This window comes from Idiomarina sp. T82-3 (assembly GCF_001577655.1).
Taxonomy (GTDB): domain Bacteria; phylum Pseudomonadota; class Gammaproteobacteria; order Enterobacterales; family Alteromonadaceae; genus Idiomarina; species Idiomarina baltica.
In genome coordinates this window covers 115,343-173,013 of record NZ_LSBQ01000002.1, presented here as the reverse complement: position 1 = coordinate 173,013, position 57,671 = coordinate 115,343, and the positions used below count along the sequence as shown (strand labels likewise).

Below are 57,671 nucleotides of genomic sequence, written 5' to 3'. Positions count from 1 at the left end.
AGGTAGATAGCCTGACGCACCACGATGGGCAATATCGATGAACTCGGGGACAATGACGGGTTCGACAGACAACTGTTCAGTCGAGTTATCCGCTTGTGCTGAGACCGATAAAGACCACGATAACGCCAGTCCAGCGACCATTGGCATCCACTTCATGAGTCATCTCCTGACCAATTGACCTCGATAAGACGATCACCTAAATGCTGATAACGCTCGGTTAACTGTTCAATCGGCTCAGGTTCAATAGTTAAACCCTTTTGCTTGAGATAATCATCGTTGTAGAGTTTACTGGCTGAGCGCTCGCCCAGATCGCAAGCGAACGTCACAATGTTACGTCCTCGTTGACCATTCAACGCCGCTGCATAAGCAGCAGCCAGGTTAAGTGCTGAGCTACTTCCTAAGACGATTCCATCTTGCTCACGCACATACCGTGAGATACTAATGAGATCTTGATCGGGTAAGTTAACAGCATGGTCGATACGCGCTTCTTTAAAGTTATCCACCAAGCGCATGATGCCAATGCCTTCAGTCATTGAACTACCGTTCGAAACATACTCGCCGGTTCGCAAAAACTCAAAAATCCCAGAGCCGTCCGGATCAGCAAGCCAGACATCAATATTCGGGTTTTTCTCCTTGAAATAACGACTGTTACCACCGATGGTGCCGCCCGTACCCGCAACGGAAACAAAGGTATCAATGTTACCATTCAGTTGTTGCCAGATTTCTGGTCCTGTATGCAAATAGTGAGCGCGCGCATTACTCGTATTCTCGAACTGATTAGCCCACCAACAGTCATCACGCTCTTCCGCGATACGACGTGCCGTATGATAAAAATGATTAGGGTTTTTAAAGGGGACTGGATCAACCGTTTTAAGTTGCCCGCCATGTAGCGCGATCATGCGCTCTTTTTCTGGCGATTGATCATTGGGCATAACCGCAAGCATTTTAAGACCAAATGATTTGGCAACTAATGCCAGCCCAATACCGGTATTGCCTGCAGTCCCCTCGACCACTGTCATACCCGGCTTCAATTCACCACGTTCCATAGCGTCTTCTATCAGCTGCTTTGCAGCACGATCCTTAATTGAGCCGCCAGGGTTTTGAAACTCACACTTTAAATAAATATTACTGCCACTGCGCTCTGAAAGTGAGTGCACTCGTAACAAATCCGTCTGCCCTACTAAATCACTGGTGCGATTACCTACCAACATTTGTACAGTCCTCTACTTCGCTGTTGCATGATACAAGTATCCCTGTTGCGTAACTTCGGTTCAACTCAATTTGCTTTTGTTTAACTGCACCCTCGAAGTGCATCTGCACCATAACCATGCTTTCTTAGCGAGCACTCTTCCCAAAGATATTCATAACCCTCTGTTTTAACTTGATTTAATTACTGGCACGAATTCTGTATTAACAATTTATCTACATTAACGGAGAGCTGTTATGAAAATGATTACCGCTTTAATAAAGCCATTCAAATTAGACGATGTGCGACAAGCACTCGCGGATATCGGCTGTACCGGCATGACGATCGCGGAAGTACGAGGGTTTGGTCGTCAAAAAGGTCATACCGAACTCTATCGTGGTGCTGAATACCGTGTCGATTTTCTACCCAAAATTCGTCTAGAGCTTGCTGTCAGTGATGACCAACTCGAGCGGGCTGTTGAGGTCATCTCTGAAGCCGCCCACACCGGCAACATCGGCGATGGCAAGATTTTCGTGACGCATCTCGAACACTGTGTACGCATTCGTACCGGTGAAGTCGACCAAGAAGCCCTGTAGCTAGGAGGAATACGTGATGAATGCAACTTCACTCGCAAGTACAGAGTACGCATTAAATACACTATATATTTTGTTGTCAGGCGCATTAGTCATGTGGATGGCAGCCGGCTTCGCAATGCTAGAAGCAGGCTTAGTACGCAGTAAAAACACCACCGAAATACTCACTAAAAATATTGTCCTTTTTGCGCTCGCCTGTATCGCCTACCTGATAATGGGCTACACTCTCATGTATGGCGCTGGTGGTACCGACAACTTCGCCGACAATGCTGACTTTTTCTTTCAAAGTGTGTTTGTCGCTACAGCTATGTCGATTGTTTCTGGTGCAGTCGCTGAACGTATGAAATTACTGGCGTTCTTTATTTTTGCCGTCGTTCTGTCAGCCTTTATTTATCCTTTTCAAGGTAGCTGGAGCTGGGGAGGCGGATTTCTGGCTGAAGCCGGCTTTGTCGACTTTGCGGGCTCGGGTATTGTTCACATGGCAGGTGCATCAGCAGCGCTTGCGGGTGTTCTATTATTAGGCGCTCGACGAGGTAAATATAAGGACGGCAAGCCGACCGCTATTCCCGGCGCTAACATGCCGTTAGCGGCGTTAGGTACATTAATTCTCTGGTTTGGGTGGTTCGGTTTTAACGGTGGCTCACAGTTGGCCATCCATGACATAGAAAATGCAAATGCAGTGGCAAAAGTATTCGTGAACACCAATACGGCAGCAGCAGCTGGGGCAATAGGTGCACTGCTCATCACTGTTTTTATTTGGCGCAAAGCGGATCTGACAATGATTGTAAACGGGGTATTGGCCGGCTTAGTCGCGATTACTGCTCAACCCTTAACACCGGAGCCCTACACCGCCGCGATTATCGGCGCAAGCGCGGGTGTACTCGTCGTCATATCAATTATCTCACTCGACCGTCTTCGTATTGATGATCCAGTCGGCGCATTGTCCGTACATGGTGTGGTAGGTTTTTATGGCTTAATGCTTGTCCCTTTGACTGATGCGAGCGCAACTTGGTCGGTTCAACTGCTCGGCGCGGCGGCGATTTTTGGTTGGACATTTGTCGCTAGTCTGGTTATCTGGTATCTGTTAAAAGTCACAGTGGGTATTCGTGTGAGCGAGGAGCAGGAGTATCTGGGCGGTGATATCAGTGAATGCGGTGTCGAAGCCTATCCAGAGTTTACGGGCTCAACAAAGCGTTAGTGAATCAACATTTGCCTGTGACCTACTCCATTGTTAAGTTAAGAAATACTTAATACGTAAGGGTTAAGTCTCATGGCATCATCAAAAGAATACTGTAGCGAACTACTCAACCGAGCCGGCATTCAAATTAACGGTTCACACCCGTGGGATATGCAGGTACACGATGACAACATCTTTGATCAGGTGTTGTCACGTGGCAATTTAGGGCTTGGAGAGACCTATATGGCGGGGCTATGGGATGCTGAGCGTTTAGACCAGTTTTTCCATAGGTTATTACGTTCCGGCGTGCAAGATGAAGTCAATCCGGCGCGCCTAATTTTCCATTCACTGAAAAGTCGTTTATTTAATCTACAAGACGATAAGCGCGCTTGGGAAGTCGGACAAAAACATTACGATATCGGCAATAAATTATATCAAGCCATGTTGGACGAACGCATGGTGTATACCTGTGGTTACTGGCGCGACGCTGATAACCTCAACGAGGCGCAACGCGATAAATTAGAGCTCAGTTGCCAAAAGCTGCAGCTCAAACCGGGTATGAGGATACTCGATATCGGTTGTGGCTGGGGCAGCTTTATGCAGTATGCAGCGGAAAACTACGGCGTTGAGTGTGTCGGTGTCACGATATCAAAAGAGCAAGTGCGCTTAGGCGAGGAGCGCTGCAAAGACCTACCTGTCGAGTTTCGTTTGCAAGACTACCGCGATCTCGACGAGTCTTTTGACCGCATCATCAGCTTGGGCATGTTTGAACATGTCGGTCAGAAGAACTATGAAGATTACATGGATGTTGCCCGGCGGTGCCTGAAAGATGATGGCTTGTTTTTACTGCACACTATTGGTAAGAACGTCTCGGATACAGCGGCTGATCCGTGGATAAGTCGTTATATTTTTCCTAACGGAGAAATCCCCTCCATCGCTCAAATCGGCGCAGCACTAGAACAACGGTTTGTTTGTGAAGATCTGCACAACTTTGGTGCCGACTACGATAAAACTCTTATGGGTTGGTTCGAAAACTTCGATACGGCTTGGCCTCAACTCGAGGGTGACTACGAAAAAACATTTTATCGCATGTGGAAATATTATTTGCTGTCATGCGCAGGCGCATTCCGCGCCCGCGACATTCAACTTTGGCAGTGGGTTCTCAGTAAACAAGGTATCGAAGGTGGTTACCACCGACCTTTCGTTTAAGAACCAATATTAAACTCATGCGTGAACATATCCCAAAATGCCAAAAATAGAGCCGCTATCAGCGGACCTATGACAAAACCTGTGATACCAAATAAGCTCAGCCCACCTAATGTCGAAAACAATACAACATAGTCAGGCAGTTTGGTATCACGGCCGACTAAAAGCGGTCGCAAGGCGTTATCCGCTAGGCCAATAATAATGAGTCCGTAAAGTACCAATACGATGCCCTCGAACGTAGCCCCTGTTGCTAGCAAATAGACCGATACAGGGAGCCAGACAATACCCGCACCGACGGCTGGAATGAGTGATAAAAATGCCATGACTACACCCCATAACACGGGCGCCGGAATGCCTAGCAATGCAAAAATAACACCGCCGAGCGCACCTTGAACCATCGCAACGACGATATTGCCTTTAACGGTGGCTCGAGTAACCTCCGCAAACTTCTTAAATAGCTGATGTTCTCGCTCATCGCCTAGCGGCAGTGCACGTACCATCAAGCGGATTAACTTATTACCATCACGCAATAAAAAGAAGGTCAAATAAAGCATCAACCCCAAGTTCATCACAAAGCCAAATGTATTCTGACCGACCACTAGCGCTTCTTGCGCAAAAAACTGACTCGCACTCATTGCCCATTGCGATATGCGCTCAGGGAGTGATTCTATATCAATACCCAAGCGAGCGAGTAAGTCAGGCAAAAACGGCAACCCCTTCTCAATTTTATCGACGATTTGCGCAATACTCACATCGCCGGATGACAGCTTTTGGTAAAGTTGCACGCCCTCTTGAATAAACGAGTAAGCCACCAAAAGAACAGGAATAACCACAATGACCGTAGCGATTAGCAGCGTGAGTAAGGCGGCGCGATTACTGCGTCTTCCTAGCATACGCTTCAGCCGGATCTGTAACGGATAGAAGATAACAGCAACCGCGCATGCCCAGAAAATTGACGCCCAAAATGGCTTAAGAATCAGTGCAAAAGCGATGCTCACCGCGAGCAACATAAGTAAGAATGAGCGAGTTTCCAATTTGTCTTGCATAATCGTCCCAATTGATAGAAGCTTGTGAGGTTAGCCGGTCCCATATTAGTAAATGATTTACGCTTAAGATAGTGCGATGAGCGCACACATATGGATACTCATGCACAATACATCAAACCCATACAGTTTTGCGACTTGGTGCCGAGAAACACTCGTTGAATTCACCGAACTAAATGCTGAGAAGCAGGTATTCAGCGGTTTCTTGATCGCTGTCTTAGTAACCGCATGTATCCAGTTAATTGAGTATACTGGGGGACTGCCCAGAGTTTTTGAACATTTAATTTATTTTCCACTTATATTTGCAGGCTTATTGCTTGGACCTCGTATTGGTGCTTTAGGTGGTTTCGTTACGGGGTTAATGCTCACCCCGATGTTTTTCCCCACGGAACTTAACAATCACTCCGAAGCGATAATCGATTGGCCTTTGCGGTTATTGATGCTCACGCTGCTTCCGCTTATAACTGGCCTTATTAGCCGCTCAGTTCAACAGCTCCATCATCTCGAGAATAAGGCCAAAAAGACGTTTCATGGAACAGCACTCCCCAATCACGATGCGCTACTGGAACAGATTAATGAGTGGTCAAAAGAGACCGCAGCCCCTGCAGATGCGTTAATGGATATCATAAACTTACGGTTGAAAAACATTGATAAACTTCGCAATCAAGTAGGACATCAAAAGGCCGATAAAATCGTCGCTGAACTCGCTCGACAGTTAAAAGAGGCGCTCGGTAGCTCAGCGGAAATTGGCCAGACAGCTACTAATGAGTTAGTTGGACTCCATGCCAATACAGAACATTCACGAGAAGAGTTGCAAGAGAAACTGCAAGCATTACTCAGACAGCCCATTGTTATTGACGGTAACGAATTCAGGCTAGATACATCAGCAGGTGTTCTTCGTGTTAAGCGAGAGAACGTAAAGGACAACGCCAATGTTGTCATTCATGACGCACATCAGCATGGTTATAGTGCCGCAGAGAATAACCAAGTGTTTTCATTTTTAGATCAAGATAATGACCTCGTTAATGACCAAGATGAGCCACTATCAAAACAGCTTTTATCGGCTATCGAAAACGAAAACATCAAGCTTTATTATCAGCCACGCCTCAATACCAATTCTGGCTATTTCTCTGTTCTAGAAGCCATTGTTCGATGGCGTGACAACCAACGCGGTTATTTATCACCAGAGGACTTCAAACCGCTCATCGAAGAGGCATCACTCGCCAAGCAATTTACCGGCTGGATGATTAAAACAGCTTTTAATGACGTATCTCAATGGATAAAAAAAGATTTTATTGTTCGCCTATCGCTGCATATCACTTTAAACGATATTCTTGAGCCGGCAATCTTAAACGCGGTTGCAAAATCACTTAATCAGACTAAGTTCCCAGCCTCTAGCCTCAGCTTAGAGGTGAGTGAGAGATCGCTCGTACGTATCAATGAGCAGGCTAAAGTGTATTTAAAAAAATTGCGTTCAATGGGCGTTACTGTCATTGCCGATCAGTTTGGTGAAGGTCAGCTCACACTTCAGAGTATTTTCGTCCTACCGGTTGATGCAATAAAGCTTTCTGAAAATTTAGTGCTACAGGCGACATCAAATAGTGACAAAAAGCGAACATTAATTTCAATGATCAAAATGGCACGCTCTCGTGGTCTAAAAACAATCGCAACGGGCGTCGATAATCGCGCCAAACTTTTATTACTTAAACATATTGGATGTGATGAGTTGCAAGGCTCAATCTTAAGTAAACCTACAGCTAAAGATGATATCCCATGGGCAAGAATCCGATAGAAAGAACCAGTAAAGAAAAGATCGATAGTGCACACTCTCGCTGGTTGGCTGCGTATGCGATAACAACCGCGGTGATTACCATTGTCGCGATAAGCCTATTTTACCTATTCCCATTTGATATGCAGATGTTACACATGGGCATTTTGTGCCTCGGTTTAGCCATTATCGCTGAGTCTGCATTTTTTATATGGCAAGCATTACGCGCCTCTAAGGCGACTTTCTCCGCGTTGCACCCGTCGCTAAGTCAGCTCGATGAGGGTGCCACCATCATTTATGAATTACATAAACAAAACGGCAATTTTCGACCTGCCTATGTCAGCGCCAATATATCTCATATCCTTGGTTATACGGTACAAGAAGCGTTAAGCCCCAATTGGTGGTTCGACAATGTTCATCCTGAAGATAGAGCGCTCACGCTAAGCGCTATTAGTAAAGTTGAAGCCAACAAGACGTTCGTTCATCGCTATCGTTTTCGTTCTAAGCATGGCAATTATATATGGCTACGCGACGAACTTCGCACCTTCAACGACGATGACACCAAAATTGCTGGTCAGTGGACCGACATGAGCCAAGACTTAACTTGGATGCGCGACAGCAAAGCAGTTACTCAACGTGAACTTATGGGCTTTGCCGAACTCAACGAGCACGACTGTATCGTTCGTGCCGACAATAATTTTCGTAATTTAGTGGGCCTGACCGATAGTCTGCCTAATGCTCATCATATTTTAGATTTTATTTCTCCGTTAAACAGTGATAACGAGAGCCCGCTATTAGCGACAGGCGTTGAGTATTTAGTCGAGTTTAATCGACCTAGTCAACAGTCACTACAAGGTCTGCTGAAAATCAGCGAAGATAAGCAAGGGAGCGTTCGCTTCGTCACGCTAATTGATCTGTCTGCATTCATTTTGGAGCGTCGACGACTCAAACAGATCGCCTACTTACAGCCTTTGACCGGGTTACCCAATATCGAGCAACTGAAGCTTGATCTTCAAAATGCACTTGAAACAGCAGCAGATAATGAGCTCGTTGCGGTACTTAATATCAATATTCGCGAGTTCCACAAAGTCAATGAGTCTTACGGCGTGGATGACGGCGATCGCGTATTACAACGAGTCGCGCAGCGCTTTAAACAGGCGCTTCCCGAAAACGCATTTTTGTACTGCGCATGGGGTGATGACTTTTGGGTTTTATTGTCAGGTATTAAGGAATATATGGCTTTACAAGACCTGATGGATAACTTGATGAACTCACTTAACAAGCCAATTTTAATTGAACAGCACAAACAAATAAAAGCGTCCGCTAATATTGGTGCATGTACTTATCCCTTAGATGGTTTAACAGCAGCCGAGTTGCTCTCGTATGCCAGTTCCGCATTGCAACGCGCACGTCGACAAACGAGCGCGTGCCAAGTTATTTTTAACCAGGAAATGGCAAGTGACTCACTGTCACAACTATTGGTGAAGCAACAGTTGCATGATGCCATAGAAGCGTCACAATTCGAGATTTACTATCAACCGATGTGTGATTCAAATCTGCAAGCTCAGGGGTACGAGGCTCTGTTAAGATGGAATCACGAAGAGGAAGGTGTGATTGCAGCCGCCAATTTTCTTCCACTTTGCGACACAGTGACCAAACAAAAACTTGGCACCTGGGCTATTCAACGTATTATCGACGACCTTCCATCGATTCCAGTGAATGCTGAGGGTAAACGTAATATCGCTGTCAACGTATTCGCAGAGCAGTTAGATGATGCGTTCGTTTCAGATATGGTTCAATTCTCGCATCAGTTGTCTGAAACAAACACACATTTTTGTTTCGAACTGAAAGAAGCATCGTTGATAGATCCATCTGATGAGCTTCGGCAAACATTGAGCCGGCTGACTGAAGCAGGTTTCTCGCTGATTATTGATGACTTTGGCGCAGGCTTTGCAGGACTGACTTATTTGCGAGAGTTTCCGATTTCTGCGATTAAAGTCGAACATGACTTTATTAAAAAGCTCGATAACGAACGTGGTTATGCCATCGTGGACGGAATTGTTGAGCTCTCTCATCGCGCCGGAATAAAAGTACACGCTCTGGGCGTCGAGTCCGAGCAACAATTGAAACAAGCAAGAGCCCTAAAATTTGACTTATACCAAGGTCGATACATTCATCCCGCTAAACCTTTAAATGAACTCGTTGATAATATAAATAACTAGCGCAAGCATTCGTGTTTGCTATTATTGAGCGCGTTCATCCTGATGGTATTAAAGTTATGAATCCGGAAACATTAAAGACTTCCTCTCAAGAGGCTGCGAAAGTGATGCAGTTGCTATCTCACCCCGATCGCTTGCTCATTCTATGTTTACTCAGCGAAAAAGAGTACTCAGTGGGCGAAATTGAAAAGCAACTAGATATTCATCAACCCATGTTATCGCAACATTTAAATCGTTTGCGTCAACAATCATTAGTCGCTACGCGTCGAGAAGGTAAGTACATTTATTACCAACTTTGCGATGGTAATACAAAGACCATTATGGAACTCCTCTACCGCCTTTATTGTCCAACGGACAGTTAACAAACGTAGGTAAGAGCATAATGGCCAATCGAGATCGCGTTTATCAAGTATCAGCCAATCGAGAATCTGCAAGTCACAAGCTTCGTTATATCGAAAGGTCGGCGCCAGAACAAGGTGATTGCCGTTTGTGCGCCAGCATTCCGAGTGCTAAGTCGCCTGTAGCATCTCGAGATGATAGCGAATGCCTTCAACGTGAGGATCTTTAACTCCCAGCTGACGAAGTCCATCTGAAAGCTTAAGTAGGTACTCACTATTGTCCCCGCTTGGGCCTCGACTTTTAGCAATATGTGTCGCGATTTCATCAAGTGGCGCTTCGCCTAAGAAGGCCGCATTGTCGCTACTAGCGATATATACAAGACCATCCTCTTGACTACCGTCTTGAAATTGCATGGGCGTAAAAAAGCGGAGATAGCCATTTTTCTCTCGATGATCTAAGTGTTCGAAAACGGCAGGCGATACTCGATAAGCCATGCCTGTACAGGTTTCTCCCGGCGTTTCAATTAACGTGAGTACACGACCGGGTGATTCGGGCGTACCACGGTGATCGTGTGAACCTTGCCAAAACCGGCGACTCCAGCCCGAAATGGTAGCAGGCTTACGTTCGATATATGGGAAATCAACCTTATAGATTAAGGAGCCATAACCGAACAACCAAACCGATTCGAATGTTGATAAATCTTGGCGTTGCTTATTAATTAAACTCGTATCGTGAGACATCTACTACTCCTTTCAGATACATCCTGATAAGGCAAAGTCTAACAAGCTTTTGTAATTGACAGTAGCTTGGCTTCGTTGCACTCTTATTCGAATTCAATACGATTAAAAAGGTCACTCTATGAGCCGTTCACTTGTCGATCACTTAGCACAGTACGCAAAGTATCATCGTGATCCGCGCAATATACTGACTCACCTCATTGGTATTCCACTAATTGTGGTCGCTATATTAACCTTACTGAGCCGCCCAGAGTTTAGTGTTGGCTATCTTCTACTGACACCCGCCAACTTAGTCGTATTCATTGCGGTGGTATTTTATATACGTCTCGACATTCCCCTTGGACTGCTCATGACAGTCCTTTTGTGGTTAGCGTTGTCAGTAAGTCGCGAACTTGCCGCCTTACCCACCACAGCGTGGTTAATATTTGGTATTGCATTATTCATCATCGGTTGGATTTTCCAATTTATTGGCCATTACTTTGAAGGTAAAAAACCTGCTTTTGTCGATGACATAATGGGCCTTGCCATTGGTCCACTGTTCGTTGTGACTGAAATTATTTTCTTTTTAGGTTTACGTAAACAACTGAAAAATGAGGTTGAAAAACGTCAGTGAATTACCCGGATTGGTTTATTGAATGGGCCGACGGACGCCCTTATGCCTATACTCTGAGTGCCTGCATTCTGCTTGCTCTTGCTGTTTGGCTTGCACAGTTTTTTACTAAACACATTCTTTTACGCGGTGTCGCTCGTCTATTATCACGCACCGAGTTAGGACGCGATCCAAGCGTGGGTCTTAAAAAGATTATCAGCCGACTTTCTCAAGTGGTTCCTGCGTTACTACTAACAGCCGGTATTCATTGGATTCCAGAGTTATCCGATACCGTCATTACCATCGTCCAAAATGTCGCTGTCGCTTATATCGTGCTCACCATTGCTCGTGCCTTTAGTGCAGCAATGAGTAGTGTAAATGAGATTTATAGCCGCCGTCCCGATGCGCATTTAAAACCCATTAAGGGTTATTTACAAATCGCCACTATCGCGGTTTATTTAATTGCGGCCATTCTTATCATCGCAGCATTAATTGATAAGTCACCGGTTATTCTATTATCCGGTATCGGTGCGATGGGTGCAGTAACCATGTTGGTTTTTCAGGACACTATCCTTTCATTTGTTGCGAGTATTCAGCTATCGTCAAATGACATGATCCGCGTCGGTGACTGGATTGAAATGCCGCAGTTAAATGCTGATGGTGACGTCATCGACATGGCACTACACACGGTAAGAGTGCAGAACTGGGATAAAACAATTACCACCATTCCTACCAAGCGCCTCATTTCTGAATCATTTAAGAACTGGCGCGGCATGCAAGAGGCCGGTGGTCGTCGTATCAAGCGCAGTCTATTTATCGATCAAACCAGTATTGGCTTTTTGAGCGATGAAGATAAGACCCGCCTTCGCAAATTCAAAATACTGAGTCAATATCTCAACGAAAAAGAACAAGATATTAAACAGTGGAATGAACAATTAGTGAGTGAGGGACATGACCCTATTAATAGCCGTAATGTCACTAATATCGGTACGTTTCGAGCTTATGTGCAAAAATATCTGCAAAGCCATCCGCAAATCCACCAGGATATGACGTTAATGGTTAGACAACTTAGTCCCACCGCACAAGGCTTGCCCTTAGAGATTTATTGTTTCACCAATACAATTGCCTGGGTTGAATATGAGGGCATCCAAGCGGATATTTTTGACCATCTATTAGCTATCTTACCGGCATTTGGTCTGAATGTTTTCCAAGAGACCTCTGGTCAGGATCTGCGTTCCAGTATTCGTGAGTTTGGGCGTCAGTCGTTGCAGTCTTAACAGCAAAGTTGTATGGTTTTTGCAACACAATTCGATATAAAAGCAAAAGCCATACATGAAAGCATATTTCACTCGGTATCCCGTTCTCTTATTGACCGCTTGTATACTCTCGCTGTCTGTTGCAGCAAAAGAAAAAGTCGTAATGCCTGTCTCGTATGCGACAATTACTGAACTTCCGTACGCTGAAGCAGACTCCGTATTGAAGTATGGCGACCACGATAGTCAGTTTATAGAAGTATGGAGACCATCTGAACCCAGCCAAGGTAACCTCGTGTTTATTCATGGCGGATGTTGGTTAAGCGATTACGATATCAAACACGCACGCCCGTTTATGTCAGCCCTCAGTAAGCTGGGCTATCAAGTATTTGGCGTTGAATATCGGCGCGTGGGTAATGGCGGCGGCTGGCCAACCAGTTACCAAGATATCAGTTCAGCCATTCAACATATCCTTGAGAAACCCAACGTTACCGCGCCAAATACCGCTATTTTGGGTCATTCTGCGGGCGGCCACCTCGCCTTACTTGCCGCAACGGATAATCAGCTACCTCACCCGTTCTCAGCGATTATCGGATTGGCCGCTATCAGTAATATCGAACAATATAGTCAGGGTAGCAATAGTTGTGAAACGGTGACCGAACACTTTATGGGAGGCTCGTTGCAAGAACGTACTACCGAATACCGTGCGGCTAATCCAATCGAGCACGCTTTTTTGAATCCCGTTTATTTACTTCATGGCGCCGACGACCCGATTGTCGATCCAAACCAGTCAAAAGCGCTGACCGACCGAGCGCAGTCAATATACATACAAAAAAGGGCTGGGCACTTTGATTGGCTACACCCGGATACTGTCGCATTTACCCGCGTAGAGAAATTACTTAAGGATGTATTTAATGAATCAGATTGATTATGCGCGACTTGATCGTGACGATCCCTTAGCCCATAAACGTGAAATCTTTGAGCTACCTAATGACACGATATATTTCGATGGTAACTCACTAGGCGCGTTACCCAAAATAGTCGCACAGACAGTCAATGAAACTACACGCGAGCAATGGGGAAATGACCTAATTAAGAGCTGGAATCAGCACGATTGGGTCAACTTACCCACCATCGTTGGTGCCAAGATTGCCCATTTGATTGGCGCACAAAGTAACGAGGTCATTTGTTGCGACTCTATCTCAGTCAATCTATTTAAGGTTATCTGTGCTGCGATTAATGCCGTTGGAAGTGAGAAGCGACGCGTTATTTTATCGACTCGCGATAACTTCCCGACCGATTTATACATGGTCCAAGGTGTTGAATCGTTTTTGGGTCAGCAACGCTGTGAACTCAAGCTGGTTGACGAAGCTGAGCTCGTCGACGCTGTTGATGAACGTACCGTTGCGGTTCTAGCAACCGAGGTCAACTTTAGAACAGGCCGTCGACTTGATTTGCAACAGCTCAGTCAAGCGGCTCATGCCCAGGGTGCTTTAATGATAGCCGATTTAGCCCATAGCGCCGGCGTCATGCCGATCCAGCTGAGTCAATGGCAAGTCGACTATGCCATTGGTTGTACATACAAATATTTAAACGCGGGTCCTGGTGCTCCTGCGTTCGTTTATGTCAGTCAGCGTCACCATGCAATACTCAAACAACCGCTACAAGGCTGGTTTGGGCACCTTAACCCATTTGCTTTTGAGCCCAAGTATCAAAGCGCTAAAGGCATTCGACAAATGTTAGTGGGTACGCCCCCCGTCATCTCAATGCAAGCAGTAAACGCTGCACTCGAATGCTTTAATGATGTTTCTCTAGCGCAGGTGCGTGCAAAATCAATGCAGCTGACTCACACTTTTCAACAGAGCTTAGCCGCTCAGGATTGGTCATCCGACTTTGAACTCATTTCACCGTCGCATGCCGAACAGCGTGGCAGCCAACTGAGTTATGCTCATCCAAATGCCTATGAGATTTGCCAAGCACTGATTGAACGCGGTGTCATTGCTGACTTCAGAGCACCTAATTATATCCGTTTCGGCTTTGCGCCATTGTATAATCAATTCCAAGAAGTTGAACGCGCAATAGCAATACTGGCAGATATTATGTCAACTGAAGCCTATCGCGATCCGCGTTGGCAAACGCGCTCAACAGTGACCTAACTCAATAACCGTGTGTCTATCATGAGCTCGTACCGATGCGGGCACATGATGACTTGCTACCAAAACGATAGATAGGGGCAACTCATTCATCAGCCGCTCGGTAATTCGAGCGGCTAAGTCCACTTCTAAGCCAGAGAAGGGTTCATCCAAAATCACCAGAGGCGCGTCTTTAAGCAATGCACGAGCAAGCGCCAAACGTCGATATTGGCCACCCGATAAGCGAATCCCAAGCTCACCGATACGACTATTTAACTGCTCCGGCATTTGGCGAATACGTTCGGCTAACTCAACCCACTCCAACACTTTCCAAATTCGCTGCTCATCCAGTTGGCGTCCCAGGGTGAGGTTGTTAAATACGGTATCATCGAGTATGTCAGTGTGCTGAGTCAGGTAATTAAATTCCGATAATTTCGGTACTGCGATCTTACCTGAAAAGTTCGCGTACATACCTGCCGTTGCATTTAGAAGTGTTGACTTCCCCTCGCCCGATGGGGCGGATAACCATACCCATTCGCCCGCAACAGCTTGGAGGCTTATAGGTGCAAACAGTTGGCGTGACTGTCGATACACGGAGACATTATCCCACCGCAGCGAGGCATCCGCGGACTCAACGACTTTCGCCTTTGCTGAACTATTGGTTTGTTCTACCAATAAGCGACGACTGGCTAGAGCAGTACGTCCATAATTTTGCCATTGTTGAGGTAATTCAAGTAACAACTCCTGCCAAGCTAGCGCGGCAAGCAATAACATGACCACCTCCGCACTACTGACCTGAGCGTTTGGGTCAATGAACAACTGAATAGCCACCCAATAGATACCTATAACCGCTCCATGTGTCAGCCACTCAAGTAATAGCTTAATCTTGCGAGCGCGGCGTTGTTCAAACTGAAAGGCACGTTCAGTTTCTCGAGAATAATATGTAATACGTTCGCTTTGCTTATCAAACTGTTTCCACGCCATGACTTCTTCTAGTGACTCAGTAAGTGCCATTCCACGGGCGCGTATACGGTGTTGATACTTCTCAACCTTTACCGCTTGTAATAGCGAGTAGTGTGCTAATCGAGATATCAACCAGTAAGCGCCCAGCCCTGTAACCACAACAATTCCAGCAAGCGCCCAGTGATAAAAACTAAACCAAACGATAAAACATAAGCTAACGGCGGTTACCGCAAAGGCTGGCATAGCCAGTCTAAGCCAAAGGTTATCCATTGCTTCTATGTGGCGAGTCAGACCTTGAATCGCCTGCGCGACTCGAAAACGTGCTAAGCCTTCATAGGCGTGCCGTTGAAAACGTTTGAACCAAGCGATACGCCAACGCGCTTGTACTTTCAACACCAAGTCATGATTAACTAAACGTTCAACATAACGCGCGACTGTTCTCGTCACGGCGAAAAAGCGAATACCAGAACCCGGTGCATAAATGTTCACCGTAACAAATATCGCGGAAGCCGTAATAAACCAGCCTGATAAAGCCAAAAGTCCAATGCCACAAACGACGGTAAGTAACGCCAACTTGAACCCGAGCCACCACTGCCAGCGATGTGCGTTAAAAGCCCGAAACCAAGGCTTAAATACCGCAGGCTTAGACATACGAACCTCCCCCATCGAGCTCGATACGATGATCGGCCAACGCGATGAGTGCTTCATCATGACTGGCAACAATCACCGTCCGCCCAGATTTACATAAGTCACCCAGTTCGCGTCTAATCACATCCGCCGATTCGGCATCCAAGTTTTCTGTCGGCTCGTCTAAAATGATCAAGGGGTATGAACTCAGTAAACAACGAGCCAAAGCTAACCGTCGTTGCTCACCACCGGACAAGCCTGCCCCACGCTCACCTAGCATCGTATCTAAACCAGAAGCGGCAACAGCAATGGCTTTATCAAGACCGACTCGCCGCAATACGGGTTGCGGGTCAACGGATGGGTCATCACTGTACAAAAACAAGTTAGTGCGAATGCTCGCGGGTAGTAGAAAGGGTTGTTGCGAAAAGTAGGCAATCGGTTGGTCACCATCGTTCGCGCGTAACACGGTACCTTGATAACTTTGAAGTCCAAGAAGAGCTCGTAAGAGTGTGCTCTTTCCCGAGCCAGAAGGGCCAGAGATGACCGTCAGAGCCCCTTTCGGGAACGTAAAGTCGGGGTAAGGTAATCGGGCGTTGGGCGTAATAGTCACCTGCAGGTTTTGGGTTGCCAAGCAGTGCCCCGGAGCAGTCATTGCTACATCCGCCTGCACGTCTTGCGGGTTGTTTTCAGTTAATAAGGTCGCGGCGCCCATGGCTGCCGCACGATCGTGATAAGTTTGCGCGAACTGTCGAAGCGGAGCAAAATATTCAGGGGCCAGCATAAGCACGAGTAGCCCACTAAACAACGTGAGTTCGTCAGCACCTAGCCAGTTAATGTAGCCAAGCAAACCAAAACCAACGTATAGCGCCACCGCCGCGATGGCCACACTCGAGAAAAACTCCAACACAGCAGAAGATAAAAACGCTAGCTTGAGCGTTTTCATGTTCGCGCGCCGATAATCCTCCCCGGCTTGCGCAATCGTATTATTGGCAAACTGTAAGCCATTAAATAGTTTGATACTTGTCGCGTTCTTAAGCATGCTGGTGAATACTCGACTTAGCGCGACACTGCTTTGTGCATGCTTTTGACTGACTCGCTCTGCCCCTATACCAACAAGCGCCATAAATAAAGGAATGATAGGCCCGGAAATAAGCAGCAACACACCCACAACGGGATTCAGCCAAAAGCAGACAACCAAAATCATCAGTGGGCTTAACACAGTCAGATACTGTTGCACAAAGTAACGCTCATAATAGCCACGTAACTGCTCAACGGTATCGATAAGCATCGACCCATCACCGCGATCAATACTTTGTCCTTGTCGACACTGACTCTGCCATCGCCGCAGTAGTCTTTGTCGTGCATTGTGCAGCGCCAGACCCGCTGCTTCACTTTGCCAAAGTTCACGCCGCCAACCCATGATGGCGCGCGCACAAGTAGCGAAAGCCAACAACAACCAATACAGTGTCAGATCGCTGAGCGGCTCTTTCAGCACCAGCAGCCGATGGGCTAACTGAGCGCCCAAATACAATTGCAGGATCACACTGGATGTTTGTAAAACACCGAAAAGCAGCGCTCGACGAGTCGAGCGCTGCGCAACAGTTTGGATTTGCTTAAGATAGTTCGCTGCAGAGCGAAAGTTATCACTCATTGGTTCTTAGTGATAACCCTGATCGGCTTTTACCTTGCCGCGGAAAACCCAGTAAGTCCATGCAGTGTAAACAAGGACAATCGGGATTACGAACAATAAGCCTAACAATAAGAAGAGCTGCGACTCATGAGCCGACGCTGCTTGGCTTAATGTATAGTTAGGCGGTACCACATAAGGCCACTTGCTCGCCAATAGGCCTAAGTAAGTGAAAATAAACATTCCCATGGTGGCAATAAAAGGGGTTCCCTCACGCTTGGCTTGAATCGAGCGATATAACCAAAATGCACAAGCCAACGCTAAAATCGGCAGTAGCCAAATCGGCGTGATGTGTGAGAACCAACGCTCTGAAACGAACGGGTCAACAAAGGGAGTCCAGATACTGATGATGGCAAAAATCAGCAGTACCGCCGCCAGCAGCGGCTTCACTAAACGATAGGCCCATTGTTGAGTCGAGCCCTCAGATTTCATCACTAACCAAGTTGCCCCCAGTAGCGCATACCCCGCGACCAGTCCAAGCCCCGTCAACACGGTAAACGGTGACAGCCAGTCTAATGCTCCACCGACATAGCGCATATTTTCAGTTTCGAAGCCTTGGATATAAGCGCCTACAACAGCGCCCTGTGCAAACGCCGCAACTGTTGAGCCGATCGCAAAGGCCCAGTTCCAAAGATAACGCGATGTATGTGCTTTAAAGCGGAACTCAAAGGCAACGCCGCGAAAAATAAGCCCGGCGAGCAATAGGAAAACGCCGATGTAGAGCGCCGGCAAGAAAATACTGTAAACCAGCGGAAAGGCAGCCAATAAACCCGCGCCGCCTAACACCAACCAGGTCTCATTGCCATCCCATACAGGTGCCACGGAGTTCATCATAATGTCGCGGTCATGTTCACTGGGTGCGAACATAAACAGTATGCCTTGGCCTAAATCGAAGCCATCCATCAACACATACATGATGACACCGAAGGCAATTATCGCAGCCCAGACGTAAGTCAAATCAAAAATGGGTTCACTCATGATAGGTGCTCCTTAATCAAAGTCGGCTTCTGCAGCAGAAAGTGGACGTTTAGCACGATGCCTCTCGTCGTCGTGCTGCTCGGCAGCTTCAGTACCTGCGCGGATAACACGTGTCAGATAATAAGCACCCGCCGCGAATACACAGGCGTACACTGCGATATAGCCAATCAAGGTGAACAATGCCATCCCCCCCGTTAACGACGGTGTTAGTGCTTCGGCTTGGGTCATCTGACCGTACACAAGATAAGGCGCTCGTCCCACCTCGGTTACAAACCAACCCGACAGCACTGCGACGAAAGGCGCCAGCGACATTAATCGCAATCCTTGCAAGAACCAACGATTACGTGCGTAAGCCTTATTTTTACGCAAAATGAGACCGGTAATGGCGAATAACACCATGAGTACGCCCATCGCAACCATTATTCGGAAAGACCAGAAAACAACCGGCACGTTAGGTTGTTGATCTCTTGGCATTTCTTTAATGCCAGGCACTTCACCGTCCCACTCGTGAGTCAAGATCAAGCTCGCCATGCTGGGAATACCCACTTCAAAGTGGTTTTTCTGAGCCTCTTGATCAGGAATCGCAAATAAAAGCAGGGGCACATTCTTTTGTGTTTCCCAGTTCGCCTCCATCGCGGCCACCTTGGTCGGCTGATGTTTTAGCGTATTGAGACCATGCATGTCACCGACAAAGATTTGCAACGGCGCAATTATCAGTAACAGCCATAACGTCATTGAGAGGGCTTTACGGTGCAGCTCGGTATCACGTTTTTCAATAATAAACCAAGCACTCACGCCAGCAACAACGAAACCACCGGTTAGAAAGGAAGCTAACGCCATGTGGCTGAAACGATACCAAAACGAGTCATTAAAAATGGCGGCTGACCAATCAATGACATGATAAAAGCCATCACGCATTTCAACGCCCGCAGGTGTTTGCATCCAGCTATTGGCCGACAAGATCCAAAAACTAGAAATAAAGGTGCCGATAGACACCATCAGCGCAGCAAAAAAGTGAACACCGTTCGGTACCTTACCGCGACCGAACAAAAGCACCCCTAGAAACGCCGCTTCTAAGAAGAACGCTGTCACCACCTCGTAGCTCAATATCGGGCCTAAAAAGTTGGATGTCGCGAGCGCGAAGTTACTCCAGTTCGTACCGAACTGAAAAGACATAACAATACCGGATACCACACCCATACCAAAAACCACAGCGAACACTTGGGTCCAGAAGGCACCTAAGCGCTCCCACTTCGGGTTGTTAGTTTTGAATGCAAGACCATAGATGAGTGCAATATATGATGCCAAACCGATAGTGAACACGGGGAATATGGCATGAAATGACACGACAAACGCGAATTGAATTCGCGAAAGCACGAGGGGGTCAAGATCCATAATACGATCTCCTTAGCCAATGACGTTATAAGTCAAGTTACTAACCTTAATTGAAAGGTTACTACATATTTTTTAACACGCTTCTTGTTGCTCTGTCGTGCGGTCAATTTGATGCATATCAATATGCTTATAAATATAATATATTAATCGCGAGCTAGCGCAATTCGCCCCGCTTTTACTGCGTTTCGGCGGACACTCGGCTGTAATCCAATTCTAAATAAATCACCGTTCATACCCGTAAGCGTCATCCTCACGCCCGCTTTTTTGGCGACTTCAGCATGCGCTTTCATATGGTCGGGTTCGCCATGCGTGGGTATCACCATACGCGGCTTCACCCACTGGTACAGTTGTTTAAGCTCTTCTTGATTAGGATGGCCCGAAGCGTGCAGTATGCGGTCACTTTGTTCGGCATGCACGACCTCTATTCGACGCGCTTTAAACTTATTCGTGAGGCGTTGAATATCAAGCTCATTACCTGGAATAATAATAGCGCTCATGATGACTTTGTCACCTTTATCCAGCACTAAGTGAGGATGGCTATCGTCGGCTAAACGATTGAGTGCTGCTCTAGATTCACCCTGGCAGCCTGTCGCCACAACTAACACTTCTCGTGCTGGTAAATAACCAACATGCGTATGGTCAATGAGCTCAATATGCTCGGGCCATAATCCAAATTGGCGTGCCAGACCTACATTTCTCTCTAAGGAACGTCCAAGCACTGCCAAATAGCGACCCGAAGCTTCAGCCACCCGAGCTAACGTGATTAGACGTGCGATGTTACTGCTGAAGCAGCCGACAACAACGCGCCCTTGTGCTTCGTTCACCTCGGCTAAAAGCCCGTCATGACAATCCGCTTCAGAAGTCGACCACCCTGGTTTTAAGGCGTTGGTAGAATCACCTACAACGGCATCAATGCCTGTTAATCCAAGTCGTTGAAACACGCCGCTGTCAAAGCCGGCTGAGGTAATTGGTTGTGCATCGATCTTCCAGTCTCCGGTGTGTAATACGCGAGCAGCAGGTGTTTCGATAACCACACCAAATGGTTCAGGGAGCGAATGGGTAAACCGTATCCAAGTCACACTAAATGGACCGATTTGAACGGTTTCCCCGTCATTGACCTCGATAATGGAGACCAGTTCAGCAAATGCGGTGTAGGCTAATTTTTTGCGCAGAACAGCAGCTGTATAAGGTGTGGTGTAGATTGGTTTTTGCCAGCGCAGCCATAAATCTTCTATAGCGCCAATGTGGTCTTCGTGAGCGTGGGTAATAATGATCGCTTCGAGTTCGTCTTTATTATCTGTAATGAAGCGAGGGTCGGCACAGACGACTTCGTGCTTTAGGCTATTGGGCTTTGCAGGGTTAAGCGGTTCATCAAAGGAGACACCACAGTCGATCATCAACCAGCGACCGGCATGACCGTAAAGGTTCATGTTCATGCCGATCTCACCTGTCCCGCCAAGGGGTAGGAACCACATGTCGACTTCGCTTGGATACAACGTGAGTCTCCTCTAACTTACTGTGTAAGCGTTAGATATGCGAAACTAGTAACGTTGATGCTACTCCTTTTGGATTACTTTTACATCTTCATTCAGAGATTAAATCGTGCTGTGATGTCAATCAAATACAACACTACACTTGCTTAAACCAATCCTCTATCACATTCATTACTAAACGTGTCTTTGCCGGGATACTCTCTTTCACCGGTAGGACTGCATAAACACCGTATTCCACACCTTCCCAATCGGGTAGTAAGCGGACGAGTTCACCGTTTTGTAACTGAGGCTTCACTTCGGGTTCTGGCAACAGTGCAAATCCAACGCCGTCGCACGTCAATTGAACCGTTGTTTGCATATTGTCGACTTGGATACGCGGTGCTGGCAGCGGCAAGTCATAGGTATTTGAAAAATGTGCAATAAAGGTCTCCGCTTGTAAATCCTCAAGACTGCTAACCCTGCGTTTGGCGAGCTCATGAGTGCTTGCGACACAAGGCACTAAATGCCAATTAATTAAATGATGGGAGTACAAGGAGGAGTCGGGTAATGGCCCAATACGAATTGCGAGATCCACGCCTGCAGTCACTAAATCAATCGGTTCATCCGTCATTGATAACTTAAACTGCATGTCTGGAAACTGCTCAGTTAGCTGTCGTAGAGGCTCGCTCAGTAAGCCGCCCCCGAACCCCACAGGTGCCATGATTTTCATCACCCCCGCCGGCGTTTGCGTCAGCTGCTCCATACGCTCTTGATTTTTCGCAGCAATACTCAAAATGTCCAGACATGACTGATAAAACACTTCACCGGCTTCGGTGAGCGTCATAACCCGCGTGTTACGGTGAAATAACGCCAGGCCATTATCCTTTTCAAGCTTCCTAAGTTGTTGACTGACAGCAGAAACGGTCATATGCAGCTCACTCGCGGCTGCACTCATACTCTTTAACTCGACGGTACGAGTAAACGCCTTCATCGACCGAATCATCTTCGGATTCATAGCTTAAGCACCTCTTAAATATGCTTACAAATAAACGAGATTGCAGAAACGTTTATTATACGTATATTTGCAAATAAAAACTATTCTCATTTTTATATATGGAGAACATTGTGTATCTATCAAACACGCGTGGCTTAAAACTGTCAATCATTGCCTCTGCCATTTGCACCTTCACTTTATCAGCAAATGCTAACCCGCAACAGTCAGATTACCGCGCAAACCATTCTCATAAACGTGAAAAGCCCATGGAGGTTTTAGTTGTCACTGCGTCCGGTGCCGACAAGACTTTACGAGATGCACCTGCATCAGTCAGTGTCATTTCTGGTAAAGAATTATCACAACGTTTTTACAAAGATCTGACCGATGCACTGACCGATGCGCCTGGGGTTATTGTCACCAATGGTGGTGACCGACAAGACATCAGCGTTCGCGGAATGAGCAGTCAGTACACCTTGATTTTGGTCGATGGACAGCGCCAAACATCGCGAGAAACACGACCTAATAGTGACGGTCCGGGCGTTGAAGGCGCGTGGACACCGCCCTTAGCAGCTATTGAACGTATCGAGATAATTCGCGGCCCAATGTCTTCGCTATATGGTTCGGATGCTATTGGCGGTGTCATCAATATTATAACCAAGAAAACACCGCAAGAATGGCGCAGCGAAGTTCGTGTAGACTCCGTTGTACAAGAACGCAGTGACTCCGGTAATAGCTACCAAGTTAACCTTTTTACCTCTGGTTCGCTGATTGAAGACACCCTCGGACTGCAAGTGTATGGCGGATATACACGTCGACTTGAGGACGATATTGTGGATGGATATCGCGGTAAAAAAACCGACCATGCGACCGTGAAACTCGCTTACACACCAACGGTCGACCACGAATGGCTTTTTGAGGCAGGCACTAACTCACAAACCATAGACGCCACACTGGGTAAAACCGTTGCGCCCCTAGCGGCGGGTGAAAGTTGTGGCCGCCGCGGTTGTCCTGAGTCATCCACTACCGAGTATGACAATCAAAGTTACTCCATTGCTCACAACGGTCAATGGGGGCTTGTCGGCGCTCGAAGCTATCTAAAACGAGACGAATACGACAACAATGCGCGTCAGATGTACATAACCAATACCGATTTCCAAACCGTATGGAATGTGCCACTCACCGTTGAGCAGCCAATTACACTCGGCGCCGCATATCTAAAGGAAGAGTTAGAAGATCGCACCAGTAACCAAATTAGCGACCGCACACAAATCGATAGCTCTCAATGGTCAGTATTTGCTGAGTCAACATGGCCTATCGCAAAACACTTCGAGCTCACAACCGGCTTGCGTTACGACGATGATGAGTATTTTGGTGACCAATGGAGTCCCCGGGTCTACGGCGTCTACCACTTATCACGAGCCACCACACTAAAAGGTGGCGTATCCACCGGCTTTCGAGCACCTAACTTACGTCAAACCACAGAGGATTGGGGGCAAGTCAGTCGAGGGGGAGATATTTATGGTAACCCCGACTTGCAAGCCGAAACATCGGTTAACTACGAACTCGGTTTATATACCCACTTTAGTCGAGGAATAAAGAGCTCAGTTACCGTTTTCTATAACGAGTTCGACGATAAAATATCGCGTATTGCATGCCCCGTCACTCAGTGTACCGGCGGTCCCAATCAGTTCGGTTCTATGCCCACAACGTACGTCAACGTGGATGAAGCAGTGACACAAGGTGTTGAAGCCACTTTTGATGCACGATTTAACAAAGCTTGGAAACTGAGCGCGAACTACACCTTTACGGATTCGGAGCAAAAAACCGGTGAATATAAGGGCGAGCCACTCACACAGCTACCCAAGCATTTGGTACAAACGTCGCTCAATTGGAAGCCTTCCGCGGCAATGAATACCTGGTTACGCGTTCATTATCGTGGCGAAGAAAGCCAGCCGACGACGGGACCTTCGAGCGGCTCACTGATTGCCCCTTCATATACGCTGACCGATTTAGGCATCAATTACTTCCTCACACCCGATATAAAGATCGGAGCCGGTATTTATAATCTATTTGATAAGCAAATTGGTGTCGAAGAGTACGGCTATATCGAGGACGGACGCCGTCTGTGGGTTTCTCTTGGCTGGACTTTTTAATCGATGCGAGCACGTCAATTTTGGAATATTAAAAACTGGCATTGGGTCAGTTCCGCGATTTGTTTGGTCGGCATGCTGCTTTTTTCTGTGACAGGTATCACCCTCAACCATCCCACCGTGTTTGAGGGTGATGCTGAGATCACTCAAATCGAGGCTGAAGTTCCACCCACCATTATGGCGGGTTTAAATGCCGAGCGGCCTATTAGTCAGGCGTTTCGCCAGTGGTACCAAAGTACAACAGGTAACCCATTACCTGACACCGTTAACGCACAATGGAGTGAATTTGAAATGTACGTAGCTTTACCACGCGCGGGCTCAGACTGTTGGTTTTCAGTCGATCGCGAGTTACATACCTTTTATCAAGAAACCACAGACCGTGGCTGGATTGCCTATCTCAACGATCTGCACAAAGGCCGCAACACTCACTTTATGTGGTCGCTGTTTATCGATGTTTTCGCACTGGCCGCTATTCTGTTTTCAGTAACCGGCTTGTTACTTTTGAAAAAGTACGCCAAGGGTCGTAAAACTACGTGGCCATTGGTTGCCGCAGGTCTGCTCATACCTGTATTACTTTTGATTCCAAACCATAGCTCCGCCAATGAACTCAAGGTTGAGCTGCCACGCCTCGCAGTCTCTGAATATCATCCACCTTATCTCGCGGTGTGGCTGATGGACAGTGAGCGCAAGAAAGTCGCTGATGTCGCTATCTGGTATGACACTCAACTTGCTGACAAAGAAGGTGAAAAGTGGCTTAAAGATATGCGCTTATGGTGGCGCCGCAGCGGCCGCTTTTTGAGTATGCCCGTCGATGGGGTCTCTGGCGCAACTCGACAACCGGGTTCACATCGAATAGACCTCAAGCCACTGACTCAGGTTATCAGCCAACGGCCTCCCCAATCTTACACCTTGTATATCGAGGCAGCGCGTGAACTCGGTGGACGCGAGGTACTGCAATTTAATTTCCAATGGCCATTAAACAAACCACTGCAACACACCGAGCAAGGCGACAACGAGCTCGGTACTGTAATACTTACTCTGGAGCCTTTAAATGATTAAACGTAAAACCTCACAACTATTACTCATGGGCGTGTTACTAACATCGAGTCTCTCGGTCAACGCCCACCGCTTATGGATAAAACCGAACACCACCACAGTATCCGGTCAGGATGAATGGGTCACCTTTGATGCCGCTATCGCTAACGGTATTTTTAACCCAGATCACTTTGCCATGCCTTTAGACCGCCTCACAGCGTACAACCCAGACGGTCAGCCTATTGCGCTGCAAAATCAGGCGAAGCTGAAATACCGAAGTGTATTTGATCTTCAGCTCACCCAGCCGGGCACCTATGAAGTCAGTATGAATAGCCGCAGTCTGCAAGCCAGCTGGCAAGATGATCAAGGAAAGCGGCAGCGTTGGCCCAGCCGTGGGGAAGCGGGTACGCTCGAAGGGTTTCGCCAGCACGTACCCCAAGATGCAAAAGATTTAAAAGTCTTCGACAGTGCCCGTCGGGTGGAAGTATTTGTTACCGCAGGCGCGCCCAGTCAAGAGGTCATAACACCGACTGGTAACGGACTTGAGCTTAATGGCAAAACCCACCCCAACGATCTCTATACCGGGGAATCGGTATCACTGGGTTTCTTATTCGATGGCGAACCGGCTCAAGATGCGCAGGTGACCCTTGTACGACAAGGCGAAAAATATCGTGACAATAGTGAGCCGATGCGCTTTACCACAAACGCGGAAGGAGTTTTTGAAGTGAGCTTCGATGCTCCCGGCATGTACTTTATCGAAGTTGAATATAAAGACGATCGCGCAAAAGCGCCAGCGATGGTGAGATTAGGTAACTATTCAGCCGTCATTGAAGTACTGCCTCTATAACGTGTTCAGGGCGCGCCAGCGCCCTGATTATTTTACACCCTACGCTAAAAAATTCCTCGCCGAGGCAAATCCAAGCTGAGCTAACTTTGGTATCTTTTAGACGCGTTGTACCCAACCAATAGAGGAACTTTTATGTCGAATAATGCTTACGTCCCACCCAAAGTATGGGAGTGGGAACCCGGTAACGGTGGTAAATTCGCCAACATTAACCGCCCAGTTTCTGGTGCGACTCACGAGCAGCCACTGCCCAAAGGGGAACACGATCTTCAACTCTATTCCCTGGCAACACCCAATGGACAAAAAGTAACTATCCTACTTGAAGAACTCCTTGAGGCCGGCGTTAAAGAAGCCGATTACGATGCCTATCTTATTAACATATTAGAGGGAGAGCAGTTCTCGAGCGGATTTGTTGAAGTTAACCCAAACTCAAAAATACCCGCTCTGCTGGATAAAAGTACCGAACCGGGCACACGCGTGTTCGAGTCAGGCTCTATTCTTCTGTATCTTGCTGAAAAATTTGGTCACTTTCTGCCAACCACGCCCGCTGCACGTACTGAATGTCTAAACTGGTTATTCTGGCAAATGGGCAGCGCCCCTTTGCTAGGCGGTGGCTTTGGTCATTTCTATGCTTATGCTGACGAAAAGTTAGAGTACCCAATCAACCGCTTTACGATGGAGATCAAACGCCAATTAGATGTACTCGATAAGCAACTTGCCAATCATGAGTTTATTGCAGGGGACGAGTACAGCATCGCAGATATGGCCATTTTTCCGTGGTACGGTGCGTTGGTTCGCAACGAAGTCTATGAGGCTGCTGAGTTTATTCAAGCGCACACCTATAAAAACGTGCAGCGCTGGGCCGAACAGCTATCACAACGCCCTGCAGTTAAACGCGGCCGTATGGTCAATAAAACCTGGGGTGAGCCAGAAGAACAGCTACATGAGCGCCACAGCGCTGAAGACTTTAAGACTAAAACACAAGATAAAATCGGCTAGAAAAGAAAAAGCCCCGAGTAAAGGCTCGGGGCGAAATATATCCAGGGAGTATAAATCTGTTGTCTGGTGTTCTCCAGAAAACGACTGCAATTATCAATACTTACGGTGACAACTTCGTTTCGGATTCATGACAGTTTGATGAATCTCTCAGTTAGTTTTAATTGTCGCCTTAAACTGATATCGAGCCTTCGTCTTCCTCTTGCTGAACTTCCTTAGGATTTGGGCCATACTTATTCGTACCCGGCTTACCCGCTACACAGGCGATACCCAAAATAATAAAGGGTCCCGCGATAGGAACGAATACCAGTAAATAAAGCCACCCGGTCAGGCCAACGTCGTGCAAGCGCCGAACAGCTACGGACACGTTAGGTAATAAAATAAATACACCATAAAGACCCGTAAATAGACCCACGCCGAACTCTTGGTCCCATAATCCTAACGTGATGTCTAGAATAGCCGCAGCAATATAGAACAACAAATTAAAGAGCGTGAACATCCAAAATTCCGTCCGAGTAGAACGGGACTTGAAATCTAAATAGCGTCGCAACGCTTCTAAATACCACTTCATAAAAAACCTATTATTGTTGAAGTGCTTGCATTATCGGCAGTTCGTTTCCGTTAAGTACAAACTTACCATCTTGCAACGTAAATTTGCTCACATAAGCATCATCTTGCTCAGTGATAAAGCCCTGTTGAATCAAAGCTGAAATAATAAGCGGCGCCTGCTGCTCAGCTAGTTGTTGCATTTTCTCAGGATCTTGTCTTGTCGACGGCAGCTGGTTTTTAAGCTGCATCAATATTTGTTTTTCTGCAAGCCATGTAGCAAGCGGCTTGTCGATCGAAAGATTAGCATCAGAGTTCACATGAGATAGCCAAAATACCTGATTATCGATGGGCTGAGGTAGTTTATCGATGGCGGCCAATTGCATCATCATATCCGCATTCATATCGCCTTGCTCGAACGAAGCTTTGAGCGCATCGATTTTAAGCGAAGGCTCAGCCTCAGAGAATTGCATCAAACGCTTAACGAAGAACTCCTTTTGTTCCTCGAGAAGAACCTCAGGATGGGCAGTCGCATCTTGGTTTGCCGCCAACTTTTGAAACGCCTCAAGCACCTCAATATTTAAATTATCCATGGATATGTCTAGCGCTATATCATTAACACTAATAACCGACGAAGTGAGCGATTCAAGTGTCTGAGCAACAGACATACTTGCATTGACTTCATCTTCCCCGATATCAGATCGAGTGTTCATTTGATAGTTACTTAGTACTAAAGGTTGCTCCATTGTCTTATCTTCAAAATAAAACTGCGCAATGGAAAGCGATGAATCGCCCTCATAAACACTACCTTTTAATAATTTTTCAAGCGGTGTTTCAGCGTTAATATCGAACTTCATGTCTTTAAGATCGACTCGCGCCCCACCCTCGGTAGCGAGTTTAAACTGCTCAAAACCACCGCCATATTCGATATTGTCGCTATCAATAGCGCCACGCCCCTGATAACCGGAAAAATTCACCGCTACACCGTCGCCATTCTCGACAGCTTTAAACTTGGCAATTCGGTCACGGTATTCCCCACCTCCGAACAAACCTAAAGAGCCTGTCATGTGATAAAAGGCATCACCATCGCTCCACTCAAGGTACTCGCGTAACTTGTCGTCCACAAGTTCAAGTTTCCATGAAGCTAAGCCGATTCCTGCATCATATTTTGTCAACAATAAACCATGTTGTGCGGATAGTTGGAATTCGGCGTTTACTTCTTCAGGGAGTTCCATTCCGTCATCAGTCATATTACCGAGTTTTACCGTAACTAAAATCGTCCCTTCCGAACTAAGATAGCCACTCTGAAAGTCGACCAGTTTAGCATCGTACGCTGGCTGAGAATCTAATGCAGCCACTTGCGCCTTAACCTGATTCTCAACAACCGAGCCTGTAAAGTATGGACTCACAGCAAATGCTGCCACAACAGCAGCTGCGCCGCCTAGAAACACTTTTTTGCTCATTTATACACCTTATTTAGATCAGTTTATTTTGTAATTATTTTGTTGCCATTTTGTCACAAGTTGGGCTGCGGCGCATTAAGAAATATCTTAATTTTCGTGATTTTACCCATGACGCAGGCATCAAAAGACGAGATAATGCGCGCTTTGTTTTAGCAATCAGGTCGAAGCGCTATGGAAATCAAAGTTAATTTTTTAGACAATCTCAAACTCGAAGCTAAGTTTGACGATTTCACCGTTATTGCCGATCAGCCTATTCGTTATAAAGGTGACGGCTCTGCGCCTAGCCCATTCGACTATTTTCTCGCATCATCAGCCTTGTGCGCGGCATACTTCATTCGCTTGTACTGCAATGCGCGCGATATTCCGACGGAGAATATTCGTTTATCGCAAAACAATATCGTCGATCCCGAAGACCGCTATAACCAGATCTTTAAAATTCAGGTCGAACTCCCAGAGGATATTTCGGACAAAGACCGCCAAGGTATTCTCAGAGCCGTCGAGCGTTGTACTGTCAAACGTGTGGTGCAAACTGAACCTGATTTTCAGATTGAGGCCGTCGACAACCTCGACGATAGCGCTCAAGCTCTCTTGATGGGGGCGCCAGACGGCGATCATACGACCTTTATTAAAGGCAAAGATTTGCCTCTAGAGCAAACCATCGCCAACATGACTCAAATACTGGCTGACTTGGGCATGAAAATCGAGATCGCTTCTTGGCGCAATATCGTGCCAAACGTGTGGTCTCTGCATGTGCGTGATGCCGCATCGCCGATGTGCTTTACCAACGGCAAAGGCGCGACAAAAGAAGCCGCCTTATGCTCTGCATTAGGTGAGTTCATTGAACGCCTCAACTGTAATTTCTTTTATAACGACCAGTACTTTGGTCAAGAGATTGCGCAAAGCGAGTTTGTCCACTATCCCAACGAACGTTGGTTTGAGCTCACCGGAGACGACAGCCTACCTAGCGGCATTTTAGACGACTATACACGTGCTATTTATGACCCTGAAAACGAGTTAGCTGGCTCCAATTTAATCGACACCAACTCCGGTAATATCGAGCGCGGTATCTGTGCGCTCCCGTTTAAGCGCCATTCGGATGGTGAGACGGTGTACTTCCCTTCTAACTTAATCGAAAACCTGTACTTAAGTAACGGCATGAGCGCCGGTAATACGCTCGACGAAGCGGTTGTTCAATGCCTATCGGAAATATTCGAACGTGCCGTCAAACGCGAAATTATCGAAAATGAAATTGCATTGCCTGACGTACCGGACACCGTTCTTGAGCGCTTTCCCAAACTTGTTGAAGGCATCAAGGGGCTAGAAGAGCAAGGCTATCCCGTATTAATAAAAGACGCCTCGTTAGGCGGTCAATTTCCTGTAGCCTGTGTCACTCTGATGAACCCTCGCACCGGTGGTGTGTTTGCCTCATTTGGCGCGCACCCCAGCTTAGAAATTGCCCTTGAGCGCAGTCTCACCGAGCTTTTACAAGGTCGTAGCTTTGAAGGATTAAACGACTTACCTGCGCCGACTTTTAATCAAATGGCTGTCACCGAACCTAACAACTTCGTTGAACACTTTATCGACTCATCAGGTGTGGTGTCGTGGCGTTTCTTCAGCGCACGTTCGGAATATGAATTCGTCGATTGGGACTTTTCCGGTTCAAATCATGAGGAAGTGAACACCTTGTTTGGGATCCTTTCTGATTTAGGCAAAGAAGCCTATGTCGCCGTTTATGACGAACTGGGCGCACCGGCATGTCGTATTCTCGTGCCAGGTTATTCAGAAGTGTATCCCGTAGAAGATTTGATCTGGGATAACACCAACGTGGCACTGCAATTCCGCGAAGATATTCTAAACCTTCACCGTCTCGGTAACGATGCCCTCGCGGATTTAGTCGAGCGTTTAGAAGAAAGCCAGCTTGATAATTACATGGACATCATCACGCTGATCGGTATTGAGTTTGATGAAAATACTGTGTGGGGTCAGCTCACGATCCTAGAGCTTAAATTGCTTATCTACCTTGCGTTAGGCGAACATGCGCTCGCGCTAGAGCATGTGGAAATGTTCCTACAATACAACGACAACACCGTTGAACGCGTCTTATTCTATCGCGCCGTGGAAGCCCTTCTTGAGGTCGAACTCGACGAAGAACTCAAGCGTAGCGACTTTATTTATAACTTCCGCCGAATGTTCGGCGATAAAACCATGGATGCAGTCGAAGGTTCCGTCGATAGAAACGTGCGTTTTCACGGTCTGACGCCCACCGACATGAATTTAACAGGGCTCGATCGTCACTTGCGTTTGATTGAAAGTTATAAAAAATTGCATGCCGCTCGAGCGCGTGTTGCTGCAATACGTTAACCTCACTCAGTTTGTAGCTTTTGATAGCTGCCCCTGCCTCTCGTTGAAGTGTTGAATTCTGGTGAACCTTTAAAACTAAATGTTTTCGGGCTTAGTCTAACTAAGCCCTGCTCGCTCTTACTTCCAAACGCCTAATACAGTCATCTCTGACACTTACGTCATTCATTATCGTTTGCGCCTTTCGTCACCATGTACAAAATTAACCTGTCAATTTTCACAACAGTCGCGAAGTCATGAAGAATCCATTAAATCAATTTTTTATTACATGTTTTTGTACCGTCTCCTTAAGCGCTTGTGTCAGTACCAGCCCCAGTCTAGGCGGTAGTTCTGGAAACACCATCACGGGAGCTGCCGGTGGAGCGCAAAGTCAGGGCGAAAACAAAGCGTTAGAACGCTGTGAAGCGCCTTTGGGAACACTCTCCATCTACGAGGATACTAACGAAAACTGGTGGTATGACTATCGCCGCATGTACCCCCAATTGGGCACAACCGTGCCGCTCATACGTGTCATGATTCAGCAGTCAAACTGCTTCGTCATTGTTGAGCGAGGTAAAGCAATGCAGGCACTAGAAACCGAACGAACACTCATGGAAAGCGGTGAGTTGCGAGAGCAAAGTAACTTTGGCAAAGGTCAACTGGTAGCAGCCGACTACACAGTCAGCCCTTCGATTCAGTTTTCTGAAAGTGGTACACAAAACGTAGGAGGCTTACTCGGAGGTTGGGCAGGTATTGTTGCAGGCGGGCTATCAAGTAATGAAGCAGCAACCACCCTGTTGTTAGTCGATAACCGTTCTGGTGTACAAGTCTCCGCAGCGACAGGTAATGCGAAGAATTGGGACATCAGTGCCTTTGGTGGACTATTCAGTGGACTCTTTGCCGGTGTTGGTGGCTACACTGACACACCCGAAGGCAAAGTCATTTCAGCCGCATTTATGGACTCATATAACAATATGGTCAAATCACTAAAAAACTATAAAAGTCAGCGTGTAACTGGCGGGCTAGGTCGAGGAGGTGCGCTGGGCGTCAATTAGACGCCCAGCCATTAGCTCACAACAGGCACGCCAAATATGGCTTCTATTCTTCCCTGAAGAGACATCCCATCGACGCGATGTTTAGAAGCCTTATCGAGCAACTTGTTCCAGCGCATGTAATTATCCTTATAGAGCTTTATTGATTGATCCGATGAAGCACCCGAACCATTCCAAGCCCTACTGTTTTCTAAAGCCACACCTACCGAAGCCATACTGACGGCAACGGTTCCTTCTAATACATTTTCAGGAATTACAATACCGAGACCAGCAGAGCCAATCGAAAGCATTGCCGGTAAGCAAGAGCGCCCCATATCAAGTAAGTTATCACGCCATGAACCTTGCCGAGCGTTGATTGCTGAAAACGTATCTCCAAACAAGCTACTGTGAATATCTTCGAACTCCTCAGCACTCCATTCATGTACAAATCGCTTACCGCTATTGTGGTCGCGTGCCTGCGCTCGAATCACCGTTTCATCTCTTACTTTAAAGAGTAAATCCAATAGCTGAGTAGGTGTAGTGACCTTCTTCTGCATTAGCAAGGCGTAAGCATAAGGAAAACTTTGTAACGCCTCTGACTCTGTTTGAGAGATGGTCTGTAGTTGATTAATCGTAGAATTCTGTTGTAACTGACGCCCCAAATAGCGCCACAAAAGAGCGCTCTGTTGCGACTTAAGATCTTCGATTGCAGGGGCTGCCACGTAAACCGCGCGATGCTGCGCCGCCAATTCATTAACAAAATTAACGCGAAAGCGATCGATCAAACCAGAGACCAACTTTCCCTCACCCTCTACTTGGGATGCGGCTTGAGAAAATGCCTTATTAAAGTCATCAACGCTCGGTTGGTCAATGGCGGCGACATCAGCGATACTAACCAACAAGCCGGCTACACACTTCGACCCTCGAAAGGCGTTTCGTTCTAACGTTTCCTTTGCCAGACGCTTACGTTCAGTAAAGTTAAGAGCTAACCCCTCAAGCAAACATTGCTTAAAGAGCTCCGCATCATTTTTATCAACTGCCTTTTGTTGCACCCATTTGGACGGACTTTCAAGCCACTCCTTAATCAATAACGAGGATTGAGCAACAGCTTCCTGACAGCAATTGAGCCATTGGTCAGTAACAACTAACGAAGTTTCACGCAGAAGCGAGTGATACAAATTGTTGTGATTTTTTAAAATGGCCTTGTCTTCATCTTGAATTGAGCCATCAAACCACACCTCCGACGACATCGCCAAAGATTCAATCACATTGAGCAGTTGCATGACTTGCTGTCGATTTAACTGCTTTGGACGTGAGTCTGCCCCTAACATCAAACTCATCGATAGATTCAGTTGGCGCGCATTCAACAACGAGCCACCCGTATAGTTCTGAATAGATAACGTCTTCATAATTAACGTTTTTGCTCTTTAAACCCTGTCCAACTAACACTTTATCAATAACTAGTTTGATAGCAAGTTATACCGATTATAAGTCCTGCATTGGCGGTTTTGACGATTTTGATCTCAACTTCCGTTGTAACTACCGCTTGAGATTAGTTTGCTTCAAAAAGGTTTAATACGATTACTGTCTTTTGTCATTAACGTCATCAACCGCGGATGCACAAATAATTTTTCCTTTCCTGAATCAACCTCTTGTAGCACGCCAATATCTGCTAACTGCTTTAAATAGGTTGAAGCCGTCTGGCGTTTTGCAATATCACGCTCAACCAGATTGCTAATACGGCAATAAGGCTGTTCAAAAATAAGCTGAACAAGCTCGTAGCTATATATTTTTGGTAGCTGAGCCTTTACATAATCGGTTGTACTTTCCATGAGCGTTCTAATCGCTGTGATTTTTTCACAGGTCCATGTTGCGGTTTGCTCGACACCTTTTAGCATAAATAACAACCACTCTTCCCAGTTCTGATCTTTAGTGACTTGATTCAAGAGGCGATAATAGTCTTGCTTATTATGAACGATGAAGCGACTCAAATACAAAATAGGCAGTGTTAGAAGACCCGATTCAATAAGGTATAAAACGTTTAAAATACGACCTGTTCTGCCATTCCCGTCATAGAAAGGGTGTATAGCTTCAAATTGATAATGGCTAATCGCCATCTTTATAAGTGGATCCAGATCGTCGTCATTATGAAGGAATCGCTCCCAGTTGGTTAACAAGTCGCGAATCACATCTTCACCGTTTGGCGGCGTATAGATAGTTTCGCCTGTCGTTTGGTTTCCTATAAAAGTCCCCGGTACTTTGCGAATATCCATTTCGGAGTGCTTTAAAGTACTGCATACCTCAATAGCCGTCGCCGTGCATAGCGGCTTTTTCTCAAGTTGTATAAAGCCTTGGTATAGCGCAGTTCGGTAACGTAATGCTTCCTTGGTTGCATGATCAGCACCTTTACCCCCTTGCGCATACTGAAAAAGCTTATCGGTCGTGGTAACAATATTTTCAATTTCTGAACTATCCTTTGCTTCCAGCAAAGGCAGCAAGTTGATTAACATGCTTTGATTGGGAATGAGCTCTCCCGCCTTTTTTAACTCCGCTACAGCAGCACGTGCAGAAATACAGGCCTTCAGCACAGCCCTAGTTTCTATGACATCTAGGTTGGGTGGTAATGTCGGTAATTGGTTATACGGCTGCTCTGCTTGCCAAGTCATGTTTAAATTTCCAGTCTAAATCGACATAAATGAATTATGGTTTCAGTTTATGTCGTTCCAATCGACATATCAATCTAACGTGTCGATATTTTCTTGTTTTTTCGACATAAATTATTTTTAGGTCGAGATCATCGACACACCAAGCCTTATCAACCCAAACAAATGGATAGCTGTCACAGCACAATATTGCTAACGTTGTAAAAAGCAGAGTTGCATGAGCTATTCTAAAAAGTAGCACAGAGGTAGCACCAACCAATTTTGGTTAGTGGTAGTTAACACTGAAAGCCTTTAAATATGGTGGCCCCTCGCAGATTTGAACTGCGGACCAACCGATTATGAGTCGAACTCAATGCTGTTTTAGCCTGCTGCAAATTACTTCAGAAATATTATAACTGTCTGATTTTTAATGTCATTTAAAAATCACTACCTTCAACGTGTTTCATCTCACTTCATCGAGAGTTAATCGTAAAGTAACCCCTAGTGTCACCCCTAAGGTGTGTGTCCCAAAACGCAGTTTTCAAATTAGCTCACCTACATTTAGAGCACAGGTTTTTACCGCTTCTATTTTTTGGCGATTCTAAGTTGGGCAGTGAAAATGACCGGGTTGCAGTAGTCAATATGTGCAGGAGTGATTGCAAAAGTGTTTACCGTCAAACAAATTCAGTCTCTAAAACCAAAGAAGATAAAATATTTTAAATGGGAAGGCACGGGGCGCCGAAAGGTCGGCTCGCTTGGCGTTTGCGTTTACCCGAATGGAACCAAAACATTCTACTATCAATACGCCATTAATGGGTCTCGGCGGCGCATAAAGCTTGGCCCATCTGACGTGATTTCGCTGGCTGATGCACGCGCAAAAGCACAAGCATACTCACAAAAGGTTTCTATTGGTGAAGATCCGATTCCCTCTAATGCTTCAGCTGAGGCGAGTAAAGTAAGCGGGTCAGTTGAGGATATGGTCAACTATTACGTTGAAAAGATGAAACGTGACGGTAAGCGCACGTACCGTGAAGTCTTGGCGACAATAGAGCGAGATGTTTACACCCACATTGACAAGTCAATGCCGGCTAATGAAGTGACCTCTCTTCAAGTGACCGAAATTATTGCTAAAATGATTCAGCGCGGCGCCGCCACGGGTTCTAACCGGTTGCGCTCTTATCTGCACGCTGCCTACTCGCTAGCCATTAAGCATGACAACGACCCTGCGAATCTTCATAAGCCGATGCGTTTTAAACTAACGCAGAATCCAGTGACGACTGTCCCACGTCAGAACGTCGAGAAAGCTGGTAACCGAGTGCTGAGTGAGAGCGAACTGGCAACATTATTAACCGATGTCCAGTCAAAAGGCTTCAGCCCGCTCACCAAATTCGCAATCCTACTTTCCTTGTATAGTGGAGGACAACGCCCATTCGAAGTCATCAACACACGATTTGAATGGATCGATGTAGAGTCACAGTCATGGACAATGTCAGAGAAAATCACCAAAAACAAAAAAGAGCATGTCATACCAATGAGTCCGCAACTTATCGCGCTAGTTGAGGAGTCACGACTGTTTACGTCGCAAAGTCCATTCCTTGTTTGCAACCGCTTAGACCCCAGCAAGCCAATGCCAACAAGCAGTCTAGCTCAGGTTCTTCATCGCTACTGTCAACGAAAAGACATGGAACCCTTTGTGCCCCGTGATCTGCGCCGCACCTGCAAGACGCTAATGACGAAGCACCGCATCGGCACCATGGAGACACGCAACCGGCTGCATAACCATGCTCTGAATGACGTTTCCAACAAGCACTACAATAAATACGACTACTGGAACGAGAAGCTTGAGATTTTGTGTGATTGGGGTGACTTTTTGGACGCTTTAGTAAAAAAAGACCAATACCTGCCTGGCTAGCTAGCTAGCTCGAAAATACTTTTTAATGTTGTAAGCCTCAAAGGTATTGGCGGATTATTTCCAGCCATTTACTTCAGTTTGCCGCTGGGAATGGTTGCGAGCGATGACCAGACTGAACGTAGGCTTGCCGGCAGTTCAAGCGCGGACAAGACACCATAGGCACGATATTCAACACGACCATGATGTTGCTCAATATGTCCAGGTTCGTTGCTGTTACTGAGTTCAAAAGCATCCTGTAGCGCTTGATATGGCGACTTTTGGCTCTTTTTCACTGCAATGCAGTAGTCGGCTTTCTTCTTGACTATCGTCTTCACGATTTGCTTTTGGCAGCTCATGGCGCTGGTACGAGCGGCGCAGCGTTTTACCATCAACGGCAACGACTTCTTTATCGGTGAGTTCTTCAGTCGCCTGCATCCACCGAATAAACCGCTGATGGAATGCTTGCGGGTCGATACGACAAACAAGTCCGGCAATAGTGCATGTACCGGTATGCCGTGACTGAAATCACTGTACTTTTTCAGCCATTCGAGCCGAAGACGGCCAAAATCCTCAATTTCTTCCCAACCCTCTGCGCCTGAGATAACCGCTGTCAGAGTTAAAAACAGTTTTAACAAGTTTGTCTGCCACATAAGTTTGTCAAAGCCCGGCAGTGAATCTCCCCATCCTATTATCTCCCCCTGTTGGACACGCATGGCTGTTTTCACTTATCGGCCGCAGCGCCTCACAAGGATGTGAGCTTTTTTACACAGAGGGGATTTTATGTTTCGTTACGTCTGGCACCTTACTCACATTAAAAATCTACCGTCAATATTGGCACATGGCCTTCGGTCTCATCATGAGATGGTTACTCTCAGTAACGGTTATCAGGATGTTTCTGACCAAAATGTGCAAAATATTCGTGCACGCCTTTCAATCGATGGCGCGCCGTTGCATCACTTTGTGCCTACCTTCTGGCGTCAACGTAACCCAATGATGTATTGCCGTCGTCATTTAACTGATCAACTGGTATGGATTAAAATCGATACCACTAAGCTTGATCCCTCTGTTTGTAACACCACAGACGGCAATGCGGCCTGTAGCGGGACAAAGTATTTGCCCGGTATAGAGGCTGACTTGCTCGATACTAATGCTATGTCTAGCTATTATTGGAACAATATACCGGACGGAAGCCGCAAAGTGGCGGCTGAACTATTGGTTAAAAAGCACATTCCAACCTACGCTTTTGTCGGTTTAGAGGTAGCCACCAATGCCATGCTTGCGCAGTGCCAGCAATTAACTGCGTTACCCGCGATGATCAATCCGCATGCTTTTTTCCGCGATTTTGCTAAGGTAGGTTAAATGACTATTAAAGTACTAAAAGGCAACATTTTTACCAGTCAATGCCAAACTCTGGTTAACCCGGTTAATTGCCAGGGCGTGATGGGGGCTGGCATCGCGTTGGAGTATAAACTGCGGTTCCCCGAAATGTATGCTCGCTATGTTGAATTGTGTGAGCGTAAGTTGCTGGATATTGGCCTGTTATGGTTATACCGCCAGTCATCGTGCTGGGTGCTCAACTTTCCGACCAAGCGTAATTGGAAGCACCCTTCTAATTACAACTATTTAAAGCAGGGGCTACAAAAGTTTGTTGATACCTATCAAGCAAAAGGTATTACCAGCATTGCATTCCCATTACTTGGTGCTGATAAAGGGGGTCTCGATGTTCTTAAAGTGGAACAGTTAATGTGCGACATGCTGATGCCAATCAGCCAAGTTGTTGATATCGAAATTTATCATTATGACTCGAAAGCGCAAGATGACCTCTTTGATCATCTTTGCACCCTATTTAACCGCCATTCTATTGTTGAGCTGGCAGCGTTAACCGGTGTCACTCAGTCACGTTTGAATACACTTGATGCTACGATTGCAAGTGGTCGGATTTATCAGGTTAATCAGTTGGCTAAAACACCGGGTATCGGTATTAAAACGTTAGAAAAAGTATTTACAGCGCTTATGCAGGGTGCCGATAATGATGCACCAATGCCGTTGGCTCAAGCCAGCATGGATTTATAAAAGCTACAAGGAGCTGTTCTGTGTCGTATAAGGACATTACTTTACTTGCCATAACCGGCCTTTCACCTCAAGTGGTCACCGAAACCTTATTTGCGATACACGAAGGAGGTTTAGAGTGGCCAACCCAAATTAAGGTTATCACCACCAAAAAAGGCAAAGAACAAGCGCGATTAGGCTTATTGGTCGACCAGCAACTGCAGAAGCTTTGTCATGATTACAACTTACCAGTGCCTGCCTTTAGTAGCGACGATATTTTGGTGGTTCCTGCTGCTGACGGCACGCCAGTTGACGATGCCCGCACCTTAGAAGATCAAGAAGCTTTGGCTGATTTTATTACCGCTACCGTGGCTAAACTCACTAGCGATTCTAATCGTATGATCCACGCCTCGATTGCCGGTGGCCGTAAAACCATGACCTTTTTCTTAGGTTATGCCATGTCGTTATTTGCACGCCCTCAGGATCGGCTGAGCCATGTCTTGGTGTCGGCAGATTACGAGTCGGTGAGTGATTTTTATTACCCTACTCCCGAGCAGAAAAAGATTATCGGTCGTGATGGCTCGTTACTTGATGCAAGTGCCGCACAGGTCATGTTGGCCGAAATTCCATTTATCAGTCAGCGCGCTTTGCTTAATGACGCATTATTACAAGACTTTTCAACGCTTAGTTACAACGAGGTTATTCGTGCCATTAAACTGGCACAGGAGCCACAAAGCATTCAACTAGAACTTTGCTACGATCGCTATGCGCCGCGTATTCGGGTTAACGATACCGTGATTGATTTTAGCCGGCGTAAACTCGAATTTGCTTTCTTTGCAATGTGTTATCGCCCCCGCGAGAGTGATTATGACGATGCTATTGAACGGCCCACCTCAGAATTAAGTAAAGCGTTGGTGTCTAAGTATTTTTATATAGAGCTGGCCAACCTTGCGGGTATCACTTATCACCCACAAGACGAGAAGCAATTTTTGGATCAACTGCAAGATAACGAGATGATCAACGAGCGCACTCGCAAATCGCTTGAACGCGAAGGCGGATTATCGGCAAGCTCGTTTGATACTCGCAAAGCAAACTTATATACCCACCTGCAAAAGGCGTTACCCAAGTCATTAGTGGATATTGTCATGCCAGCTATTGTTCGTGACAAAGAGGGGGAGCCGCTGGTGCGCGGCGAGAAGTCGTCACAAGGTGGTCAGTACGGTTCGTGGCTTAAAGCCAAACAAATACACTTTGTATAATTTATTGAAGGAAATCAGCGTAAGGCGCCATTGCCTGCTTTAAACGGCGGGAGTTTAAATTTAGCTCGTCCAGTTTTACCTTAAGCTGGTTACGCTGTTCGACCAGTTCGTCTTTATCGGCAAACAGCGCTTTACGGGCTTGCCTCACCCGATTCAGTTGGTCAATACAGTTTAGCTGTTGCAGACGGTCGCGTTCTTCGCGTAATGCAACTAAGGCTCTGCCGATAGCCGCAAGGTTATCTCGTGCTTGTTGTAATAAATCATAGGTTTGATCTGCTAGCTTTACCGAAGTGGTATGTTCGGATTTTAACTGCCAAGCATGGCCGATGTTGCGGGCTTTACCTATAGCGGCATTGATGGTTTGATTATGACGAGTGATATCGTCTTTAGCGGCCTGACTTTTACGCTGCCATTCCACTTTTTTGTCGTCACTGTAGCTGCACAGGGCATACAGTCCCAGTAAGCCTGCGCCAATAACAATGGCTGCGCTTAATTCACGCATGGTCGATGAAGTCACTCTGTAAAAATGAACGGGAATCCGTCTTGGGGCGCTGTAACCGCGGCAGGGTTAATAGCTTTTGTAAGCTTAAGCTATTTTGTTTTGTCAGCTCGATGATTACTGTACTGTAAATTTCCAGCTGCTGCACAGCTAGCTGTTTTTCGGCGCTGGATAGCTGCGCATCATTCAACATATCGGTAAGCTGTTGCATTAAACCGATTATTTGCTCGCGCTCAAGGTGCGACTGGTCAAAATTAGACGCAGCAAGCGCCAGTTTTTCCCGCACGATGGTAAGCGCATGATCAATTTCAGCCAGCTCAGCGGCAAGCGATGACTCCACCATCTTATGACGCAATGCGGCTTCCTCCGCTATGCGCTTGCGCTCCAGGTCAAGCTCATCCAACCGCGTTTGATACGCAAAAGCTTGCGCCACCGTATTACCAATAAATTCAATTAACCCCAGCCCCATCAGGTAGCCGGAATCATTATCTGACTTTGTATTAACGTTAGTTGCTGACATACCAAACCTCATTACTAACTATTACGTCAGAATAACAAGACTCGCACCAATTGCCGTCACCCACAAACTTGTGTCGTGACGCAAGTTCTCCCTGCGCCAAGGCTAGGGATTTGTTCAGACCTAGCTCTCAGACCTTACAAAATAAATTACGAGTCTTAATCCCCTCATCATTCGGGGCTTTGTTCAGACATCATAGCACTGCATGAGGAAAATGAGCGGTTGCGTCTTAATCCCCTCATCTTTCGGGGCTTTGTTCAGACGGCTATTGAGAACTCAGCTAAGGTATTGTTTGCTGTCTTAATCCCCTCATCTTTCGGGGCTTTGTTCAGACAATACAATCAAGGCATACATAACTTCCCATATGTTTTAATCCCCTCATCTTTCGGGGCTTTATTCAGACGATTTCACGCCTAAGGGTGCGCTTAAAAATACAGTCTTAATCCCCTCATCTTTCGGGGCTTTGTTCAGACAGAAAGCTGAGGAAGGGTACAACACTGTGATGTGTCTTAATCCCCTCATCTTTCGGGGCTTTGTTCAGACAAATACAAAAAGGAAAAACACTATGTCTAACGTAAGTCTTAATCCCCTCATCTTTCGGGGCTTTGTTCAGACTAATGCTATCAATTACTCAACGGAGAAATACTAGTCTTAATCCCCTCATCTTTCGGGGCTTTGTTCAGACAGTTGTTATTGATGCGCAAGGTAACGAGCATCGGTCTTAATCCCCTCATCTTTCGGGGCTTTGTTCAGACAATTCACTAAGGAGCCCGTACGTGATAAATAAAAGTCTTAATCCCCTCATCTTTCGGGGCTTTGTTCAGACCACCTCAGTCCAAAGGACACCCTCACGCTGAGTTAGTCTTAATCCCCTCATCTTTCGGGGCTTTGTTCAGACAAAGCTAACTCTCACTACGAGACTGATTCTAAATGTCTTAATCCCCTCATCTTTCGGGGCTTTGTTCAGACCTTAACTCAATACGTGGCTGAGTCTGAATGTGTAGTCTTAATCCCCTCATCTTTCGGGGCTTTGTTCAGACGCAGCTCACGTTGCATCAATGGCTGTTGGTAATGTCTTAATCCCCTCATCTTTCGGGGCTTTGTTCAGACTCTAGCGCAAAAATTTTATCTTACCTTTCAGTGAGTTAAAAGCCTCAATTGCCAGGGTCATTTTCACCCCAAAAGTTGACTGAAATTTAACCAGAATTTTAAAGAGCCTATAACACACATCATATCATTTTGTGGTTACCAAAGCACTTCATTTTCTGCATTCAGTAGACAGAGGTAACAACTTAGAAATATTACCCGCCAATCACCCTAATTTGACCCAGGCCAAAGGTGGTTTTGCCGCCCGTCTGAAGTTGTTCCCCCACTAATAAATAAGGTAACAACGGTGCCAGATCGCCCTCATAAGCTATTTGCCCTTTAATTCCCCCAAAGGGCAATAAGCGACGGGATTTATGCGAAAACCTGAGCCAATCTTCGTAGTAACTGTTATCGACCACGCGATTAACAAAACCCCGTGGTATCTGTTTTGTTATTAGCGCCAATAACTTAGGTTCGTCCATCGCCCAATAGGTTGCCAGGTCAACCAAACGGCGAGCGCCTTGTTGGGCAATAAATTGAATATCAGGGATGGTGCGGCATATGTTTCCCCTGAGTTTATATCGCGCTGGGGTTAAAAAACTAAGCGTGATAGCCTCTGCCGGCATCGCTAAACTATCCCTTAATCCCTCCGCCAGTGAATATGGGTGAGTGCCATGCAGCATTCGGCCATTAGGCAATAGCGAACTTACCGAGCACAAGGCAAAGTCTGCTTCGCCGTTTACTGCCTTAGAAGGATACTGATTCAACGCATCAATAACTGAATCAGCCACTTGCACGGCTTCACCAAATAACGTAAGACCAAACTCGTACAACTCGCCTGTCTGCCATTGCGTCTTTTGTTCCGCACCCACCGTTATACTGTAAGGTTTTGGGTGTGAGCCATCATGCTGCTCAAAGAGTAGGTAATATAAGTCGCCGCTATACTGTTGTATGGCTTGGCCTAACCAACCATGCAAAAGCGAGCCTTTGAACGGCGGCAACCTTGTTGAGCGTGTAAACTTAACCGTAACTTGCAGTTTGAGTAACTCAAGTTGATCCGCCGCCGTTAGTAGCGCATCCGATGGCATCATAACGGCTGTAATTGATAAGCTTGCGCTAATTGCTCAAGCAGGTCTTTATGCTCGTCTTTCCGCTTTTTCGGCTTTTTATGAAACTCATAAGCGCGCAAAAGCTTACGTAACGCTTCAGCCGATTCCTTCTGATACTCGGTACTGTGTTCAATAAATTGTTGCACGGCGTTGCGCATTGGCTCGGCACGGTTTTCCGGAGCCATGGGTTCGAGTTCTTCAGTAAGCTTTTGCAGAATTTGCTGGCACTCTGGCAAACGGGCCAGCGCTGCTTGCTCTTGCAGTTGCTGGGCTACTTGCTGCTGCGACTGCACCCAGCGATCGTCCTTTGCGGCATCCACCAGTTTGGCTAAACGGCCTCGACCAAAAGCCACTGACGGCTCGGTTTTTAACAAGGGCTCTTTGCGCGCCTGACCATGCAATGGCGGTAAGCTTTGATCTTTTGATTGTGCCTGCTGAAACTCCTTGCCGTCGAGCGACATATAAGCGGTATCAACATCCGCATTGGCTTGATAATCGGTTAGCAACATCAGGTATTTTATTTGAGGGCTATCAATCCAAGCGTTTTCGGGGTTGTCCGGATACGCTTGGTTCATATAGTCAACAAAGGCGTTGGTCAGCTCATTAATTGAGTGCTCACCATCGCGCAGATTTAATACCGGTGTAAAGCTCACCAGTCCCGCCCCAAAAGGCTTACCGTTGCCCAACCCATGGACATGCTGAGTGTTCGCCTCGACGCCCAGTTGTATGCACCAAAGCAATGCCCCAAGTTCTACCGGGCGCAGGTTGTGAAACACCAAACGGCCTTCAAATTGGGTTTGTTGTGGTACTAACTCTAACTGACTGGCCATATTAACCTTTAAGCTATTATCCGCCGGTGATGCTAACACGGCTTGTTCGGGCTGTTTGGCAATATAGCGCTTCCACCCGGCAAGCTGGGCACCATCGTCGTTATAGGTTTGTAATTTACCGCCTCGTTGTTCTAGGTACGCTGGGTAAAACGACGGTTTGGGGCCATTTAAAATCAACGGGTTAGACCAGTAAAGTTTGCTTTTTGCCGGCAAACTGGGTTTTAAGTCCGTAAAGCCTACCCGACCTTTTAACGATAACTCCTGGTCACGCAACGTACCGAATATCAATTCCGCTAGATCAAAAACCGTTTCGTGGGTGTGAGCATTGTTCTTAATTAGGTCAACGAACGAATTTTTATAAGCAATACGCGGCATTTTTGCAAAGCCGAGATGTTTAAGGGTATTGGATTGCTTATCGAATAAAGCGAATACCGGAATGCCCAAATCCGGGTGTGGATTATTTTTGAGGTGGTCTACTTGCTTTTCATCGTGGTTCGTAAACAACTGCTCAACTAGCGAGCTGATATCGCGCACTGGCGCTTCGGCGTCGTTATCGTAGAAGAAGTAACTAAACTCGTAATCTTCTGGCTTACCTTTGCCTTTTATACGCGTATTAGTAAATACAATATGACCGTTTTTGTCCCCTTTACCTAAAGACTCTGCCCAACGATTATTCTGTTTTCCAGTAGGCTCTGACATCGTCGCTGTGCACTGCTTAGTCAGATCAAGCTGCTTGTATTTGTCGACGGCTGACGATTCATTTTTTATCCGGGTTTTAAAATGGTCGTTGATGGCTTTATGTTTTATTTTTACAAACCGACATGGGGTAAAAATCCAGCTTTTAGCTTGGTTATCGAACTTCACCCAGCCAGCCTGGATACGCGAGTTACTGATTTCATTAGCATAATCGGTTCCCGAATTAGCAATGTTTCGGTGGCTCAATCGTTGGTCATCCAGCGCTTTAAACTTACCAAAACCAGCAACTTCTAACACACTGCGCAATAAACCTTTGATACTGGAACCCGGGATAACCGGCTCACCCGCGGGCTCCTTTTGAAAATGAACCTTGGTCGGCTGCCCTTCTACCCGAGTTTGGTCTCCACCCACACACAGCGGCGAGTGTGTTTGTAGCTTTAGCTCAATACTGCCCGACAATCCATCGGAAAACGGCACGTCATGGCTAACCTGATCGGCCCAATCCGGCATGTGGACCCACTTAGACAGTGGCACAAAATGATACGGTGCATGAACTTCACTCATTATGCTTCCTCCCTGGATTCGGGTACTTCAGTAAATCCTTTAAAAACCTGCGCCACCGGCTGCCATTGGTGATCTTCGGTAAGTTGCCACCAATGCCGGTAACAGGCAAGTTTGCGGTTATCGCTCACAAGGTTGGCTCTAACCATAAAACTACTATCGCGACAAACCATCGTCACCGCTTGCGCGTCAGCCGCTACCTGTGACTCTTCGTAGGTCACCCACAAAAAACGGTCACCGTGCAGATGACGAATATGATGTGAGCGAGCTTCTTCGGCCAATTCAGCCTCTAATATCGCTGTCGTTTTGTCTAAGTCAGGTAGTTTTGCGGCAAAGGCTAGTGTTTTGGAAGGCGTTTGAAGCCAACCAAAATCAATTGACTCTTGCTGCTGCGTTAACGCTTCGTGAAGCTCACTCAGACGATACTCCGTTTTTTTGATACTCAGCTTAGCCGGACGCAACCGGGGCAGAATGCAGCCTATGGTTTGCGTGTGCTGTTGTGACTGTTGCTGAAGTTGTGCGTATTGATCCATTATCATGCCTGCGCTCCCTGCCCTGAATGCTCCGCAATAACCGTAGTTAGCCCACCGCCTCGACTGGTGCCACCGGCAATAGCGAGTAGTCCTTGTTTTAAATCGTAAACCGTCTCGTTTACGGCTTGTTGTAACGTCTCAGAAAGTGGGTAATTTTTATCAATGTTTACGGTTAGCCTAAAGCTAGGCTGATAAAGCAATTCTTCTGCGAATAAAGCACTGTTTCGAACACCGCCGGTAAAGCGATCTACATGATTATGATGACGCACCTGCAACTGTTCACCGTTAATGATGGTGTCTTCGACGTATAAATGACCTGCTTGCGCCGTATCGTTGTCACTAAAGCCGAGTAAATTAGCCAGTTCGCCGTGACGCTGGGCTTTTATCAAGAGTTCGTCGGGGCTGAGTTGATCGGCAAACACCCCATTTAAACGGTTAAGGTGATACAACATACGGTGCGCTAAAATGCCTTTTACGCTACTACCACACAACACCGGCTGCTTTTCTTTTATTATTGCTTGGTTTTGCTGCCACTGCAGCCGAGGTTCGCTATATGTTACCGCGGCAATGCTATGTTCATAGGGTTGATCCGTTAATAATGCGGTGCCACGACCACAACGCCAAACATCATCGGCTTTTAATTCGAGATCAACCAGCGTTTTAACACTGGATTGTTCAAGTTCAGGTAATTCACATTGAGTTGGCGCTGGTCCGTTAAGACAGTCACGAACTGCCAAGGCTTGGGCCGGGCCTTGAGTGAGGTCAAAGTCACTGACTTCACAAGCAACCACCTTTATCCTCCCGAGGCCATTGCGTGTCGCACTACCAAAAGCCATTTTGCGGTCTTGCCATAAACTCAACAGGCGTTGCCATTCATCTTGTTCTTCAGCTGCAATCGGCGCTTTAACATACAAACTAAAGCGAGTACCTGCCGGCAACATCACTTGGTCAAATTTTGCGTTCTCAGCGGCACTGCCGCGATCGTTAATACGCACTCGTTCCCGGTACAAGGGTTGGGATTGCGCTAACAAACGCAGTACGCTATCCGTCTGAATGTGTTGCGGCTCCGCCAGCCCGAGCATCGGTTGATTGTTACTGTCATGACAAACCGCATCGCTTACCGTTAATGCTGAGCGCTGTGATTGACTGCCGAACCAATGCTCAACGGTATTATTATCAAAATGACGCTCTGCCAGATGTCGCCAAACACCCGCCACCGAGGTCGCCGGTATTAATGGCAAACCGTTAACGTCTCTCACTAATTGCGTATCAAAGCCGGTATCACGACCACCGGTGCTCACCGCCATCGGGCTACTACATTCAATGACTAAACGCGCTACTGTTACTTGGCTCATTACACGGACTCCCTGTCGGTGCGATAGTGGGCTAACCCTTTAACGGTCGATAAATCATGCCGTGTTATGCGTTCTAACAATAGTCCCAATGCCTCGCTCGACAATGGCGCGACAACACTTTTTACGGCTTCGCTCATGCTAATAAAGCCCGTTGCGTCAGCCTGCCACTTTATGCCCCAGCCAATCGGATCGTTTTGTGCTTTGCAGATAGCATGATCACCTTCAAAACATTGTGCTAACCAATTGCTTGCACCTTGCCTGAATAACTCCTGAATACGCCGCCACTGTGTGGCTGACGGTCCCGCCTGATGCGCCGGACTGATGCGGTTGTAATTTCGTGCCTGCTGATAGCACTCAGCAATTTTATATTCTGCTGTTTGCGCCGCATCATGAGCGGATTGAACTTGTTGCTTGACTGTTGCCTGTGCGCTTAACCATTTTATTAATGGCGTAGCTGGCGTTTGTAATGGCTTTTCAGCAGCCTGATTTACGGTTATAGGAGTGAAGAAAGGACTGGTTAGATCCGCTTTTTGCGCCCAGGCCGGATTAATCATAACGCGGCCAAAGCCAGCGGCACGATTACGGCCAATACCATCGCTCAATTGAAGGCATTCAGCTTCTGTAAGCGGTGAACTGAGTTGATAAACCAGCACTGAGCCTTTGCTGATCAGGCGCTGCTCAGAATCAAAGCCTTGTCGGACTTGATTAAACCGACTTAAGGTCAGCTCGCGCACAAAACTTCGTGTTTTATCCAGCTGTGCATTGATAGCCAAACCCAGATCATTCGCACTTGGTGCTAATGTCGTAACGCCGTTAGCATCCACTACTTCGGCATCACTTAAACACCATAAAACCAATGTATCTTTTATCGGGTTGTTATCATTTTTATAGGGTTGTACATCAGTAATGTCGACACGACCAAATTCACTATTACGTGACTTACCAAGCCGTATCTGTTGCCCTTTTAATGCAGTTACTGACTGCTTTACAAACGCTGAAGTCGCCTCGGTTGCTGTTTCATCAATGCTGATAACGGCAGCAAATGTCTGTCTGGGCTCGAGAAATTCATATTGGAATAATTGACTTTCAGCGGCTGTGCCGGTGGCAGAGTCGACTGCTGTTTTGACGGTAATGTTTTTGCGCGGTCGATGAATCGTACCCTGACTGTCTATATAGGCACTGCGTAACTGCTGATATTGTACTCCAGAACGAATGCTCTCTGTTTGGGTAAAGTTAACCCAATTCTGGCTGTCATGACTCCGCTCATCTTTGGGGAAGTGAAAGCTGAGCGGTGCGGGTAAACAGCGTTGATTATTTTTTACTAAGTACGCGTTACCGAAGCTAACACAACCACTATGAAAAATATCCCATGCGATGCCTTGTTGTTCGGCTTCAGCATAGTGCGAGGAAGCAATAGCACCGAGCATAGCACTACCGGGAATATAATCTAAACAGCCACGGTGGCCACTGGTGGCGCTAGACTCATTAAGCACCAACGGGTCGTGATTTTTCAACGTTACTAAAAATTTCATGCTACGGCTCCTTCTACACTCATTTTGCAGCGTCCTAAGCCTCGCTGTCGATGACCGCCTAACTCACTGATTAAGCCCGTGCAGGCATCTAGCAACTGCGTTAATTCGGTTCGATTAAACGACAGTTCCTTAAATTTTGCATGTTGTGTATTCAAATCAACGGCGGCCGATAGCTGCATGGGTACTGCAACCTCCAGGGTGCGTAACGAACTGTTTTTTGCCGTACCGGTGTCACTGTCAATCGCCGTAGAAGCACGAGTCGAAAATAAAAACTGTCGTAGCGACGGTTGCTGCACAATCGCTTGTTTTTCGCCGTCTGTTAACTCTGCATTGTTAATGCGTAATAGCCCTTGGGCTGTTGAGCCATCAGTACCCTCGCAACCAAACAACAAGTCCAGACAATCAGAAGGGCTATCACCAAGCCAGCCACTCTCCGCTGCTTCTCTGAAGGCTTGTTTTAAGACACCGCGCAACGATCGCCCCGGCAGATACGGTAATCCGTTACTGTCTTTAATCACCAAGGCATCCGCATAGGCACCGCCCTCGCGACCGGCACCGATATGCCAATCGCCTAACATATCAATCTTAAGCGTCCACATCATTGGCACTCCCTTGCTGTGGTTCAAAATGCGCCAACGTTAATAAGTCGGCGATCGGGCTGTAATAATTGCCTGCGCCGTCATCACTAAACCAATGTTTAAAGGTTGATGAGCTGTTTACATTAATAACTTGCTGTATCAACGGCTCAAATTCTGTTGCTGATGTTTTGCTCAGCTCAAATCCTCGCTCGTAGATGCGTTGTGCTTCGTAACGATTGCCCTTAGCTAGCTCTGCCAGCATTTTTCGCCAACGGTTCATACTGACAGGGGCGTTGGTTTTACTGGATGCTCTAGTGAGTGCCCTTAATGCCGTGATGCTTTGCGATTGGTCAGGTTGTACCCGATAGGCAGGCTGTGCAACCGTCATACGTTGACCATCAGCCAAGGTAAAGCGCTGTGCTCGATCAATATAGTTTTGATAATCATCCGCTAGCGTGTTCGATACCCGGCAAAAGCTGATATGAGATTGAGTTCGATCTACATTTTTTGCTGCCGCTGTTAAGCTTTCAACCAGGGCGGATGTTTGTACGTATGGGTGTGATGCTTTGTGGTACGCAATGCCTCCGCTGGCCGTTAATCGCTGTGGTAATTGTTGGAGTTTTTGTTTATCGGATTGTTGCAATTGCGCAAACACCGCTTTTAACCGTTGTTCGGTTTCTGCTTCGAACATCAAAATAAAGTTCTCGGTATAACGCATGGCGTGGGCTGCATCACATAACAACGTTAAATCATCACCGCCCAGAACGATCGGACGAATAGGAATAATATCCGCCGCTGATGCGTTAATAAGTGCTTGTGTTGCGTGTTTGGCGGCAACAATTGTGGCACTGTTGATGGCTTCAGAAAACGCGCGAAAGACTTTTCGATACTCCTCTTCGCTGCTATCGTTAAGGAGTTGTCGCAGGCTTTGTAATAACTGCCCCAGACCATTACCGTCAACGTGGATTAGAGCGATATCGTTGCCTTCAAAATCATGTTCAAGGTCATATAAGTACTGCACATCGCCGGCATCGTCGGGGGTAAAACGTTGTTGTAAATCCGAGGATTGACGAATGGCCAGCGCATAATCCGCCTGGCGGTGCAAATCTGTGTCGATATCTGTTGCCGTGCGCGAGCCAATACGTTCGTTTTTGCTGGCTCGTTGCGCTAATGCTGATGGAGTCATCGCCGCCTGACCGGTACGCGGGTGACGTTCGAGCGGTGCCGTGGCAACGTGGGCTCTAGGTGTCGGGTTATTCTTGCTGCTATTTAGTGCTTTAAACCCTTTATCCAACGCTTGTCTGAGCGTATCACCATTAGCTAACGCATCAGCGAATAATAACGATGGGAATGCTTGCTGTAAGGTTAATGTCCACAGCGACCGCAGTTGATTAATGGTTTCTTGTTTATGGCTATAGGCGTAGAAAGCACCGCCCTTACAGCGTAAAAAATGAATGTCGCACTGTCCCTGATCGGCGTCATCGATGTCGTGGGTTAGCCCGAGCGTATTAAGAACTTGGCCTAACAAGCTGGTTTCGCTGGAGTCGATTAATTTATCCAAGCGCTCACTGGCGGCAATAATATCGACCAAACGGCCAGAGCTAAACAGGTAAGTTTGGATAGACTTGGCTTCGAACAAATAACAATAGGTCATGTTCCCTCACACGGTGCGTTCCTTGATGAATTGACTCTATCGGATATTATTAAGCGGCTCAAGCATTAACAAGTTTGTTAAACATCTACTTGAAGTTCGTCAATAGTTTGGTTTTGTGCAATCGGTAACCGTTGTTCAGTAAACACCTCGGGTAAAAAGGCGGGGTTACCAGCGCAGAGAATCATATCCCTCTCGGTAAGTCGGTAACAGTGCAAACTGTCCGTTTGCTGACGAATCCTTTTGTTGAGTTGCCGCAACAATTCAACCCATTCTGGCTGGTTAAAGTAACCAATAAATACCGAGTATTGCAGTGCGTAAGCGTGTTTTTTTATATAACGATGAAAACACTGTAAGCGGCGACTATCAGCAATATCGTAGCTAATTAAATACCATTGCTTGCGCTTATTCATTGTAGACTTTGATCGATTCGTCGCGCCAGCCAGCGTGTGTTAGCCAACAAAGCTCGACGTTGCACGGTTAAAAATTCGGCATAGTGTTCATAATAAGTTTGCCGGCCCTCTTTACCTAACAAGCAACCATGACGGCCATGGCTAAACGCACTCTTATTCAGTATGCCGTGCAATAATAGTTTAACGACAAAGGCCTCAGCATGTGGGCGCAATGGTTCCATCAGATCGCAGGCCAGCGAGTAACGAGCATGGGTGAGTCGGTGATAAAAGCCTAAATAAGGATCAAGCCCAAAACGTTGGCAGGCCCGCACGGCTTCGTAGTGCAACATCATGTAGGTTAATGACAATAGCGCATTAACCGGATCGGTTGGCGGCCGCCGAACGCGACTTTTAAATTCGTATTTTGGTGCCAGTTGCAAACGTAATAGCTCAAAGGCTTTGCGTTGCAGACTGCCTTCAACACCTCTTAATGCCGCAAGGTTCGGTGCTATTTTTATGGTATGGGCGGCACTTTTTATCGTGCTGGCCATGTCGGGTTGTTGAGTGTTGGCTAGACGATAAAGGCGCAGCATTTTGTTATGGCACACGGCTTTAGCTAACGTTAGGCAAATTTGCTCGTCTTTTTGCCATTCGTATTGCTGACAACGACGCGCTACCGTTTTTTGCTGATCGGCAATGAGCGCATACGAGCGACTTTGAAAACGGTTATTTATGACGATTAGATCGATACCTCGCTCTTGTAACTGCCCCATCAACTGCGTCGTCAGCACCGTATTGTGCATACAAATAAGCTGACTTATTCGCGATATCGGCACGCATTGACGCGATTCCTCGTTACGAATGATGATGCAATCGGCTTCGTATTCCAGCGAGATATTACGCTTATCCACGATTAAATATGGCATGCTAGGAGATCACCATGATGGTTTGCGTGGGGAATACCTGGGCGTTCCCGGTATGGTAGGCATAGCCAGACGGGTTAAGCGGTAGTAATAGCAAGCTATCGCTGACTTCATCAAAGTAACGACCAATAAAATCAAGCAGTTGATTGACTTCGGCCGGGCTTAACTCCACCTCGTAAACCGATTTTTGGTAGGTGCCGCTAAACTTTTTTACCCGGCGTTGAATACAGGCACGACTGCGGTCGTCACTGATGTCATACGCCAATAAAAAACCGCGCCGTTTTGGATCATGTAATGCCATAACACTCTCCCGAATTAACTTGAATTCTGGCTATGGCATATAACTATGGAATAAAAACCACCCCCGGTGGATTTAACAAACTTGTTAACCCCGCCTTGCTTATCCTCCGCCCTGAAGTAGCTTGCGTCCTGACGCAAGTAGCACTAGACCGCAAACCACTGAACTGTATTCAAAACTTAAAACCACGTGCGCCAGGGCGCACGCTACAGATTGATAACATCATTCGGGGCTTTGTTCAGACTTTAAACCAATTAAAAACATTCAAAAAGAAGGTAGTCTTAATCCCCTCATCATTCGGGGCTTTGTTCAGACAAATCAAACTGACTGGTATGGATGCTTGGGATCAGTCTTAATCCCCTCATCATTCGGGGCTTTGTTCAGACGCAACCACCCGAACCCGCACGCTATCTTGAGAACCGGTCTTAATCCCCTCATCATTCGGGGCTTTGTTCAGACTGCTTAACACGAGCGTATAAGCGCGTGTCACTGTCTTAATCCCCTCATCATTCGGGGCTTTGTTCAGACTTCGTTGCTCAGTATCATACACTTTCTTAGGGTCGGTCTTAATCCCCTCATCATTCGGGGCTTTGTTCAGACGTTTGATTCATCAACATTGACGATTTCAATCTCACGTCTTAATCCCCTCATCATTCGGGGCTTTGTTCAGACGGAAGAGTGGGATGACATCGTAGCTGATGCCTACGTCTTAATCCCCTCATCATTCGGGGCTTTGTTCAGACTCTAACGCGAAAATTTTACCTTACCTTTCAGTGAGTTAAAAGCCCTGATCGCCAGGTGATTTCCATCTTGAAAGTTGACTAAAATTTAACCAACTGTTAAAGAGCGAAATTAACCTGTGATTTTGGTTTTACGGAAAGCAATGAACTCGACTAAGCGCGCATTGCATTTCTGCATTTGCTCTACGCTTAATTCTACCCCACGCCAACACGCTGGAACGTCCAGACTAATATGAAAATAGCGAGCACCAGCTTCGCATACTTTTGCCGCGAATTCGAGCGGTAAAGTCCCAATAATTTTGTCACCGGCACAAGGTGCAAGGCTCTCCACATGGGAAACGTAGATATCGCCTGTAATGCCTTGTTGTTCCAACCAAGCTAATGCACCCGGGTGACGTGTCACGATATAAACCAACGTTTTGCTCCCTTAACGATTTCGGGAGGCATAATACTTAACTGAGGAATGACAACGGTCAGTCACAAGTTTGTTGGTTTAAAAAGTTTAAGGGGCGCTCAACTAACTAGATGCGGCTAATGTGTCAACACGAAACAAACCAACGCCGCTAACCATTAAGCAGCGTTAGTTTTTTTGCTTTGCTTAACGGATAAGCTTGAGTAACTTTTCGTCTAGCTGTTTGAGTGATTGCAACTCCCAAAGCTCAACATTGGGAGTTGCATACACACGCTCTCGTTGCGCCGGTTTAACGTCATAGGTACTAACGTAAATAGCCTTAGTGCGAGCCCCTGCAACATCGTTCTTTAAGCTATTCAATTTATAAATGTTGTCGTCCACCGTTTTATAACTTTCTTGGTTCTTTTTCGTTACTCGGTTTTTACACTCAAACACAAATAAATGATTATTGACCAGAGCTACTACATCCAGCTCGTTTCGTACCTCTTTTCCACTTTTCTTATTTGAACGTGTTATCTGCACGCTATGGAAATGTTCACCCTTAAGCCCGTTGTTCTTGAGCACGTGCCGTAAAGATAAATAAATGTGTTTTTCTAACCAGCCACTGACTAGAAACTGACCATTTTCTTCTGAGGTTGGTTTAAATCCACTATCTGTTTGTTCTAAGAACCCCCGTGTTTCCATTTCGTCACAGAAATCGAGTAATTCCGTTGGGGCTTTAAATTCATCAATATGTCCTACCTGCCCTTCAGGCGCATTAAGACATTTATTGATATAGGGAATCACCTTGGTCAGCCAACCCAAGTTATCTGTCATGTAGTCAATGACAGCTTGCTCTTCAGGTGGTACTTGCTCGTCTCCTGTGGATTCAACCTGGGTTCCGTGAATCGCCAGAAATTGGTTTAGCTTTAAGTTAGTGGTCAGCGGCGTTAAATCACGCTGCCCGGCAGTATTAACCCACTGTAAGCTGTTATCTTCGACATAATAAGCTTCTACATCTCGATTAAACGCCGCTAAAAAGACCCCAAGAGACATCAGTTTGGTGCCGCCGGTAATGTTTATCATCGACTGTTTACCTTTAGCCTTAAGTTTTTCGATATGTTCGCCAACGATGGTTTCCATCTCGGTGTAGTCAAAAGCAACCGAGTCTGGGATTAGCTCTGCCTGAACCTTCAGGCCTTTAGGTTTAAGCGTGCTTTCTAAATAACTGATGTTATCGGTAAACCGACCGGTATATAGAAAAATGACTTCCTTTGCATCAATATCGGTCTCTAGTAAAGGCAACACGTTGGGTACAGGTTGCTCACTCACAATAGCAATATGAACGGTCATTGTATGTCCTTATAGCAAGGTAATGTAATCTAACTAGTCTGGTTTGTTTTTGAATTTATGTAAAAAAAGGGTCAATTAATATTGTTTTCTTCGAACATAAATTGATACACCTATTTCCACGCGGCTGCTCTCTCAAAGGCCTCTCGTTTAAATGTGGTCTTGATAAGTTTCGTCTAACAGTCGCTATATTCGGTCCGTTAGCGCAGTTACTTGGCGTCGACAAACTGAGATTCAGCCTCACCGACATCAACCCATTCATTGCCAATTTCTAAATAAACCTGATCGCCAAGCATGTCCATGTCAATTCGAAAGCACGGTGATGATGGTTCCATGTCTTCATTAACTTCCGCTTCAGAACGTGGGCTTATCAGCTCAAGATAACGACGGGTCGCCTCTTCGGTTAATGTAATTTGTAAACGCTGCATAATCACTCTCCAGTTTAGGATACTTGGTATGATGACCGCTTATCTCCAGCCTTGAACCCATGTTTCCTCGTTTTTAAGGTCCAGCCAGTCAATTGGATATTCCTTTCTCGAGAGCACTGATTCGATCACGCACGACATCACCGAACCATCCTCATCATACTCGACTTCAGATACCAAAAAATGCTTCTCCCGATTTATCGGTTTGACGGCGGTCCACTTGCTATTGGGAAGTTTGGCTGGATTAATTTGATTCATATTGGCTACTCCTCCACCTTAACGTTCCGATACGTCTTGCAATTCGGGCAGTTAAGGCCAAACAACGAGTTTTTACTATACCATACGTGCTGACACTGAGTGCATTCACGCCGAAAGCCCAATTCCTTTTGTTGTTTACGCTGTTCCTCAGTTTTTCGTTGTTGCTCAAGATAAGCTTGATGTTGGCGTTGTGCTTCTTGTTCCTCTCGTTTATGTTTTGCCACTAGCTGTTGGCGGGCTTGTTCTTGTTGCTTTTGTTGTTGCGCGACCATTTCAAGATGCTGCTTTTTAAGCTCATTCCGCTTCGCGTCAATCAATTTTGGCAAGCGCGGATGGTAGAGCCAGCGTTTACCGTCAATATCGTGATTCAGGTAACGCAATAATCGTTCGCGGTAACGTCCGTGATGAAGTTCAAAATCCCCTTCCAGAGTATCTAGTTGAAACTCAAGCACGGCACAACGCGTTTCGTCTGGATTGTAAAGTTGTTCCGGTGCGCGACGGTTTTCATAGGTGCAGTAAATAATTACGGGTATTCCAGCCACGGACGCCTTGATGTCGACCGTAGTATTTGAAAATTGCTGAGCGATACCAACCTCTTCTATGGTGCAAACTGCGTTATTGGTTACTGCTATGTCAACCACAGGTTGATTTGGGTAATCGTCGTTCCATTGGAAAGTCATTGCCGGCGTGGCAATGGTCATGCCATTTTGAATTAATTGTCGCAACATCAGTCGCACGGACACGCCAAAAGATATCTCACAAGCCTCTGAATCGCTAAAAGACGCCTGTGTAGCATGCGCAAAGTGCCAGCGTTTCTTTTCGCCCTGTCGGGATGAAAGCGGCAAATTACACGATGGGCAAACACAATTGCAGGCAAGTCCTCGCGGTACGTCTTCCACTGCGACCATCTGCTTGGTGTCTTTGTCGATCGCAAAGGGGATCAATGTCAGAGCCATACATCAAAAACCATTCAATCTCGTGCTGGAATTTTAAAACGGGTACTAGAACCAACGTTGATAATAATAGATAATTAACAGAATGTTATTAAAAAGGGACTTTTATGAAAAATAAATTAAGTGCGTTGACCTCAATTGCAGGTTGTTTATTAGTCACGGCCTGTGTCAGTACCGAGCCCGGCAAAGTCGATATGCAAGTTAATACCGTTCCCTATGAATGGAAAGACGACAAAAGCTTCGCCTATAACATGGCTTTTATTACTAACAAGGTTGCGGGTGTCGAAGATGTTGACGATGGTGAGCAGGCGCAACAAGAAATGTCTACCGCGGGTGTTCTTGGTGATTTAGCGTTAGGTCTAGCCGGAGGTGGTTTGGTTGGCGTTGCGGGTC

The 57,671-nt window shown here is 46.5% G+C and carries 52 protein-coding genes, 1 pseudogene and 2 CRISPR repeat arrays (2 of these 55 running past the window's edge); of the genes and pseudogenes, 21 read left to right on the top strand and 32 right to left on the bottom strand.

Annotated features, from left to right (window positions below; genetic code table 11):
* Both glpQ and AWU56_RS01980 read right to left on the bottom strand, forming a co-directional pair.
* Window positions 1-156, bottom strand: partial view of a glycerophosphodiester phosphodiesterase gene (gene glpQ / locus AWU56_RS01985; RefSeq protein ID WP_286681640.1) — the beginning only. The gene continues 873 nt to the left of window position 1, outside the view; only the first 156 of its 1,029 coding nucleotides appear in the window; it begins with the start codon at window positions 154-156; its stop codon lies off the left edge, out of view.
* The gene (locus AWU56_RS01980) at window positions 153-1,211 is read right to left on the bottom strand and encodes a cysteine synthase A (protein WP_272977974.1); all 1,059 of its coding nucleotides are present in this window, start codon (window positions 1,209-1,211) and stop codon (window positions 153-155) included. The genes glpQ and AWU56_RS01980 overlap by 4 nt, the downstream gene beginning before the upstream one ends.
* Window positions 1,212-1,443: 232 nt before the next feature.
* On the opposite strand from AWU56_RS01980, the gene AWU56_RS01975 reads away from it, so the two are divergent.
* From AWU56_RS01975 to cfa, 3 genes are all read left to right on the top strand, one after another.
* Window positions 1,444-1,782 carry a P-II family nitrogen regulator gene (locus AWU56_RS01975; protein WP_006956391.1) on the top strand — a complete coding sequence of 113 codons (339 nt, stop codon included), beginning with the start codon at window positions 1,444-1,446 and terminating at the stop codon, window positions 1,780-1,782.
* 16 nt (window positions 1,783-1,798) lie between these two features.
* On the top strand, window positions 1,799-2,977 hold the full coding sequence (locus AWU56_RS01970) for an ammonium transporter family protein (RefSeq protein ID WP_286681674.1): 1,179 nt from the start codon (window positions 1,799-1,801) through the stop codon (window positions 2,975-2,977).
* 72 nt (window positions 2,978-3,049) lie between these two features.
* A complete protein-coding gene (cfa, locus tag AWU56_RS01965) occupies window positions 3,050-4,165 on the top strand; it encodes a cyclopropane fatty acyl phospholipid synthase (protein ID WP_286681639.1) in 1,116 nt (371 codons plus the stop codon).
* Here the strand turns inward: cfa and AWU56_RS01960 are convergent.
* Complete coding sequence (locus tag AWU56_RS01960) at window positions 4,162-5,208, bottom strand: AI-2E family transporter (protein WP_006956394.1); 1,047 nt, start codon at window positions 5,206-5,208, stop codon at window positions 4,162-4,164. The genes cfa and AWU56_RS01960 overlap by 4 nt on opposite strands.
* A 76-nt stretch (window positions 5,209-5,284) precedes the next feature.
* Between AWU56_RS01960 and AWU56_RS01955 the strand changes: the two genes are divergently transcribed.
* From AWU56_RS01955 to AWU56_RS01945, 3 genes are read left to right on the top strand one after another with little or no spacing between them, the layout of a single operon-like run.
* A complete protein-coding gene (locus AWU56_RS01955; protein WP_286681638.1) occupies window positions 5,285-6,997 on the top strand; it encodes an EAL domain-containing protein in 1,713 nt (570 codons plus the stop codon).
* Window positions 6,979-9,195, top strand: coding sequence for a GGDEF and EAL domain-containing protein (locus AWU56_RS01950; RefSeq protein WP_286681637.1), 2,217 nt, complete (start codon window positions 6,979-6,981; stop codon window positions 9,193-9,195). Before AWU56_RS01955 ends, AWU56_RS01950 begins: the two co-directional genes overlap by 19 nt.
* Before the next feature lie 56 nt (window positions 9,196-9,251).
* A complete protein-coding gene (locus tag AWU56_RS01945) occupies window positions 9,252-9,554 on the top strand; it encodes an ArsR/SmtB family transcription factor (RefSeq protein WP_040488113.1) in 303 nt (100 codons plus the stop codon).
* 147 nt (window positions 9,555-9,701) lie between these two features.
* On the opposite strand, the gene AWU56_RS01940 is transcribed toward AWU56_RS01945, so the two are convergent.
* A complete protein-coding gene (locus AWU56_RS01940; RefSeq protein ID WP_006956398.1) occupies window positions 9,702-10,271 on the bottom strand; it encodes a gamma-glutamylcyclotransferase in 570 nt (189 codons plus the stop codon).
* A gap of 118 nt (window positions 10,272-10,389) precedes the next feature.
* Between AWU56_RS01940 and AWU56_RS01935 the strand changes: the two genes are divergently transcribed.
* The 4 genes from AWU56_RS01935 to kynU are packed head-to-tail and all read left to right on the top strand — an operon-like array spanning window position 10,390 to window position 14,266.
* Window positions 10,390-10,881 carry an Mpo1 family 2-hydroxy fatty acid dioxygenase gene (locus tag AWU56_RS01935; protein WP_272977970.1) on the top strand — a complete coding sequence of 164 codons (492 nt, stop codon included), beginning with the start codon at window positions 10,390-10,392 and terminating at the stop codon, window positions 10,879-10,881.
* Complete coding sequence (locus AWU56_RS01930; protein WP_006956400.1) at window positions 10,878-12,134, top strand: mechanosensitive ion channel family protein; 1,257 nt, start codon at window positions 10,878-10,880, stop codon at window positions 12,132-12,134. Before AWU56_RS01935 ends, AWU56_RS01930 begins: the two co-directional genes overlap by 4 nt.
* 55 nt (window positions 12,135-12,189) lie before the next feature.
* Window positions 12,190-13,038, top strand: a complete 849-nt coding sequence (locus tag AWU56_RS01925) for an alpha/beta hydrolase family protein (RefSeq protein ID WP_286681636.1) — start codon at window positions 12,190-12,192, stop codon at window positions 13,036-13,038.
* Complete coding sequence (gene kynU, locus AWU56_RS01920; protein WP_286681635.1) at window positions 13,025-14,266, top strand: kynureninase; 1,242 nt, start codon at window positions 13,025-13,027, stop codon at window positions 14,264-14,266. Before AWU56_RS01925 ends, kynU begins: the two co-directional genes overlap by 14 nt.
* On the opposite strand, the gene AWU56_RS01915 is transcribed toward kynU, so the two are convergent.
* The 6 genes from AWU56_RS01915 to AWU56_RS01890 form a co-directional block, all read right to left on the bottom strand.
* Window positions 14,252-15,856 carry an amino acid ABC transporter ATP-binding/permease protein gene (locus tag AWU56_RS01915; protein ID WP_286681634.1) on the bottom strand — a complete coding sequence of 535 codons (1,605 nt, stop codon included), beginning with the start codon at window positions 15,854-15,856 and terminating at the stop codon, window positions 14,252-14,254. The genes kynU and AWU56_RS01915 overlap by 15 nt on opposite strands.
* A complete protein-coding gene (locus AWU56_RS01910; RefSeq protein ID WP_286681633.1) occupies window positions 15,849-17,483 on the bottom strand; it encodes an ABC transporter ATP-binding protein/permease in 1,635 nt (544 codons plus the stop codon). The genes AWU56_RS01915 and AWU56_RS01910 overlap by 8 nt, the downstream gene beginning before the upstream one ends.
* 6 nt (window positions 17,484-17,489) lie before the next feature.
* Window positions 17,490-18,497, bottom strand: coding sequence for a cytochrome d ubiquinol oxidase subunit II (gene cydB, locus AWU56_RS01905; RefSeq protein WP_006956405.1), 1,008 nt, complete (start codon window positions 18,495-18,497; stop codon window positions 17,490-17,492).
* A gap of 12 nt (window positions 18,498-18,509) precedes the next feature.
* Window positions 18,510-19,892 (bottom strand): cytochrome ubiquinol oxidase subunit I, encoded by a 1,383-nt coding sequence (locus tag AWU56_RS01900; protein WP_286681632.1) that lies wholly within the window; start codon window positions 19,890-19,892, stop codon window positions 18,510-18,512.
* Between the two features lie 143 nt (window positions 19,893-20,035).
* Window positions 20,036-21,328, bottom strand: coding sequence for a ribonuclease J (locus AWU56_RS01895; protein WP_286681673.1), 1,293 nt, complete (start codon window positions 21,326-21,328; stop codon window positions 20,036-20,038).
* 193 nt (window positions 21,329-21,521) lie between these two features.
* Window positions 21,522-22,379: a LysR family transcriptional regulator gene (locus AWU56_RS01890; RefSeq protein WP_006956408.1), complete on the bottom strand. Its 858-nt coding sequence runs from the start codon at window positions 22,377-22,379 to the stop codon at window positions 21,522-21,524.
* Between the two features lie 161 nt (window positions 22,380-22,540).
* On the opposite strand from AWU56_RS01890, the gene AWU56_RS01885 reads away from it, so the two are divergent.
* From AWU56_RS01885 to yghU, 4 genes are all read left to right on the top strand, one after another.
* Complete coding sequence (locus AWU56_RS01885) at window positions 22,541-24,511, top strand: ligand-gated channel protein (protein ID WP_286681672.1); 1,971 nt, start codon at window positions 22,541-22,543, stop codon at window positions 24,509-24,511.
* A 3-nt stretch (window positions 24,512-24,514) separates the two neighbouring features.
* On the top strand, window positions 24,515-25,567 hold the full coding sequence (locus tag AWU56_RS01880; protein ID WP_286681631.1) for a PepSY-associated TM helix domain-containing protein: 1,053 nt from the start codon (window positions 24,515-24,517) through the stop codon (window positions 25,565-25,567).
* Complete coding sequence (locus tag AWU56_RS01875; RefSeq protein WP_286681630.1) at window positions 25,560-26,390, top strand: DUF4198 domain-containing protein; 831 nt, start codon at window positions 25,560-25,562, stop codon at window positions 26,388-26,390. The genes AWU56_RS01880 and AWU56_RS01875 overlap by 8 nt, the downstream gene beginning before the upstream one ends.
* 132 nt (window positions 26,391-26,522) lie before the next feature.
* Window positions 26,523-27,386 (top strand): glutathione-dependent disulfide-bond oxidoreductase, encoded by an 864-nt coding sequence (yghU, locus tag AWU56_RS01870; RefSeq protein ID WP_286681629.1) that lies wholly within the window; start codon window positions 26,523-26,525, stop codon window positions 27,384-27,386.
* Between the two features lie 169 nt (window positions 27,387-27,555).
* On the opposite strand, the gene AWU56_RS01865 is transcribed toward yghU, so the two are convergent.
* Both AWU56_RS01865 and AWU56_RS01860 read right to left on the bottom strand, forming a co-directional pair.
* Entirely contained in the window at window positions 27,556-27,954 is a 399-nt protein-coding gene (locus AWU56_RS01865; protein WP_286681628.1) for a DUF805 domain-containing protein, read from the bottom strand.
* 10 nt (window positions 27,955-27,964) lie between these two features.
* Entirely contained in the window at window positions 27,965-29,392 is a 1,428-nt protein-coding gene (locus AWU56_RS01860; protein WP_286681627.1) for a YdgA family protein, read from the bottom strand.
* 171 nt (window positions 29,393-29,563) lie between these two features.
* Between AWU56_RS01860 and AWU56_RS01855 the strand changes: the two genes are divergently transcribed.
* Window positions 29,564-31,753 (top strand): OsmC domain/YcaO domain-containing protein, encoded by a 2,190-nt coding sequence (locus AWU56_RS01855; RefSeq protein WP_286681626.1) that lies wholly within the window; start codon window positions 29,564-29,566, stop codon window positions 31,751-31,753.
* A 233-nt stretch (window positions 31,754-31,986) separates the two neighbouring features.
* On the top strand, window positions 31,987-32,784 hold the full coding sequence (locus tag AWU56_RS01850; RefSeq protein ID WP_286681625.1) for a CsgG/HfaB family protein: 798 nt from the start codon (window positions 31,987-31,989) through the stop codon (window positions 32,782-32,784).
* 11 nt (window positions 32,785-32,795) lie between these two features.
* Here AWU56_RS01850 and AWU56_RS01845 read toward each other — a convergent pair whose 3' ends face one another.
* Window positions 32,796-34,169 (bottom strand): hypothetical protein, encoded by a 1,374-nt coding sequence (locus AWU56_RS01845; RefSeq protein ID WP_286681624.1) that lies wholly within the window; start codon window positions 34,167-34,169, stop codon window positions 32,796-32,798.
* A 153-nt stretch (window positions 34,170-34,322) separates the two neighbouring features.
* Window positions 34,323-35,426 carry a protein adenylyltransferase Fic gene (fic, locus tag AWU56_RS01840; protein WP_272977592.1) on the bottom strand — a complete coding sequence of 368 codons (1,104 nt, stop codon included), beginning with the start codon at window positions 35,424-35,426 and terminating at the stop codon, window positions 34,323-34,325.
* Between the two features lie 640 nt (window positions 35,427-36,066).
* Between fic and AWU56_RS01835 the strand changes: the two genes are divergently transcribed.
* Window positions 36,067-37,314 carry a tyrosine-type recombinase/integrase gene (locus AWU56_RS01835; protein WP_286681623.1) on the top strand — a complete coding sequence of 416 codons (1,248 nt, stop codon included), beginning with the start codon at window positions 36,067-36,069 and terminating at the stop codon, window positions 37,312-37,314.
* Window positions 37,315-37,665: 351 nt separating this feature from the next.
* On the opposite strand, the pseudogene AWU56_RS12985 reads toward AWU56_RS01835, so the two are convergent.
* Window positions 37,666-37,919, bottom strand: a pseudogene (locus AWU56_RS12985) (ISAs1 family transposase); the annotation flags it as partial.
* Window positions 37,920-38,073: 154 nt separating this feature from the next.
* On the opposite strand from AWU56_RS12985, the gene AWU56_RS01825 reads away from it, so the two are divergent.
* Genes AWU56_RS01825 through csm6 form a run of 3 tightly spaced genes read left to right on the top strand, consistent with a single transcriptional unit; the run spans window position 38,074 to window position 40,601 of the window.
* Window positions 38,074-38,652 carry a DUF4433 domain-containing protein gene (locus AWU56_RS01825; RefSeq protein ID WP_286681621.1) on the top strand — a complete coding sequence of 193 codons (579 nt, stop codon included), beginning with the start codon at window positions 38,074-38,076 and terminating at the stop codon, window positions 38,650-38,652.
* Window positions 38,653-39,366: a macro domain-containing protein gene (locus tag AWU56_RS01820; protein WP_286681620.1), complete on the top strand. Its 714-nt coding sequence runs from the start codon at window positions 38,653-38,655 to the stop codon at window positions 39,364-39,366. It abuts the gene before it with no gap.
* Between the two features lie 20 nt (window positions 39,367-39,386).
* Window positions 39,387-40,601, top strand: coding sequence for a CRISPR-associated ring nuclease Csm6 (csm6, locus tag AWU56_RS01815; protein ID WP_286681619.1), 1,215 nt, complete (start codon window positions 39,387-39,389; stop codon window positions 40,599-40,601).
* 1 nt (window position 40,602) lies between these two features.
* Here the strand turns inward: csm6 and AWU56_RS01810 are convergent, their stop codons facing one another.
* The 17 genes from AWU56_RS01810 to AWU56_RS01730 form a co-directional block, all read right to left on the bottom strand.
* Window positions 40,603-41,103 (bottom strand): hypothetical protein, encoded by a 501-nt coding sequence (locus AWU56_RS01810; RefSeq protein WP_286681618.1) that lies wholly within the window; start codon window positions 41,101-41,103, stop codon window positions 40,603-40,605.
* On the bottom strand, window positions 41,096-41,620 hold the full coding sequence (locus tag AWU56_RS01805) for a hypothetical protein (RefSeq protein ID WP_286681617.1): 525 nt from the start codon (window positions 41,618-41,620) through the stop codon (window positions 41,096-41,098). The genes AWU56_RS01810 and AWU56_RS01805 overlap by 8 nt, the downstream gene beginning before the upstream one ends.
* Window positions 41,621-41,772: 152 nt before the next feature.
* A CRISPR array of direct repeats spans window positions 41,773-42,727; the repeat unit is 37 nt; unit sequence GTCTTAATCCCCTCATCTTTCGGGGCTTTGTTCAGAC.
* A 191-nt stretch (window positions 42,728-42,918) separates the two neighbouring features.
* Window positions 42,919-43,794, bottom strand: coding sequence for a CRISPR system precrRNA processing endoribonuclease RAMP protein Cas6 (gene cas6, locus AWU56_RS01800; RefSeq protein ID WP_286681616.1), 876 nt, complete (start codon window positions 43,792-43,794; stop codon window positions 42,919-42,921).
* Window positions 43,791-45,902 carry a TIGR03986 family type III CRISPR-associated RAMP protein gene (locus AWU56_RS01795; RefSeq protein ID WP_286681615.1) on the bottom strand — a complete coding sequence of 704 codons (2,112 nt, stop codon included), beginning with the start codon at window positions 45,900-45,902 and terminating at the stop codon, window positions 43,791-43,793. The genes cas6 and AWU56_RS01795 overlap by 4 nt, the downstream gene beginning before the upstream one ends.
* A complete protein-coding gene (locus tag AWU56_RS01790; protein ID WP_286681614.1) occupies window positions 45,902-46,438 on the bottom strand; it encodes a hypothetical protein in 537 nt (178 codons plus the stop codon). Before AWU56_RS01790 ends, AWU56_RS01795 begins: the two co-directional genes overlap by 1 nt.
* Window positions 46,435-47,787: an RAMP superfamily CRISPR-associated protein gene (locus tag AWU56_RS01785; protein ID WP_286681613.1), complete on the bottom strand. Its 1,353-nt coding sequence runs from the start codon at window positions 47,785-47,787 to the stop codon at window positions 46,435-46,437. Before AWU56_RS01785 ends, AWU56_RS01790 begins: the two co-directional genes overlap by 4 nt.
* Window positions 47,787-49,319 (bottom strand): RAMP superfamily CRISPR-associated protein, encoded by a 1,533-nt coding sequence (locus AWU56_RS01780; RefSeq protein WP_286681612.1) that lies wholly within the window; start codon window positions 49,317-49,319, stop codon window positions 47,787-47,789. Before AWU56_RS01780 ends, AWU56_RS01785 begins: the two co-directional genes overlap by 1 nt.
* Window positions 49,316-49,921, bottom strand: coding sequence for an RAMP superfamily CRISPR-associated protein (locus AWU56_RS01775; RefSeq protein WP_286681611.1), 606 nt, complete (start codon window positions 49,919-49,921; stop codon window positions 49,316-49,318). The genes AWU56_RS01780 and AWU56_RS01775 overlap by 4 nt, the downstream gene beginning before the upstream one ends.
* Entirely contained in the window at window positions 49,905-51,551 is a 1,647-nt protein-coding gene (locus tag AWU56_RS01770; RefSeq protein WP_286681610.1) for a Cas10/Cmr2 second palm domain-containing protein, read from the bottom strand. The genes AWU56_RS01775 and AWU56_RS01770 overlap by 17 nt, the downstream gene beginning before the upstream one ends.
* A 77-nt stretch (window positions 51,552-51,628) precedes the next feature.
* The gene (cas2, locus tag AWU56_RS01765) at window positions 51,629-51,961 is read right to left on the bottom strand and encodes a CRISPR-associated endonuclease Cas2 (RefSeq protein ID WP_286681609.1); all 333 of its coding nucleotides are present in this window, start codon (window positions 51,959-51,961) and stop codon (window positions 51,629-51,631) included.
* On the bottom strand, window positions 51,958-52,866 hold the full coding sequence (cas1, locus tag AWU56_RS01760; RefSeq protein ID WP_286681608.1) for a CRISPR-associated endonuclease Cas1: 909 nt from the start codon (window positions 52,864-52,866) through the stop codon (window positions 51,958-51,960). The genes cas2 (AWU56_RS01765) and cas1 overlap by 4 nt, the downstream gene beginning before the upstream one ends.
* A 1-nt stretch (window position 52,867) precedes the next feature.
* Complete coding sequence (cas2, locus tag AWU56_RS01755; RefSeq protein ID WP_286681607.1) at window positions 52,868-53,164, bottom strand: CRISPR-associated endonuclease Cas2; 297 nt, start codon at window positions 53,162-53,164, stop codon at window positions 52,868-52,870.
* Window positions 53,165-53,439: 275 nt separating this feature from the next.
* A CRISPR array of direct repeats spans window positions 53,440-53,904; the repeat unit is 37 nt; unit sequence GTCTTAATCCCCTCATCATTCGGGGCTTTGTTCAGAC.
* A 109-nt stretch (window positions 53,905-54,013) separates the two neighbouring features.
* On the bottom strand, window positions 54,014-54,316 hold the full coding sequence (csx16, locus tag AWU56_RS01750; protein ID WP_286681606.1) for a CRISPR-associated protein Csx16: 303 nt from the start codon (window positions 54,314-54,316) through the stop codon (window positions 54,014-54,016).
* 183 nt (window positions 54,317-54,499) lie between these two features.
* Window positions 54,500-55,645 (bottom strand): Card1-like endonuclease domain-containing protein, encoded by a 1,146-nt coding sequence (locus AWU56_RS01745; RefSeq protein WP_286681605.1) that lies wholly within the window; start codon window positions 55,643-55,645, stop codon window positions 54,500-54,502.
* A gap of 206 nt (window positions 55,646-55,851) precedes the next feature.
* Window positions 55,852-56,070, bottom strand: a complete 219-nt coding sequence (locus AWU56_RS01740) for a hypothetical protein (protein ID WP_286681604.1) — start codon at window positions 56,068-56,070, stop codon at window positions 55,852-55,854.
* Window positions 56,071-56,109: 39 nt separating this feature from the next.
* Window positions 56,110-56,325, bottom strand: coding sequence for a TIGR02450 family Trp-rich protein (locus AWU56_RS01735; protein WP_286681603.1), 216 nt, complete (start codon window positions 56,323-56,325; stop codon window positions 56,110-56,112).
* A gap of 5 nt (window positions 56,326-56,330) precedes the next feature.
* Window positions 56,331-57,281 carry a competence protein CoiA family protein gene (locus tag AWU56_RS01730; protein WP_286681602.1) on the bottom strand — a complete coding sequence of 317 codons (951 nt, stop codon included), beginning with the start codon at window positions 57,279-57,281 and terminating at the stop codon, window positions 56,331-56,333.
* A 104-nt stretch (window positions 57,282-57,385) separates the two neighbouring features.
* Between AWU56_RS01730 and AWU56_RS01725 the strand changes: the two genes are divergently transcribed.
* Window positions 57,386-57,671, top strand: partial view of a hypothetical protein gene (locus AWU56_RS01725; RefSeq protein ID WP_286681601.1) — the start only. Its footprint extends 611 nt past the window's final position; only the first 286 of its 897 coding nucleotides appear in the window; its start codon is at window positions 57,386-57,388; its stop codon lies off the right edge, out of view.

Bases quoted from the DNA above. Each gene is read 5' to 3' on its own strand.
- AWU56_RS01980 (WP_272977974.1), bottom strand. From the start codon at position 1,211: ATGTTGGTAGGTAATCGCACCAGTGATTTAGTAGGGCAGACGGATTTG.
- AWU56_RS01975 (WP_006956391.1), top strand. From the start codon at position 1,444: ATGAAAATGATTACCGCTTTAATAAAGCCATTCAAATTAGACGATGTG.
- AWU56_RS01970 (WP_286681674.1), top strand. From the start codon at position 1,799: ATGAATGCAACTTCACTCGCAAGTACAGAGTACGCATTAAATACACTA.
- cfa (WP_286681639.1), top strand. From the start codon at position 3,050: ATGGCATCATCAAAAGAATACTGTAGCGAACTACTCAACCGAGCCGGC.
- AWU56_RS01960 (WP_006956394.1), bottom strand. From the start codon at position 5,208: ATGCAAGACAAATTGGAAACTCGCTCATTCTTACTTATGTTGCTCGCG.
- AWU56_RS01955 (WP_286681638.1), top strand. From the start codon at position 5,285: ATGAGCGCACACATATGGATACTCATGCACAATACATCAAACCCATAC.
- AWU56_RS01950 (WP_286681637.1), top strand. From the start codon at position 6,979: ATGGGCAAGAATCCGATAGAAAGAACCAGTAAAGAAAAGATCGATAGT.
- AWU56_RS01945 (WP_040488113.1), top strand. From the start codon at position 9,252: ATGAATCCGGAAACATTAAAGACTTCCTCTCAAGAGGCTGCGAAAGTG.
- AWU56_RS01940 (WP_006956398.1), bottom strand. From the start codon at position 10,271: ATGTCTCACGATACGAGTTTAATTAATAAGCAACGCCAAGATTTATCA.
- AWU56_RS01935 (WP_272977970.1), top strand. From the start codon at position 10,390: ATGAGCCGTTCACTTGTCGATCACTTAGCACAGTACGCAAAGTATCAT.
- AWU56_RS01925 (WP_286681636.1), top strand. From the start codon at position 12,190: ATGAAAGCATATTTCACTCGGTATCCCGTTCTCTTATTGACCGCTTGT.
- kynU (WP_286681635.1), top strand. From the start codon at position 13,025: ATGAATCAGATTGATTATGCGCGACTTGATCGTGACGATCCCTTAGCC.
- AWU56_RS01915 (WP_286681634.1), bottom strand. From the start codon at position 15,856: ATGTCTAAGCCTGCGGTATTTAAGCCTTGGTTTCGGGCTTTTAACGCA.
- AWU56_RS01910 (WP_286681633.1), bottom strand. From the start codon at position 17,483: ATGAGTGATAACTTTCGCTCTGCAGCGAACTATCTTAAGCAAATCCAA.
- cydB (WP_006956405.1), bottom strand. From the start codon at position 18,497: ATGAGTGAACCCATTTTTGATTTGACTTACGTCTGGGCTGCGATAATT.
- AWU56_RS01900 (WP_286681632.1), bottom strand. From the start codon at position 19,892: ATGGATCTTGACCCCCTCGTGCTTTCGCGAATTCAATTCGCGTTTGTC.
- AWU56_RS01895 (WP_286681673.1), bottom strand. From the start codon at position 21,328: ATGAACATGAACCTTTACGGTCATGCCGGTCGCTGGTTGATGATCGAC.
- AWU56_RS01890 (WP_006956408.1), bottom strand. From the start codon at position 22,379: ATGAATCCGAAGATGATTCGGTCGATGAAGGCGTTTACTCGTACCGTC.
- AWU56_RS01880 (WP_286681631.1), top strand. From the start codon at position 24,515: ATGCGAGCACGTCAATTTTGGAATATTAAAAACTGGCATTGGGTCAGT.
- AWU56_RS01875 (WP_286681630.1), top strand. From the start codon at position 25,560: ATGATTAAACGTAAAACCTCACAACTATTACTCATGGGCGTGTTACTA.
- yghU (WP_286681629.1), top strand. From the start codon at position 26,523: ATGTCGAATAATGCTTACGTCCCACCCAAAGTATGGGAGTGGGAACCC.
- AWU56_RS01865 (WP_286681628.1), bottom strand. From the start codon at position 27,954: ATGAAGTGGTATTTAGAAGCGTTGCGACGCTATTTAGATTTCAAGTCC.
- AWU56_RS01860 (WP_286681627.1), bottom strand. From the start codon at position 29,392: ATGAGCAAAAAAGTGTTTCTAGGCGGCGCAGCTGCTGTTGTGGCAGCA.
- AWU56_RS01855 (WP_286681626.1), top strand. From the start codon at position 29,564: ATGGAAATCAAAGTTAATTTTTTAGACAATCTCAAACTCGAAGCTAAG.
- AWU56_RS01850 (WP_286681625.1), top strand. From the start codon at position 31,987: ATGAAGAATCCATTAAATCAATTTTTTATTACATGTTTTTGTACCGTC.
- AWU56_RS01845 (WP_286681624.1), bottom strand. From the start codon at position 34,169: ATGAAGACGTTATCTATTCAGAACTATACGGGTGGCTCGTTGTTGAAT.
- fic (WP_272977592.1), bottom strand. From the start codon at position 35,426: ATGACTTGGCAAGCAGAGCAGCCGTATAACCAATTACCGACATTACCA.
- AWU56_RS01825 (WP_286681621.1), top strand. From the start codon at position 38,074: ATGTTTCGTTACGTCTGGCACCTTACTCACATTAAAAATCTACCGTCA.
- AWU56_RS01820 (WP_286681620.1), top strand. From the start codon at position 38,653: ATGACTATTAAAGTACTAAAAGGCAACATTTTTACCAGTCAATGCCAA.
- AWU56_RS01810 (WP_286681618.1), bottom strand. From the start codon at position 41,103: ATGCGTGAATTAAGCGCAGCCATTGTTATTGGCGCAGGCTTACTGGGA.
- AWU56_RS01805 (WP_286681617.1), bottom strand. From the start codon at position 41,620: ATGTCAGCAACTAACGTTAATACAAAGTCAGATAATGATTCCGGCTAC.
- cas6 (WP_286681616.1), bottom strand. From the start codon at position 43,794: ATGATGCCATCGGATGCGCTACTAACGGCGGCGGATCAACTTGAGTTA.
- AWU56_RS01795 (WP_286681615.1), bottom strand. From the start codon at position 45,902: ATGAGTGAAGTTCATGCACCGTATCATTTTGTGCCACTGTCTAAGTGG.
- AWU56_RS01790 (WP_286681614.1), bottom strand. From the start codon at position 46,438: ATGATAATGGATCAATACGCACAACTTCAGCAACAGTCACAACAGCAC.
- AWU56_RS01785 (WP_286681613.1), bottom strand. From the start codon at position 47,787: ATGAGCCAAGTAACAGTAGCGCGTTTAGTCATTGAATGTAGTAGCCCG.
- AWU56_RS01780 (WP_286681612.1), bottom strand. From the start codon at position 49,319: ATGAAATTTTTAGTAACGTTGAAAAATCACGACCCGTTGGTGCTTAAT.
- AWU56_RS01775 (WP_286681611.1), bottom strand. From the start codon at position 49,921: ATGATGTGGACGCTTAAGATTGATATGTTAGGCGATTGGCATATCGGT.
- AWU56_RS01770 (WP_286681610.1), bottom strand. From the start codon at position 51,551: ATGACCTATTGTTATTTGTTCGAAGCCAAGTCTATCCAAACTTACCTG.
- cas2 (WP_286681609.1), bottom strand. From the start codon at position 51,961: ATGAATAAGCGCAAGCAATGGTATTTAATTAGCTACGATATTGCTGAT.
- cas1 (WP_286681608.1), bottom strand. From the start codon at position 52,866: ATGCCATATTTAATCGTGGATAAGCGTAATATCTCGCTGGAATACGAA.
- cas2 (WP_286681607.1), bottom strand. From the start codon at position 53,164: ATGGCATTACATGATCCAAAACGGCGCGGTTTTTTATTGGCGTATGAC.
- AWU56_RS01745 (WP_286681605.1), bottom strand. From the start codon at position 55,645: ATGACCGTTCATATTGCTATTGTGAGTGAGCAACCTGTACCCAACGTG.
- AWU56_RS01740 (WP_286681604.1), bottom strand. From the start codon at position 56,070: ATGCAGCGTTTACAAATTACATTAACCGAAGAGGCGACCCGTCGTTAT.
- AWU56_RS01735 (WP_286681603.1), bottom strand. From the start codon at position 56,325: ATGAATCAAATTAATCCAGCCAAACTTCCCAATAGCAAGTGGACCGCC.
- AWU56_RS01730 (WP_286681602.1), bottom strand. From the start codon at position 57,281: ATGGCTCTGACATTGATCCCCTTTGCGATCGACAAAGACACCAAGCAG.